A 57,671-nucleotide genomic window follows, 5' to 3' on the forward strand; every position below is an offset into this window, starting at 1 on the left:
AAACATTATGCTTTTTTAGATATCAATCCCTCTGCCGAAGGTCACACTCTTTGTATTCCTAAAAAAGAAGTAGACTACATATTTGCTCTTGAGCCCGAAGAACTTTCTGACTTGAATCTTTTTGCGCAAAAAGTGGCGAAAGGAATCGATGCAGCTCTTGAACCTATCAGAACCGGGATTATTGTAGAAGGAATGGAAGTGCCACACGCACATATTCATCTTATCCCAATTTATAAAGAAACACAGCGATTTAGCCTGGGCAAGCAAGTTGGCGTTAGCCAGGACAGAATGATGGAGCTGGCAAAAATCATTAGCGAAAAGGTAACCATATGAACATCCTTATTATTAATGGACCCAACCTGAACCTGCTTGGAAAACGTGATCCGGGAATCTATGGAGCGAAAAGCCTCAAAGACCTTGAGTACTTCCTCATTGATGAATTCCCAAAGCATAACTTAGAGTTTTTTCAAAGTAATGTAGAGGGAGAGTTGATTAATAAAGTTCAGCAAGCAATGGATAGTGATGTTGCCGGCCTGGTGATTAATCCTGGCGGATATTCACATACCTCCGTTGCTCTCCGTGATGCACTGGAACCACTTGAAATTCCCAAAGTTGAAGTCCATATTTCCAATATTCATGCCCGTGAAGAATTCCGGGAAAAATCAATCACCGGAGCCGTTATGAATGGCATTATCACTGGTTTCGGAAAATTCAGCTATGTTTTGGGCATTCAGGCTTTAGAAAAACTTATCGAATGATTACATCGCTACTTTTCTGTTAACATAAAAATCCACCTTGACTAAGCTCAAAGAACTCTTTTCCGACACACTGGTTTATGGCATAAGCAGTGTTGTTGCACGTTTTATTGGTTATCTGCTGGTGCCATTGCATACGGGTGTTTTTAGTGAGGATCAATATGGAATTGTCAGCCTGATCTTTGCAGCTATTGCCCTATTCAATGTGGTTTTTACAATGGGAATGGAATCTGCCTATATTCGTTATGCCAAAGACCGCGATAAGGCGAAGGATATTTTCAAAACGGCTCAGCTTTTTCTGCTCGCTACATCCGGTGTCTTAGTACTCATTATTTGGCTCGCCGAGCCTTTTGTAGCCCCAACCATAGGGCTTGAACCCGGTGACCCTATTCTCTGGATCATGCTTGGGATTCTTTTCTTCGACACTCTGGCTGTTGTTCCTTTTGCAGAACTGAGGCTAGTACGTAAATCTGTGCTTTTTGCTGTCCTCAAAACCGGAAATGTTATCGTTAACCTTGGGTTGAATTTCTATCTCATTCTTGGATTGGGTTATGGCATTGAGGCTGTTTTTATAAGCAATCTGGTAGCTTCTTTACTTACCGCTTTGGCTATCTGGATTTTTACTATACCCATGTTTATGGGAGACTGGAACACCGTGCTGCTGAAAAAAGCCCTGCTATTCGGCCTTCCCTTTATTCCGGCCGGGTTCGGCCACGCCATTAATGAACTGGTAGACCGGTTTTTCCTGAAAGCCATGGATCAATCTACCATAAATGCATTATACGGATCCGAATATACCTCTGATGATATTGTCGGTATTTATAGTGCCTGCTATAAGCTAGCTGTTTTCATGCTGTTGATTGTGCAAATGTTCCGGATGGCCTGGCAACCCTTTTTTATGAGACAATCGGAAGAGGAATCTGCTCCTGAAACATTCTCCCAAACGTTCACTTTATTCAATGCCGCTGCCGCATCCGTCTTTCTGGTAGTAGCATTATTTGCCGAGCAAATTGTTTCCATCAAAGTTCCCATTCTGGATTTTTATTTAGTAGATGAGAAATTCTGGGGAGGCTTAACCATTGTACCCATATTGCTGCTTGCCTACTGGTTTCAGGGATGGTATATCAACTTTTCGGCGGGAATTTTCATTAGCGAAACAACCAAACGCTTGCCTCAAATCACCCTGATTGGTGCTGGAATTACTATAGCTGCAAACCTGATTATGATTCCGTTTTTTGGAATGATGGGGTCGGCAATCGCAACGCTTTCAAGTTATGCAGTTATGGCGCTGCTTATCTATTATTATTCCACGAATGCTTTTGAAGTACCCTACAAACTCGTTCGCGGTTTCGCCGTCATGTTAATCGCTGCCGGGCTCTATTATCTTAAACCAACTGTGATAACCTTCGGTATGTCCGAACTCCTGTCTTCTTTTCTATTGCTTGCCCTTGGGTTAATTACCATAGGGCTTATAACCTATACCTCTGTTTTTTCAACAAAATAGCCCTTCTTACTTTCTATTTGATTCTATCCTGAAAAAGTGAGTTAATTCATTGGTGGGGTTGGGTTTAACAGAATAAATAGTTATTCATTCCCTTCGATATTATTTCTTAATTACTTAGCAAGCCGGGATATTATTATGAACACCAAGGAAAAAGTAGGCATTTATGTAGATGCTGTTAATGTGACCATGAATGGAGGATATGGGCTGCGCTATGACACCCTGCGCATGTTTGCCTGTCGGGGCGGGGGAATTGCTTCACGGCTGAATGTTTATCTTTGCTACGACTCAGAACGTCTCAAAGAAGACCATGAGTATCGTCATAAAACCCAGAGATTCTGTGAGGTGCTTCGGGATTTTGAATACAAAGTCACCGAAAAACCGGTTCAAACCTATACCAATCATGAAACCGGAGAAAAAATCTCAAAGTCCACCATCGATATGGACATGGCTGTAGACATGCTTGTACAGGCCGATCATCTGGATAAGATTGTTTTACTGAGCAGCAGCGGAAGCTACGTAAGCGTTGTCAATGCGATTCAAAATAAAGGGTGCAGAGTCGAATTAGTTGGCTTCGATAATGTATCATCCTCCCTTAAAAAATCCGTGGATTCATCTGTCTCCGGCTATTTGATTCCGGGATTATTGCCCATTGAATCTCCATACGAGTGGGGCAAAAATGGCTCGCGCGTTCGCGGGGTTTGTTATGATTTTACCCAGGATGAAGGCTATGGGTTCCTCCGCTTCTTAACCCGGAAAAATGATTGTCTGTGGATTACCGATTCCCGGGATGAAAGCTCACCCTATAAGACCGTCTTTGCACATGTTTCGCAGTTCGAAGATGACTTTGATACTCATTACCTGCCCAGCCGCGAACTGATTTTTGAGTTTGATGTAACTGAAAATGATAAAGGACTTATCGCAGAAAATATCGTGTTGGTTAGCGCTCCGTGATTTTGTTAATTGTTGAATAGTTATTCAATGGTCACACTATCATCATCAAAACCATCGTCTTTGCCTTCCTTCCAATCTTTATAAAAGCTTATCAGGTTTGAAACGGAATAAGTGAGCATAAAAAAGGCGATGAGATAGGCTACAGAATCCGGATTCATGATTATCAAAACGGCCGTGATAATAGTAATAACCCCGAGGATGGATAACTGCATCGCAAACAACATCAACAGGCCAAATAGCCCAAGGAAGCCGGCAAAGGTGATTGGTATGAGGTCCGGAAAAATGAAGATCAGAACTCCGGTTACAATAGGCAGGGCAATCATTGGAGACGGAAGGCGGAATGCCAAAAACATCAACCCAAGAGAAACAAGATAGGCTCCGGCTATCAGGTAGAGAAAGTTTGGAAAGATGAGGGTTAAGACCCCGGTTGCAAGCGTAAGTACGGCATTAAAGATTTGCCGTTGCCGTGATTTATGTTGAAAGCGTACCTGATAATGTTCGAACATGTTTTCCTTTTTATTAATGTCATCGCGAGTAATGTAATGAGCTTATCGAATAAATGACGTGGCGATCTTCCCGAAATATTTAGAATAGTGATTAGCCGGTTGCCGCGTAGTTCTGCATTCTAATCCAGGGTAAACCTGATTAGCTCCTCGCAATGACGTGCTTTTAATCCAGTTCCACAAACTCCACTTCTCGGGTTTCTGTATCCAAAAATGCGATGGAGTCTTTGCCGTCAAAACCGTTGGCTGTTCCCGGATTGATTACAATAGTCTCACCCACTTTTTCATATACCATTTCGTGTGTATGCCCGGTAATGACTACATCATAACGGCCCGACTCAATGAGGGAAGACGTAATCTCTGCATATGTTCCATGGTATACCGCTATGGTCAGTCCGTCTTCTTCCACTTTCAGGAAATCACCAGCAAGTTCTGCTCCAATATCTCTGAACTTTGATATCAGCAGATATTTATCGCCATCGTTATTGCCAAATATTCCTTTCAGATTCAGCCCTTCAAAGTGGTGAATCATAAACGGGCTGCAGTAATCCCCGGCATGCAGAACCAATTCCACATTTCGGTCTTTGAAAATCTTTACAGCTTTTTTGAGATTGGGAATGTGGTCGTGAGAGTCGGATATAATTCCAATCAGCATAACACTCGTTATTTGTTACTCGTTGATTCGATGAAACTCTTTCATCTATATCACAAATAACTAAAATTAATCCAAAGCTGAAAAGAAACTGCTAACAAAAAAGAAAGTGACGCAGAGCATTTTTTCCTTCGTTCTGCGTCACTCCAACCCCATTAACCCAGTTACTTGATAAGCGTTAATTTTTTGATCAGCACCGTTGAACCAGCTTGCAGACGGTAAATATACATTCCTGATGAAAGGCTTCCGGCGTTAAAGGTAACAGCATACTTTCCTGCAGGTTTGTTAGGTTCATCAACCAAAGCAGCCACCTCTCGTCCCAGCATGTCAAATACGCGCAGTTCAACAGCCCCGGTTACCGGCAAGTCGTACCTAATAACCGTAGACGGGTTGAATGGATTGGGGTAATTTTGCCTGAGAGCAAATTCGGCAGGAATACCACTCTCATTATCAACCGAAGTCAGTAATTTGGTAGTAAACGACCACACTTCACTCCACTCCCCGGTTCCATATTCATTGTTACCCCGTACCCGCCAGAAGTATTCCGTGTTTTCCGAAAGCACTTCAATGGTGGCTATGGTATCCTGATGCTCTTCGAGGTTTGTATGTAATTCCTCAAAGTTTTCATTCTCGGAAACTTCAACATCATAGTTTACAGCCAAACTAAATTGCTTTGATTTTTTATCAGGAAACCATTTCAGGTTGAGGCTCAGTTCAGTACCCATTGTTTCAGGCTCGGGGAGATGCAGCACAGGCACTTCCGGAAACGAGCTTGTTGGGCTGGTCGTGAAAGACCACACCTCGCTCCACTCTCCCGGGCCTTCTTGAAATACGGCCCGTACCCTCCAATAAAAGACCGTGCTTGGTGGAAATATATACACCGTGTGCGTGGTATCGACCAGCATATCAGTCCCGAAAACTCCTTCTGAAAAATCATCCACATAAGAGCCCCGGAATTCATAATTCAGAATCCCTGGCACTCCATGCCAGTTGAAAACTACCGAATCTTCCAAACCTGTAGCTCCGTTCCCGGGCAAACTCAACATTGGGATCAATGGTTGTTCTTCCTCTGTAGAAAAGGAGAAAACCTGACTCCAGGCACTTTCTGTGTTTTCTGATACGGCTTTCACTCTCCAATAAAGCTGCCTTGCCGGCGGTAGTTCAGGAATGAAAAGCATGGTGTCGGTAATTCCTTCTACAAAGAAATTATTCGGGTCGCTGAAATCTTCTGTCTCAGAGCCTTCAAATGTGTAACTGACTGCATTTTCTACTGAGCTCCAAACGGCTGTAACGGTATCTTTCAGCCCCTCTGATTCGTGCGCCGGGTAAAGCAGTTGTGGTGCCTCCAGCAGATCGAAAGCCGTTGTAAAACTAAATATATCTGACCATTCGCCCTCATGATACACACTGGTTCCCCGAACACGCCAATAGTACGTAGTCCCTTCAGTAAAAACTTCCGGAACCACTATGGAGGTGTCCTCATCGGAATAATTAAATACGATGGAAGAAAATGCTTCATCCTCCGCTATTCGAATCTGGTATTCTTCTGCATACTTATCGGAATGCCACAAGAAAGTTACCTCTAGCGGCAAGTCTTCTGCCTGATCAACAGGAGAAATCAACCCGATACTTTCCGGTTTGGCGCTGTTTTCCGTAGTGGTAAAGCTGAACACCTGGCTCCACTCACTTTCTTTCTCACCAACTATCGCTTTTACCCTCCAATAAAATGTTACAGAAGGAGGTAATGCGTCCCCAAAGAATGTAGTGTCTACAATACCTTCGACCATGAAATTGTCCTCGGAATTGAAATCCTCAACTCCGGAAACCTGCAGAGTGTAGCTATCGGCATCTTCAACAGAAGTCCATCGAATGGTAAGTGTATCCTCAATGCCAGTCGTGCCATCGGCAGGATTTAATAATCCCGGAGCATCGGGAAGTATTTCAAGAGTGTTAAAACTAAACGGCTGAGACCACCCAGCCTCTCCATATTGGTTGATCCCTCTCACCCGCCAATAATAAGCCATGCCTTCATCTAATATGCCTGAAGGAAAAAGGGTGTCCGGCACGGTATTGTCTGCAACCGGCGAAGCAAAAGACTCTGATTTATCAATCTGGATTTGGTAATCATCTGCAAATACATCGGAGTGCCACACAAAAGTCATTTCAAGGGGCTGATCGGGCGACATATCAAGAGGAAAAATTAACGCAATGGGATCAGGCATCATGCTACTTTCCGTCGTAAAAAAGCTAAATACTTCGCTCCACTCGCTCTCCTGTTCTCCTGAAATTGTTTTTACCCGCCAGAAGAGTTCTCTGTCTGGTGGAAGTTCAGGAATGAACAAGGTGGTGTCTGTAATTCCTTCCACATAAAAATTATTTGGATCGCTGAAATCTTCTGTCTCAGATCCTTCAAAGATATAGCTGTCTGCATTTGGAACGGCGCTCCAAACTGCGGTAACGGTATCCTCCAATCCAATCGCATTATCTGCTGGATAAAGAAGCTGAGGGGCAGAAAGAGGCGACTCTTCGGTAGTAAAACTGAACACATCTCCCCAGGCAACTTCCCCATAGTCGCTTAAAGCCCGAACCCTCCAATAATAAGTTGTACCTGAAGACAATGTTGCTGAAGTATAGGCTGTATCGGTTCCGGTATATGTGGCAAAAGGAGATGTGAACGTATCTGCTTCATCCAGCTGAAATTCATATTCATCCGCAAACACATCAGAGTTCCAGCTAAAGGTAATTTCAAGCGGCTGGTCTTCTGCCAAATCAGCTGGTGAAATCATTACGATATCGTCTGGCATAGAGCTGTTTTCTGAAGTAGTAAAGCTAAACGTCTCGCTCCAGTCACTTTCCTGATCTGTGGAAACAGCTTTAATCCGCCAGTATAATGTCAGGTCAGGAGGTAAATGCGAAATAAAATAAGAGGTATCTGTAATACCTTCCTCCAGCAGATAAGGCTCACCCGCATCAATGAAGTCTTCTGTTTCGGCTCTTTCCAGGGTGTAGCTATCTGCATTGGCAACCGTATTCCAAACCAAAGTCACGGAATCTTCAATGCCCGTAGCTTCATCAATCGGATAAGCCAAAACAGGGGCATCCAATGGAATAATTGGCGGATTATTTTTTAGATATGGATAAGAAACGCCTTCATCTATGGACCAGATCGTGGAAAAATTCCAGCTTCCGAAGTTCGACTGCTGTCTCATTTCTGCATCTGTCAGGCCGGTGCCAAATCCGTTGTCCGGATTTCCGCTATCTGTATTCCAATAGTTACCTATCTCATTACCCCCTCCATCCGTAGCTATCAATCCCCCGGTATCTGATGTGCCTGCCGAATACGTATTCGAGATGGTTCCGTTGTTGTACCCAACCAAGCCCCCGCTTGCACCATCAACCGTGCTATAGCTGTTGATAATGGTTCCGAAATTATTGCGGCCCACAAGTCCGCCGCTTGCAGCAATAGAAGTACCCTCTGTAAAACTTGTATTCACATTTCCGGATGAATTATTACCGACTAATACTCCTGAGTTGGTCCCGGATACGGATACATTTGCATAGCTTAAACTCACCGATCCATTTCCGGACCCATTCATCCCAACCAAGCCCCCGACATTTGAAACCCCAGCTACGGTTCCTGTAACCGAACAGTTGCTTACCGAGCCGTTTGAGTTTTCTCCCAGAAGTCCCCCTACGGCGCTGTTTCCGGTTACATCTACATCCACAAGGTGGACATCAGCAAGCAAAGCGTCTGTATCTATATAGCCGAACAACCCTGCCCGCACCCCGGCACCTATCCGCTGCATATAAAGCCCGGTAATCTTATATCCATCTCCATTATAGCTTCCTTCAAATTCATTGTTAAACTGGCCAATGGGTACCCAGCCTAATCCCGAATTATAAAAATCCCCGGCGGGATCATCCCCTCCTAAATCAATATCAGCTGTTTGGATAAAGTGAGAAGTAAGATGGTTCCGAACTTCATTTAGCTGAGCTGCTGTGGCTACAAGATACGGGTCACCGGGGGTTCCCGATCCTCCGGCAAATTGGGCGAAAGTTTCCAGTGGCAGCAAAACCGTCATAACCAGTACAAATCCAATTCCTTTCCACATAATAATTCCCCTTGATTGATATTTCAGTTTTAGATTACTTATTGGTGTGTGTTACTGTGGTTTGCGTAAAAAATGGGCGACCACATCAAATAAATTTTCCGGATGTGAAAAGGGATGTAACAGAATTACTCATCGACTGGAGAGAGGGCGATAAAGAAGCTCCCGAAGAAATATTTCCACTCGTTTACCAGCACTTAAAGAATATAGCGAAGGCTCACATCATAAAAGAGAATAATGAATTCACCCTTCAGCGCACCGAGCTGGTTCACGAGGTCTTTTTAAAGATGGCCGATCAAACCCGGGTTAACGCATCCGACCGAAATCACTTTTACAGCATTGCCTCCCGATGTATGCGGCAAATTCTTGTTGACCATGCCCGAAAGAAAAACAGTGAGAAACGGGGGGGCGGAGAAAAAGCAATCACCCTCGATGAAAATCTCGCCGCTGATGCTGCTACCGCTTCAGACATCATACATATTGATGAAGCCCTCAGCAAGCTCGCTGATCTGGACAAACGCATGTCGAAAGTAACCGAACTTCATTTTTTTGGCGGATTGAGCATCCCTGAAACCGCAGAGGTAATGAGTGTTTCCACCAGTACCATCGATCGCGAGTGGAAAAAAGCAAAGCTTTGGCTTTACCAGTTTATTACTGAACAAAAAGACTGAGGTGTTCCGGATTTTTTTACGCATACCGATAAAATGGATGAACAACGCTGGCATACGATTAATAAAATTCTGGATACAGCCCTGAGCCTCCGGGAAGAAACACGTTCCGATTACGTGCGGGAAACCTGCGGGGAGGATGCTATTCTGGCTGATGAGATTCTGGCCTTGTTAGAAACCCTACCTAAAAGTGATGCATTCTGGAAATCAAAGAAAGGGTTAAACGAAACACTGCTCCATAACTATAACCAGACTTTGTCTGATCAATTCACTCCTTTCCGGATAGGAAAATATCAGGTTTCGGAAGTTATCGGGCAGGGTGGCATGGGCATGGTGTATAAAGCACATCGTGCAGATGGTGAGTTCGAGCGATCTGTGGCTATCAAAGTGGTAAGTGAATATTTTACTTCTGAAGGAATGCTGAACCGCTTCCGGCAGGAGCGACAGATATTAGCCAAACTAAATCACCCCAATATTGCCGTATTATTTGATGGCGGTGTTAGTGAGGCCGGCCGGCCTTATCTGGTTATGGAGCTTATTTCCGGAAAACCTATTACTGAGTATTGTGAAGATAAAAATTCAGGGCTTTCCGAACGGATTGAGTTGATCAAAAAATTGTGCTCAACTGTCCAGTATGCCCATCAGAATTTGGTAGTACATCAAGACATTAAGCCCTCTAATGTATTAGTTGATGAACGGGGTGAACTGAAAGTTCTGGACTTCGGAATTGCCCGGCTTTTGGAAGATTACAATGCCACAGATTCTACCGCACAATTGATGAGCTTACAGTATGCCTCTCCTGAACAGGTTCGTAATGATGTCATTTCCACGACTTCGGATGTGTACAACATCGGGCTGATTGCATACGAGCTAATTGCCGGGAAAAAACCTTTTGATCTCTCTGGATTGAACCGGTCTGAAGTCAAAGAAAAAATCCTCAATGAACATCCCGCCCCACTTCCTGCTACCATCAGTCGTGATCTTGAATCCATTATTCTGAAGGCCCTTCAAAAAGATCCAAAGAAACGCTATGCTACCACAAATGAGCTCTTTGAGGATTTGCTCAATTTTCAGCAGCACTATCCGGTAAAAGCAGCATATAATGGGATTTCATATCGGATCACAAAGTTTTTAAAACGAAATCAAAGGATCGCTGCTATTGTGGGCTTTGTGATTTTAGCAGCGACTTCCTTTCTGTTTTATCACCTTCGAACCATTTCATCAGAAAGGGATAAAGCTCTTGAAGAAGCTGAAAAAGCGCGAATTACCAGTGCCTTTATGTCGGGCGTATTTGAGAATGCTGACTATACCCGCGATAATGAAACGGCCATCACTTCCAACCAGTTTCTTGATGATGGCGTTGAATACATTCACCGGGATCTTGGGGACTACCCCGATGTACAGGCGAACTTGCTCGAGACCGTGGCTCGTATTCATCACAATCTTGGAAATCTGGATAAGGCTGAAGCACTGTATTTAGAAGTTGCTTCTATCAGAGAAGAGCTTCCTTCAGATCATCCCGAAAAACATCTACTGGCTTCTTGTTATCACAACTTAGGTGATTTTTACCGGGATCGGGGAAACTACTCCAAATCAGAAGGCTATTTCATTCAGGCATTAGAACAAAAACAAAACAGTCCTGACATTGAGTTTGCCTCGCTCGGAAATACCATGGAAGCATTGGGGTGGACCTGGTTTATCCAAGGTAAAACTTCAAAGGCCGACTCTATTCTAAGTATTGCCCAGTCCGGTTATGAATCTGCCCAAATGACCGAAACTATCTTGTACTCTAACGTGCTACAAAATCTGGCTTGGATTCATTTTTCAAACAATGATGCACAAAAATCAGACAGCCTTTTCAGAGCTGCACTCAGCTTAAGAGAAGAACTTCATGAAAGCAACGCCCCCAATGCCTCCAGAAAAGTGATCGCTCAAACCCTGCACAGTCTCGGCTGGGTTACTTTTGTTCAGGGTAATCTTGATGAAGCGGCCAGTTTTACCGAACGTGCAGTCGAAATAAGAGATCAAACGCTGGGCCGAAACCATTTTGAAACTGCCTGGAGCCTGAATAACCTTGGGCTGATCGAGAGAGCCCGCAATAACAGGGATCGCGCCGGAAAGCTATTACAAGAAGCCTATGAAATCAGAAAAGAAATCTTGGGCGAGTCTCACCCGCATACCATTCAGAGCTTAAATAACCTTACCTTATTTGAGCAGGATCTTAAGTAAGTTCATTATTTGAACGAACTCCCCGCTTTAATAAGTTTAGATGGTATGAATGAAAAACACTTTCACATAAAAAACATGGTGTGCAGCCATTGTGCAGAAGTTCTGGAAGAAAAACTACTGGCCGCTGATTTTGAAATTCAGAAAATTGAGCTTGGTCTTCTCACCCTATCAAATCCCGTTACCCAAAACGAATATGAACGCCTAATACAGGTGGTAAGAAATAATGGTTTTGAAATTATCAACGATAAAGGAAGCCGTATTGTAGAGCAGATCAAACAGCTTATTGTAAAACTGGTTCGTACTGACCAGGAGTTAGAGGGCAACCTTTCGGATTACCTCTCTAAAAAAATCAACAAAGACTACCAGCAACTCAGCCGGCTTTTTTCTAATGTGGAGGGCAAATCCATTGAACGTTATTATATCTTACAAAAAATAGAGCGGGCTAAAGAACTCATCGTTTATGGAGAGCAAAGCCTCACAGAAATTGCTTACGAATTAGGATATAGTAGTCAGCAGCATTTTTCCCGGCAGTTCAAGAAAGAGACCGGTCTATCCCCATCACATTTCAAGGACGTGAAAGAGAATAAACGCATCTCCATTGACAAACTCTGACAAAATCCTGCACAAGAATTACAGAATACTGCAATACAAGAAGTCTGGCTAAGGCTATTTTAGGATGAACTAAGTTTTTATCCATGATTTCATTCCTAAAAAAATACAAAGAAGTAGCCGTTGCCTCCGTTTTTTTGATTTTAGCGCTGGTTGTTCAGCATGCCTTATCATTTCCAAGTCAGGAGTTTGTGTATATCCCTCTTTTTGTGCTTTCCTACCTTTTTGTGGGCGGACCGGTATGGATAAAAGCCTGGCAGTCAATGAGAAAAGGGACCGTTTTCAGTGAATTCTTCCTGATGGGCATTGCCACAGTCGGAGCGTTTGCTCTGGGAGAATATGCTGAGGGAGTAGCGGTAATGCTGTTCTATATGATTGGAGAATATGCGCAGCACGGGGCGGTTACCAAGGCCCGTCATTCTATTCAAAAGTTGCTTGATCAGCAACCGGATATAGCCACGGTAGAGCGAAACGGAGCAACCTTAATGGTTCATCCTTCACAAGTTAATATTGGTGATGTCATTCAGGTCAGGCCGGGTGAAAAAGTCCCTCTGGATGGAGAGCTGCTTTCAGAAAAAGCTTCCTTTAATACGGCTGCACTGACCGGCGAATCGAAGCCCATGAACCGGACTTCTGGGGAGGAGATTTGGGCCGGATCCATCAACCAGAACACTCCTGTAAGAATTAAGGTAACCAGTAGTTTTAAAGACACCAAATTATCACACATCCTGGAGATGGTGCAGGAAGCCTCACAACGTAAAGCGCCCACTCAGCGCTTCATGACAAGGTTTGCTAAAGTTTATACGCCCATCGTCGTATGGCTGGCTGTTGCGGTCACTTTTCTGCCTTACCTTTTTGTTGAGTCTTATGTATTTCAGGAATGGTTTTATAAAGCACTCGTTTTTCTTGTTGTCTCCTGCCCATGTGGATTGGTGATTTCCATCCCGCTGGGCTATTTTGGCGGCATTGGTGCGGCTTCAAGAAATGGAATCTTATTGAAGGGCTCTGACTACCTGGATCAGCTTCGAAAGATGAATACGTTGTTCATGGATAAAACCGGAACCCTCACAGAAGGCTCCTTTGAGGTGCAGGATGTCATCACTCATAACGGGGTCAGCAGTGATGAAATCATTGGCATCGCAGCTTCTCTTGAACAACACTCCACTCACCCGATTGGAAAGGCTATTCTTGCCTTTAAAAACGGACAAACCCTTCACGAAGTCGAAAACCAGCAGGAAGTTTCGGGGAAAGGACTAAAAGGCATGATCAACCAGCAACAAGTTTTAGTTGGAAACCATGATTTGCTGGCAGAACACGATGTGGAAATCTCGAACGCCAACTACTCCAAACCTTATACTTTTGTACATGTAGCCATAGATGGAGAACACGCAGGCACCATAACTATATCCGACCGGGTTAAAGAAGACAGCAAGCGAGCCATCGAAGATCTCAAGGCAAAAGGAATTCAGCGATTGGTCATGCTTTCCGGTGATAACCCTGAAGTGGTTTCTTTTGTAGCCAATGAGCTTGGGATTGATGAAGCCTATGGCGGACTTCTTCCTGATGAAAAATATGAGAGGGTGGAAGAAGCCCTTGGCAAAGGCAATATCGTGGGCTTTATGGGAGACGGAGTGAATGATGCGCCGGTAATTACTCTGGCTGATGTAGGTATTGCCATGGGCGGTATTGGTTCTGATGCTACCATCGATACAGCCGATGTGGTCATTCAAACCGATCAGCCCTCCAAAGTGGGAAAAGCCATAGATATATCCCGATTCACCCATAAAATTGTATGGCAAAACATTGGCTTTGCCCTGGGCATCAAAGTGTTGGTAATGGGGCTTGCAGCCGCCGGCCTGGCCTCGATGTGGGAGGCTATTTTTGCTGATGTAGGCGTTGCCCTTATCGCGATTGCCAATGCAATCCGGGTTCAAAACAAATTTTCTGAAGATGGTTCAATATTCGACTTATTCAGGAAAGGGAATAAAGTTTCGGAGCCTGAACTTGCTGCGGTTTCTTGCTGTGATGCTTGTTAATTTTTAGATACTTCAAATCCAGCGCCGGACTTCCTCTTTGTACTCCACAAACTCCTTCCCAAACTTTTGCTCCATCATTTCTTCTTCGGGTTGAACCTGGAATATATTCATGTACCAAATAAATAACGCAGGGATCAACATGGTGAGCCCGTTTCCAAATTTCATAACCCCGGCCAAAAGAATAAACACCATGCCGAGATACATCGGGTTTCGGGTAAAGCGGTAGATTCCTGATTTGACAAGTGCAGTGGTATTCTGTGGCTTATGTGGATTAACCGTGGTTGATTTTCGACTGAATTCAATCACCCCAAGAAGTACAATCGAACCACCAACCAGAACAAGGCCGCCAAACAACCAATCCGGAAAGTCAAAAGTTGTTGGTTCAAAATTGAGCCGCTTATCTAAACCCCACATCAACCCGATGCATATCAAGAAAAGAAGTGCCGGCGGGATTTTTAATTTGAGCCATTTCATAGTAATCCTGTTTTAGATAAAATCATGTAAGATCCACTTATAACCATAACGACCAGCACGTATTTTCGGAAGGTATCATCGGTCATAGAACTTAGTAGCTTTTTCCCAACCAGGTTTCCTGCTGTGGCTCCCAACCCTAACACGATTCCCAATATCCATAAGTCGCCGTATAGCGCTCCTAAAAAAGAATACGTTCCAATCTGTACAATCCCCATAAAAAAGGAATTGGCTGTTTTGGTAGCGATCATTTCTTCTTTCAGAATCCCTGCGTTGAGGTAAAACGGATTAAGTACCGGGCCAAGTCCGCCCACGATAGTTGAAATGGAAGCCACTCCCACCCCAAGCGGAAGCCAGTACCACTTCTTCATTCTGAAGGTGCGTTCTTTTTTCCCAAACCGATATTGAAAAACCGTGCTCACCAAAAAGACACCAATAATAACCTGAAACCAGCTTGCCTCTACCTTGGTGAACAGCCACCCAGCGATTAACACACCGACCACAGCAGCCGGGGCATACCACCTGACAACATCCCACCTGATATCATCCCAGAAAATAATGAGCCGTGAAGGACGACCAATCAAATCTCCAAGGTTGATTATAGGCGCCACTACTTTCGGGCCAAACATAAAATTAATGGCAGGAATCAAAAGGAGTGAGCCGCCACCGCCTGAAATCACAGAAATGATGTAAGCACCCATCCCTGCAAAGAAGACAGCTGCGTACATCCACCAGGGCTCTGTAAACAGGGATTCTATCATGAATGCTTCTAAATTTTATCGAGGGCTTTTCGCTCTGGGTTTTGCAGCTTCTGATAGTCACTCATACTCATGCCCGTAATCTCTTTAAATTGCCGGGACAAGTGCTGAAGATTTTTATACCCCAGCTGGTAGGCAATTTCGCTGAAGCTAAGATTTCCGTATTCCACCCGTTCTTTGGCTTTTTCAATTTTGAGCCGGATGAAGTACTTCTCAATGGTAACTTCTTCTTTCTTTGAAAAAGCACGGGAAATGGTAGCATAACTTTTAGCCAGGTGTGTAGCCAGAAAATCAGACAGTGAAGTCTCATCGGTTTCAAGCTTTCCGGACTCCACCCATTCAATCAGGGTGGTTTTTACTTTTTCAACAAGAATGGAGTCGTCATCTTTCAATAAACCGAAGTTAAACCGATCCAATTCTTTTTCGATTTCCCGAAGAGTTGGGTGTTCTCCATTGCGGGTTACTTCAGCTTTGCCGAGTTGTACGTGGTTTACTTCTAGCCCAAGTGCAGTGAGAGCCGTCTCAATAACCATCTCGCAGCGGCCACAGACCATATTTTTTATATGCAGTGTCATTTTTTCCATGGTGTCAATGTAAACAGAAGTGGAAGTAACTGCATTCAGCCAAAAAATGTGTTACAAAATTCGGAAAAAAACTTACTGGATTATGAATATTCAATATCCAACACTGAATGATGATTGAAGAAGTAAACCTCTTTGAATATTGGTTCTTGAATATTCTTGTTTGGTTATTCGACCCCCTTGTCTGACCAAACCGCAAACTCATTCCCGCTGGGTTCAATGAAATGAAAGCGACGTCCGCCTGGAAAAGAAAAAATATCCTTTATGATTTTTCCGCCTGCTGCTTTAACTTTTTGCTGTGTCGACTCTAACTCAGAGCTATAAAAAATTACAAGGGCCCCTCCGGCTTCAGTCGTTGATTTCTTTTCTGATTTAAAGAACCCGCCATTGATTCCTTCATTGGCAAAGTCACAATATTCCGGGCCATAGTCCGTGAACTTCCAGCCAAAAGCTTTGCTAAAAAATTTCTTGGTAGCCTCAAGATTAGATGACGGGAACTCTACATAATCGATTTTTTCGTGCTTGCTCATGTCTCACCCTTTTATTTAATCGTTCGAATGAATGTAATCACTATCCTTTAAAAAGCTATCTTTTAGGAAATATTCCAGTTACTCTGGAACTCATACTGACGTTTCTTTTAATTACTTTCCGGAATAATATTCACCAGAAGTTACCATGGAACCATTCAATGTTATTAAAGCGACCGGTGAAGAGGAAAGATTTAGTATATCTAAGTTAAAAAAATCTCTGAGCAATGCCGGTGCCCAGCCACAAACCATTAAACTCCTGATCAATAATTTAGATGAAAACGGGTTTTTCAGGAATGGCATCACAACAAAAGAATTGTACCGGGAAGCTTACCGTATGCTTAAACAAAACTCTCATCGAGTTGCCAGTCGCTACAAGCTAAAGGAAGCATTACTTGAGCTTGGGCCGTCAGGTTACCCTTTCGAAGTGCTGATTTCTGAAATATTCACCAAGCTTGGTTATAGCACAGAAGTTGGCTCCGTTGTTCGTGGCAAATGCGTCTCCCATGAAATAGATGTAATCGCACAAGATGAGAGTGAAGTGTTTATGATGGAATGTAAATTTCATAACAGAAAAGATCATCACTGCAATGTTACTATTCCCTTATATGTACAAGCCCGCTTTCAGGATGTGTCTGATACCTGGGCAGCAGATTCAAAGCTTAAAAAGAAGAAACCCTCAAGTTACATAGTTACAAATACTCGCTTCACGAAAGACGCCATGGATTATGCTGAGTGTATGCAGATGAAATTATTAAGCTGGGACTACCCTCAAAAGCAGGGACTACGCACTCTCATTGAAAAGACACATATTCACCCTGTTACCGTTCTTTCAAGCCTTACAAAAAAGGAAACCATGAAGTTACTCAATAAAAATATAGTTCACTGTGAGCAGCTTCTCGCTAACAAAAGCATACTTGAAGAACTTCAATTTAGTCACTCTAAAAAAACTACCATCTTAAAAGAGGCTGAAGACCTGTGCTCAGATTAACAAGCTTGGTTTGATGTAGCTGCTTCATTATAATCTGATATTCATTAACACAAGAAATTCATCATGAAGAAAAAAGTACTTTCATATTCAACAGACGAAATAGAAGTTAGCTGGGATAAAGAGCGATGCATCCATGCTGAAGAATGTGTACATGGTCTGCCTAATGTTTTTGATCCTAAGAAAAAACCGTGGATTCAGCCTGAGCATACTTCAACCGATGACCTTATAGAAGTTATTGAGCGCTGTCCGACTGGGGCTTTACACTATGAATTAATGAAATCGGACAAGGCTGAGCAGCCTCCTGAACAAAATGTTATTACCATAGAGAAAGATGGGCCCATTTATATACATGGTGAAGTCGTAATTCGAGATATGGATGAAAACATAGTGCTTCAAGATACGCGGGTTGCCATGTGCCGATGCGGAAAGTCAAAAAACAAACCCTTATGCGATAATTCTCACATCGAAGCTGGATTTAAAGCCGATACGACCTATAACGTGGAACGACTCAGGACAGAACCTGTGAACGGAAAGGGCGGAGAACTTTCCATCAAGCTATTTGATAACGCTCCGTTTCTGGTTCAGGGTAATTATGACTTAGTTGGAGAGGAAACCGGAACGGAAACCTGCAGCAAAAAAATGAGTTTTTGTCGTTGCGGAGGATCTCAAACCAAGCCGTTTTGCGATGGCACCCATAAGAAAATTGGCTTTGTTTCTGAGTAAATCTGTGTCGTTATTGGTTATTCGTTAATAGATGATTTGTTAATTTGACAGCAAATCTATTTACCTAATCACCAATAACCATTAACGAAATGTCGAATCCTAAAATCATCATCGCAATTGCTGCTTTTTTGCTTGCCATCGCTGTAGCTGCAGGAGCATTTGGCGCTCATGCCTTAAAAAGCAGCCTAACTCCTGAGCGACTTGAAACCTGGCAAACAGCTGTTCAATATCATGCATGGCATGCTCTTGGTTTAATGTTGATTGCCTTGATTGGCACTCAGTTTCAAATCGTAGTAACCTGGCCGGCCACATTAATTTTGGCCGGGATTCTCATTTTTTCAGGAAGTTTATACGTGTTATGCTTGTCTGGGATTAGCTGGTTCGGGGCTATAACACCCATTGGAGGCGTGGCCTTTATTACTGGGTGGATTTTATTTGGTGTACAACTGTTTAAGACACCCTGATTTTTCACACAATAGCGCTGTATGCACATCGAGGGATTTTATAATTACTGTCTTTCTCTGCCCGGAGTTTCTGAGGACTTTCCATTTGGTGAAGACACGCTCGTTTTTAAGGTGATGGGGAAAATGTTTGCCTTAACGGATATTGAAACGTTTGAGAGCATCAACCTAAAGTGCGATCCGGTTCGTGCTATTGAATTACGCGCCGCATATGAGGAAGTGAAACCTGGTTATCACATGAACAAAAAACATTGGAATACGGTGAGCACCACGGGGCTGCTGGAAGACGATTTCCTAAAAGAGCTTATTAAGCATTCCTATGATTTGGTTGTAGCCAAACTTCCAAAAAAAGAACGGGACAAACTAACTTCCTGATCCTGATTTTCCTGGTATTAAACGACTCATCATCTTTTTAAAGAATCCCCAGAAAAACTCAAACTGACCAAATAAAGCCCCATAGATGAGTAGAAAAATATTGTAGAGCGGCAGTATGGTTACAAGCCAAACAATTGCCTTAAGCCAGAAAGGGTCAGAGTCGATAATACCAACTAAATTAAAAACGAAACGTCTGGCATAAAGAGCCGTAAAGCCCGTGCAGGCAAATACAATTAGGATTATCAGTACCTGCCCGTTGCTGGTTATTCCCCAGCGGGATTTTAATTTTTGAAGTAATTCCATCAATAAAGTTTTATTTGTCAAAAAATATCCTTTTTCTAAGCCTATATGAAGTCAAATAGTTAGATTTATTTGTAGGAATTTTTTACAAAAATACTCATTTGGCTTCTTGCAATTCCTGCTTTCGGCAGGTAGTTTCAGTTGAAAGGAAGGATATTCGGAGATTTTTTTGAAGACTAACAATCAGGGTATGCATTCATATGTAATGGAAGCGGTTGGTGCCTTTTTTCTTGTATTGGTATTTGGTTTTACAGGAAATGCACTCGCCATTGGTTTAACCTTAATGGCTTTGGTTTATATAGGCTCCCGGGTTTCAGGCGCCCATTTTAATCCTGCCGTCTCTTTGGCATTTTTCTTAAAGAGAAGGCTTTCGGCTACCGAGTTTGCAGGATACCTGATTGCCCAACTTTTTGGTGCTTTTGTTGCAGCATCGGCTATTTTCTTTCTTTCCACTTCTGTTTTTTATGTTGAACCGCCTGCAACTACTAATTTATACCAGCAAGCATTTGCTGAGGTCCTTTTTACTTTCATCTTTGTACTGGTAATGCTCACTCTTACCATCACCAAAAGCTTTCGTAAAACCAATCTTTCTGGTTTAGCAATAGGTCTTACTTTTGGCGGAATGCTTATGGTTGCGACTCCGGTTTCCGGAGGCATCTTAAACCCTGCGACCTCCATAGGAACAGCAGGCTTCGATCTCATTCAGGGTGGAAATTCTATTATTCACTCTCTGCTATATACGCTTGCACCCCTTACTGGTGGAGCGCTGGCCGCTTTTTCATTTAGCTATTTTCATGGAGTGGAAGCCTAAAATAAAACCGGCTTCCTGAGTCTTCTTCGCTCTCTACCTTTATATCGCTTTGATGAGCGTTCAAAATCCCTTTTACAACAGACAATCCTAAACCCGTTCCACCCTTATCCCTTGAACGTGCCTTATCTGTGCGGTAAAAACGATCAAATAAGCGCTCCAAATGCTCTTTTCCTATTCCAGGACCGGTATCTTTCACAGACACTTCAATGAGTTCGTCTTTTTGCTCAAACCCAACCTCGACCTTTCCCTCTTGTGTATATTTAATCGCATTAGAAATCAGGTTATCCATCACCTGTTCAATTTTATCGGGATCTGCATTTACTGTATACGATTTCAGGTTTTTAGCCTTTAAAGCGAGTCCTTTTTCCTGCGCCAATGGTTGATATACCGTCATTACCTCATCAACAACTTCCTTTAAATCAAAATTTACACGGTTGATAAAGCTCTCATCAAAGTCATATCGCTGAAGTGTTTTGATATCCTCAAATAGCCGGGCCACTCTCTTAATCTGCTTTTGAGCCGTTACCATGTATTGCTTTTTCTTCTCGGGCTGAAGGTTTTCCAGCTGTAACATTTCAAGCGCTCCCGAGATAGTATGAAGCGGATTTCTGACTTCATGGGTTATGTCTGCAAAAAACTGACTTTGCTTTTCATTGAGCCGCTTTAATTTCTCATTATCGGCACGGAGCGTTCCAGCCATATGGTTTAAAGAGTCGGCCAGCGTCCCAAATTCATCATTCCTGTTCAGATCAATTTTGCGATCCAGGTTTCCTTTGGCAATATCGAGGGCGGCCTCATTCAGCCGCTGGATGGGCGCTGCCATATAGCGGGCAAATAAAATGCTAACGATAATTACAGCTCCAATGGAGAAAAACATTCCTGCATAAATTATATGCCTGATACTAGCTACTGCTGCATAATATTGGCTCTTATCCTGGCTAATCCTCAGGTATTGGGCTGCGTTATCGGATTGCCCCAAATCAACATAGGCAATAAGTTTTTCAGGGTTTTCATCAGTGCGAATAAGAGGATCACCATCTTCACGTTCCAGTTGTGACAGTAAATCTTCTTCCAGGTATGGAGCAACATCTTCGAACGCATAGTCAGGGAAGGTTAGAAAACGAATTCCGCTTTTATCATAAACCGCCATCTCATAGCGTGACAGCTGAGCCTGCCGCTGGATTTTATCGTCAAAAAGTGCATTGTCTTTGAAACTCCCTGCTGCCAACGCCAGCGAAAGTGCGTCTTTTTCAAACTGCTCTACACCCTCATCTAACAAAAAACTTCGAATCGTTAATATGGAATATGCACTAATGGTGATGATCCCGATAATAAGCAGGATGATATACGTCCACGCCAGTTTGGATCTGATTTTCATGCGTGAAGAAACTCTTTATTGAAACCATAGCCCACGCCCCGGTAGGTTTTAATCAACTTACCTTCGTCACCCATTTTTAACCGGAGGTTTTTAACATGTACATCTACAGTCCGATCAAACACATATTTTTCCTCGTCCGATATCTTCTCTAAAATCTGCTGCCGGCTATATACCAGCTTTGGGTTTTGGAATATCATTTCCGCAATGGTGTATTCGGTATGTGTTAAATCCATGAGCTCTTCGTTGATGTACATTTCCTTAGAATCCAGATCTAAATACACATGTCCATACTGTATCCAATTACTCTTTTCCGGAGATCGCCGGCGCAGCTGCGTCTCAACATGTGCTTTAACCAGGTTCAGACTTGCCGGCTTTTTGATGTAGTCATCAGCACCGAGTTCCAATCCCTCTATTTCATCTTTTTCTTCATCGCGGGCAGTCAGGAAAAGAACCGGTATTTCATATACCACCGGGTGCTTACGTATATGCCTGCAAATCTCTTTGCCATCGTGATACGGAACCATAATGTCGAGAATCGCCAGATGCAGGTCGTTGGCGTTATCGTCAATTAGCTCAATGGCCTTCTTGCCATCTTTGGCCCAGAGAACCTCATAGTTATTAAGTTCGAGAAAGTTCGCCAGCATTTCGCCCGATTCTTCCTCGTCTTCCACCAACAGGATTGTATGTTTGTTGCTCATGATTAATTAAGGTCTGAAAATGTTAACTTCCTCCAAAAATCAGAATTTACACATGAATTACCAAGGAAAAACCGTTTGGATTACCGGAGCTTCTTCAGGAATAGGAGAAGCCTTTGCCCGGGCATTCTATAAAGAAGGGGCTAACCTGATTTTATCTTCCCGGAGGCATGAGGTTCTTGAAGATGTAAAAAACAGTCTTGGAGAAGATACCTCTAATGTAAAAATTATACTTCTGGACTTGATGGATGGCGATTCTTTCCCCAAAAAGGCCAACGAAGCCATAGCTGCATTTGGTCAGATTGATGTTCTGATTAATAACGGAGGGGTGAGCCAGCGGTCAACCGTGATGGAATCTGAAATGAGCACGTTTCGGCGACTGATGGAAATCAATTATTTTGGATCTGTTGGATTGACTAAAGAAGTGTTGCCACATATGGTGGAGCGAAATTCGGGTCACATTGTTGTAACAAGCAGTGTGGCTGGTAAAATTGGCACCAAATTCCGTTCAGGTTATGCGGGAAGTAAACACGCTGTTCAGGGATTTTTTAATTCCCTTCGCCAGGAAATGTATGAACATAATGTAGCAGTCACGTTACTCTGCCCCGGATTTATTAAAACCAACATCTCCAAAAATGCCTTAACCGGAGACGGAACCAAATTTGATAAAATGGGAGATGCCCACTCCAAAGCCATGACGGCTGATGAAATGGTATCCAAGGTGATGCCAAAGATTAAGGCTCAGAAAGAAGAAATTTACGTGACGGGAATTAAAGAAAAGTTAGCCCTTTGGGTACAGCGGTTTTCTCCAACGCTGTTGAATAAGATTTTGAAAAATCAGAAGGTCACGTAGTCTCGTTCGTTATTGATGAATCGTTATGAGAAATCGATTCACGAATAATGATTAACGAACTCACCCCAAACGCTTCCGCTTTATGAGATAGGCTAGCAAAGACTGGTCAAACTGGCCTTGTGTATCCATTTCAGCGAAATCGATTTCAAACTCACTACAGGCCATCCTGAATTTCTTGGTGTATTCTTCCACTTTCTTCTGGTAATCTTCGCGAACCTGAGCGGGCAGTACTTCCACTTCACCGTCTAATTCCATGTCTTCAAATACAAACCTTCGATCTGGAAAATCCAGATCCCGTTCGCTTTTCTTTTCCAGCACATTGAATAGTAACACCTCGTGCTTTCGGTGGCGAAGGTGCTTCAGGGCCGAAATAATTTCTTCGTGTTCATCAATGTTCTCAAATAGATCAGTGATTATCACCACCAGGCTCCGGTGACTTAATCGTTCTGCCACTTCATGAATGGCCTGGGCTGAGGCGGTCTTACGCTTTTCCTGATCCTTCTTTTCTTCCCGAATCAGCTCCCTTTCCAGCTCGGTATAAATTTGGCGAAGATGTGCATAAGTTGACTTTGCAGGGATGAAAGCATCTATTTTGGAATTAAACGGAATAAGTCCGCAAGCATCCCGCTGCCGGTGCATCATATACATAAGCGATGCGGCAAAGTGAATACCATAACGTAACTTTGTCCACTCCCCGAAATGCTTAAACAGCATAGACGAACTCGTGTCGAGCATCACATAAGCCCGAAGGTTGGTTTCCTCTTCATACTGCTTCACATAGAACCGCTCTTTCTTTGCATACACTTTCCAATCGATATGTTTAAAATCATCCCCCGGGTTATAAGGACGATGTTCAGCAAATTCCACGCTGAATCCATGAAAGGGACTTTTATGAAGGCCTGAAATGAATCCTTCTACAATCTTCTTTGCACGAAGTTCAAGCGAGGATAATTTTGACAATATGCTTGGTTCTAAAATCATAGTTTATGGTACTATTATTAATCTTTTATTGAAAGCCAGATTCCTCGTTAACGATTTATTTTCTTCACAAATAATTCGTATTGAACCGGTAGCTTTTGTGCATCACTCACTCATTACATGCTTTCATTCATGAACGCTACATATAAACAACTCACATCGATAATTATTGGCCTCATCGGTTTTCTGGTTCCCTTTTTGATAGAAATTCCAGGGCTTTCGGATGCCGGACACGTTGCCCTGAGCATTTTCTGCATCGCGGCTATCTTCTGGATGCTTGAGCCGGTTCCCATTTACGCAACTTCCATGTTAGTGATCTTGCTGCAGGTTTTCTTCCTGAGTAAGCAAGGCATCTTATTTCCGGAAGCTTCGGCAGATTATATCCCAACCTCCTACACCGAATTTATCGGAACCCTTGCCAATCCCATTATCATTCTATTTTTGGGAGGATTTGTCCTGGCAGATGCGGCCGTAAAGTTTGATCTCGATAAAAACTTAACCCGGGTATTACTCAAGCCGTTTGGCTCTAACCCGAAATTCATCATTCTCGGATTAATGGTGGTTACCGCTTTGCTTTCCGCCTTTATGAGTAACACCGCCACAACCGCCATGATGATGACCGTTATTCTCCCCATAATTGCCCGCACACAACCCGGCGATCCTCTCAGAATTGGTCTGGCGTTGAGCATTCCTTTTGCTGCTAATATCGGCGGAATAGCAACACCCATTGGAACACCACCTAATGCCGTGGTTATTGGGGCCCTCTCTACACAGGGTATTAACATTGCTTTTACGGATTGGATGTTGCTTGCCGCTCCGCTTGTAGCCGTTGTGTTAATTGCCAGTTGGTTTATTCTGCTTTGGATGTTCAAGCCAGCTTCAACTAAAATTGAGCTTGATATTAGCGGTTCATTTCAAAAAAATAAAGAAGCCCTCTTTGTATATCTGATTTTTGGGATTACTGTTTTACTTTGGGTTACTGAATCCCTTCACGGTGTGGGCAGCAGCATAGTAGCCCTGCTCCCTGTTGCGGCTTTATCATTAACTGGCATTTTAGATCAGGATCGTATTCGCAAACTCCCCTGGGAAGTGTTATGGCTGGTTGCCGGTGGTATTTCTTTAGGAATTTCAATGGAGAGCACCGGTCTTGCCGAATGGATTATAACCAGTATAAACTGGAGCATATTCAGCTCCATATTCCTTGTAATAGCATTCAGCCTTGTAGCCATAATTATGTCGAACTTCCTGTCTAATACTGTTTCAGCAACCCTGCTGATTCCTTTGGCGGTGAGTCTTGCTACTTCGGGAGCAGCCGGAGAGGGCTTCAGCTTAGTCCTTATTAGTTTGGTGATTGGTGTGAGTGCCAGTCTTGCCATGATGTTACCCATTTCGACACCACCCAACGCTATTGCCATGAGCACCGGAACCATGAAAACCAAACATATGACTCGCGCTGGATTCGCTGTTGGCATTTTAGGTTTGATTATGGTGACTCTTTATGCGCTGTTTTATTGGCCATTAATTTTAAATTGAGGAATCTATTATGGACGAAAAAATCTACATATTGATCGTTGAGGATGAGCTGGAAGTGATGGATGCGCTCATCAAAGACCTGGAAAAATTTGAGGAGTATTTTCCGGTTGAGTCGGCAAACAATGCTAATGAGGCGCGGGAGGTAATAGACTATATTTTAGATCATGGTCATAAAGTCGGATTGATTTTATGTGACCATGTGCTACCCGGACAAAATGGGGTAGACCTTTTGATCGATCTTCAACAAATACCTGAAGCCGCAAAAAGTAAAAAGGTTTTGGTGACAGGTCAGGCCGGACATGAAGACACTATTCTGGCCATTAACAAAGCGGATCTCGATCATTATATTGCAAAACCCTGGACTAAAGAGCAGCTTGCAGAAGTGGTAGTATCCGAGTTAACAGATTACGTAATCGCGAATGAGAAGAACCTGCTGCCTTTCATGCAAATTCTGGATTCAGGCAAACTTTCTGATGCCATGCGCAAAAATCAATTGACCGACCACTAACCCTACATGGAATCCAATCAAGGCATATCGTGGCTTAATGATACCGAAACTATTCTCCGTTTCATTCAAAGACTGGTTAGTGAGCTGGATGAACTGAAGGATCATCTTTTGGTATTGAAAGAAAATGAGGTTCTCTTTTCTCAGGGTGAACCGCTTGAAGACGTATACCTTTTACTTGAAGGGCAGGTGGTATTGACCAGAACACAAGCTGACGACAGCGAAATAACGCTAACTACCCTTAACCCCGGAAGCTTTGTAGGGCTTATTGCTTTTACGACCGGAGAGCCCACTCTCACAACTGCCAAAATTACCCAGCAGGGGTTAGCTCTTAAAATGAAGCCCCAACAATTTGAGCAGTATCTGAGTGACCATCCACGGCTCAAGCATCCACTTCAGCAACTAATGCTGAATAACATGATTCAGCGATATAAAAGTAATATCCGTTTGCAGACAAAAACGCATTTACTAAACAAAGAGCTTGGTAAAGAGCGGGATGATCTTAAAAAAGCCTATAAGCGATTGGAGGAAACGCATCAGCAGCTTATTCATCAGGAAAAAATGGCAACCCTTGGTGAGTTGGTTGCGGGATTTGCACATGAGGTCAATAATCCCGCTTCGGCCCTGATGCGATCAGCTGAAAACCTTATCGAAATTTATTCCACCTTCGAAGAATCAGATTCGACCTATAAGTTGTTCAAACTTGGCTTGCAAAGTGAGCCTCTGGACAGTGCTGAGTTGCGTAAACAAATGCTGAAGATTGAGAAGCAATTTCCCTGGGTTCATGAGCGGGCATCCGTTAGAAAACTGGCACAAATGCCGGATAATGCCTTAGAGGTTATCAAAGATCAACGTAAGAAATTAGATATCGAGAGCCTGACCAATCATTTTGAAGCGGGGCGCATGATCCACAACATTCGCATTGCCAGCAATCGTATTGCCAACCTCGTCAAAAGCCTGAAAAGCTACAGCCGGCAGGATCAAAACAAAGAGGAGTTTATTGATATCAGAGAGGGAATTAAAGACACCGTGTTGGTGCTAAGCAATCGCCTGAAATATGTAAATCTAAACCTCCACTTGAATGACATCCCAAAAACCTGTGTACAGGTGGGCGACCTGAATCAGGTTTGGACTAATATATTGGTCAATGCCTGTGATGCTCTCAATGATTCCGGTGAAATTACTATTTCAACAAAGCATTCCGATGACCAAATACTGATTGAAATCACAGACAATGGCCCGGGGATTCCTGAAGATATTATTCACCGAATTTTTGAAGCCAACTTTACCACAAAAAATCAGGGTGCTAAGTTTGGGCTGGGGTTGGGTCTGCCGATCTCTAATGAGATTATTCGGCGCTCTGGAGGAACCATTGAAGCCAAAAACCTTGATGAAGGCGGGGCCAGCTTTAGAATAAGTCTTCCCGTTAAGTCCGACTGCTAATCATTCTCTTCGTTGGCCATGTAGTACAGCTGTATAATCCGGATTTGGTCGTAACCGATTTTCTTATTCATTCGATCATAAACTACCTTCAGCATATGAGACCCTTTCTCATCAAAAATCTTGATAATTTCATCCTGCTGGCGTAATGACAGGGAAGTTGCTTCGGTAATTCCATCCAGCCTAAGGTCATTACCTTCTTTCAGATAATCCTTAAGATGGTTAAGGATGGTAACTTCTTTCACGCCATGCTCTTCAGCCAGATGACCTATTCGCTGCCCATCATTAAATGCCTTCCCAATTTGCTGGTGCAACTCTACGCTTTCCAGTTCTTCTGCTTTTTCCTGAAGCGTTTCTTCCTTCGCCTCGATGCCATGTTCGGCCGTATACTTTTTGATAATGCCAATAAATGCCGAGCCATACTTTTTGAGCTTCACATCACCTACACCATATAAGGGAAGCAGGTGTTCTTTGTCTTTCGGATAATAGTACGCCATTTCCATCAGCGTCGTGTCCGGAAAGATAGTGTAGGGAGGAATCCCTTTTTCGTCCGCCATTTTCTTCCGCTCTTTGCGGAGAATCTCGAAGAGATTTTCATCATAGGAAGCTTCAACTTCCGTAGCTACACGCGAGGCTTCTTCATCACTCAGCATGGTGCTGGTTCGGTCGAGTGTACCGTACACATTTTCATCACCTTTTAGAACAGCATCGGCTTTATCCTCCAGCTGCAATACCGCGTATTCTCCTTTGGAAAGATAGTCCTGGCGAACCAGCATTCGGGATAACTGTTCCCACTGATCTTTGGACCATTCTTTTCCTGAACCGTATGAATCCAGCTTATCATGTTCCAGCTCCAGCACTTTTTTGGCTTTTGAGCCTCTCAACACATTAATAACCTGAGTCTTCCCATATCCTTCTTCTAATTCTTTTACACAGGTAAGCAACTTTTTGGCCTGAAGGGTGAAATCTTCCACGTCCTCATCTTTAGACAGGCAGTTATCACACATTCCGCACTCGTCTTTCGGGTATTCTTCCCCAAAATATTTCATGAGTGGAATTCTGCGGCATTTTTTGGACTCAATAAACTTAAGCAGGTCATCAAGGTGTTTTTCTGCTATCTCTTTTTCCTGTCCTTCTTTTTTGTTGATGAAGTACTTGATCTTCTGCGTGTCGGCATAGCTGAAGAGCATAACACAATCGGAGCGAAGCCCATCCCGGCCCGCACGACCAATTTGCTGATAATACTGCTCGATGTTTTGCGGCATATCGTAGTGCATCACAAAACGAACATTTGGTTTATTGATTCCCATCCCAAACGCAATGGTTGCCACAATTATCTGAATGTCATCCCGTATAAACTTCCGCTGGTTGATAGCCCGGTCACGGTCGGATAAGCCCGCATGATAAGGTTTCACTGAATAGCCTTCATCTTCCAGCTCCTGATACAGTTCATCTACCTGCCGGCGGGAAGTACAGTATATAATGCCGGACTGATTTTTCCGTGTATAAAGGAAGTCTAAAACCTGGTTGGTTGGATCGTCTTTATCGGCAATTTTCAGGAACAGGTTAGGGCGATCAAAGCTTGCTATAAATTCTTCTGATTCCCCAAACTCCAGCGTTCGCATAATATCTTCCCGGACCCGGGGAGTAGCTGTAGCTGTAAGCGCCATGCAGGTAGCATCAGGGAATAATTCTTTTCGCACTTCTGCCAGCTGGCGGTAATCTGGCCGGAAATCATGCCCCCACTCTGAGATACAGTGCGCCTCATCTACCGCAAACAAATCTACTTTAATATCTTTGAGAAGATCTTTTGTTTTGTCCATTAACAAGGTTTCAGGTGCTATATACAATAGCTTGGCCTTCCCCTGCAGTACCTGACGGCGATTGTATCCATAAGCTTCCGGTGAGAGCGAGCTATTCAGATGAACCGCATTGATATCGTACTCCCGAAGTTGTTCTACCTGATCTTTCATCAGTGAAATAAGAGGAGATACCACAATGGTCAGTCCATCAAATAACAGCGCCGGAATTTGGTAGCAGAGCGATTTACCACCACCGGTGGGCATTATTACGAGTGCATCTTTTCTCTTGAGGGCCTGACTGATGATGTCTTCCTGTAGCGGTCGGAAGGTATCGTAGCCAAATGTTTCTTTTAAGGTCGTCTTCGCTTCTTTGATCACAGAATAGTTGAGTTTTTGGATTTCACAGGTCTGTTAACAGACCTTGAATTCAACGCAGCTTTAAAATTTTTAATTATCAATATTAAGATAAGGCTTTTTGAACCCCTCCTCTAAATGAAAAGCTTAATAAACTACCAAGAGCCCTGAAAGGGCTAATCCAAAAACATAGTGCGAAGCGCTATGTTAATTCCAATGTAATATGGAAGCCCCAAAGGGGCGCTGTCGTCAACCCCATAAATACCGCTCATCATAATCAACATTATACCTCTTCAACAATGTTAGATACTCTTTCTTAAAATCCCCCTTTCTGTGATGCACTTCCTGATTTTGAATATACCGTGTAACCCTGTCGACATGAGATTGAGATACTGAGAAGACCCCATATCCATCTTGCCAATAAAAATTCGCGTATCGGGCTCCTTTTGCCTTAATCCATTTTGATGAACCCTGCTTAATCTCTTGAACCAATTTCATTACAGCTACTTTTCTCGATAAGAGGCATAAAATATGAACGTGGTTTCTATGCCCACCCACTATGATGGGAGCAGACCCTAATTGTTTACAGATTCCGCCAATGTAATTATACAATTCAACTTCAATGCTCTTATCTATCATATTCTGCCTGTGTTTCGTACTGAATACAATATGAGCATATATTTTTGATAGAGATTGTGGCATAATCTTCCCCATTTTACGCCCCTTTGGGGCTCTTTCTGATTTTCGTGTTTTACATAGTGCGTTGCACTATTTTTTTTGATTATGTCCCGTTGGGACATTCATCTACTACTAATCAGTAAGAGCCACTTCAATTAGATTCCTTACAATTGAACTTGAAATCTAATCAGTCAAGAGTCACGAATCAGAGTGATCAAGTAAGGTTACATTACCCAGGCAGCCTACTTGGATAGGTATAAGCTTTTGAACTCGTATGGTTTTTTGAAGTGGTCATCGTTGAAGTCTTTGGCGAAGTAGATGCTTTCTCCAGTTGACTTCATCTCAGGCCCCAGCTCTTTTTTCACTTCAGGGAATTTATCGAAAGGGAATACCGGCTCTTTGATGGCCCAGTTTTCCAGTTTTGAAGTCAGGTCGAATTCCTTGAGCTTAGCTCCCAGCATCACTTTTACACCGATTGCCGCTTCTGGTCGCTGTGTAGCTTTAGCCAGGAACGGAATGGTTCGGGTTGTTCTTGGATTCGCCTCCAGCACATACACTTTGTCATCTTTGACGGCATATTGCACATTCAGGAAGCCGAGAATTTCCATGTTCTCCGCTATCTTAAGCTGATGGTCTTCTATCGTCTTGATGATCTCATCGCTTAGCGAATAAGGTGGTAGCACGGCTGTGGAATCTCCTGAGTGAACACCGGCCGGCTCAATATGCTGCATAATCCCGGCTATGTGAAGCTGATCGCCATCATAAACAGAGTCCACATCTACCTCTATGGCATGTTCCAGGTATTTATCAATCAGGAAGGCGTTTTCGGGGTGAGTTTTCAAAATATTTGCAACATATTTACGCAGCTCTTCCTCTTTCACGGCGATTCGCATTCCCTGTCCGCCGAGCACATAACTTGGTCGAATCAGAACCGGGTAACCGATTCTTCCGGCAATTTTTACTGCCTCTTCAACTTCTCTTGCCGTGCCATATTCCGGAAAGGGGATGTCGAGTTTCTTCAGAAACTTGGAGAATTCTCCACGGTCTTCGGCAAAATCAATCATTCCAAAATCGGTTCCGAAGATCTTTATGCCTTCTTCCACAAAACGCTTTCCAAGCTTAAGGGCTGTTTGTCCACCTACCTGAAGAATCACTCCTTCCGGTTTTTCATGGTCAATGATATCCAACACGCGCTCCCAATAAACCGGTTCAAAGTAGAGCTTATCCGCAAAATCGAAGTCCGTAGAAACCGTCTCGGGATTACAATTCACCATGATGGCTTCATACCCCATTTCTTTGGTTGCCAGCACCGCATGTGTACAGGAGTAGTCGAATTCAATCCCTTGTCCAATTCGGTTTGGGCCGCTTCCCAGAATCAATACTTTTTTCTTATCCGTGACTTCGCTTTCGTTCTCCCCCTCATATGCAGAATAGTAATAAGGCGTTTGTGCCGGGAACTCTGCTGCACAGGTATCTACCATCTTAAAGGATGGAGTTATACCGAGCTCTTTTCGTCGATCCCGGACTTTCTTATCGTCTACCTTTTCGCCGCTTTTGCTAAGCAGGTACGCGATCTGCGAATCAGAGAAGCCTGCTTGTTTCAGCTCAAAGAAATCTTCTTTAGTGATCTCCTTCAGGTTTTGGCCTTCGGTACGGTTTTCAAGGGAAACCATATATCGGATTTGTTGCAAGAACCAGGGATCTACTTTTGTGATATCTGCAATTTCTTCTACTGATGCACCTAGCTTAAAAGCGTTTCGAATCTGCATAGAACGATCCCAATACGGCTTCAGCAAACGCTCTCGTACTGTCTTTCGATCAAATTCTTCGTAGCCATCAGCCCCGAGACCATCCCGGCCTACTTCCAGTGATTGCCAGGCTTTGTTCAGCGCTTCCGGAAAGTTTCGCCCAATTGACATCACTTCACCCACAGCTTTCATCTGGGTTGATAGCTCTTCATCCACACCAGGGAATTTATCAAAGTTGAATCGGGGTATTTTACATACCACATAATCTATACTTGGTTCAAAGCATGCCGAGGTAGTTCCCGTAATCTGATTTTTTAGTTCATCCAATGTATAGCCGACTGCCAGCTTGGTGGCTACTTTTGCAATCGGGTATCCAGTCGCTTTTGACGCCAATGCTGATGAGCGACTCACCCGAGGGTTGATCTCAATCGCCACCAGCCGGTCTGACCCCGGCTCCATCGCGAACTGCACATTACAGCCACCGGCAAACGTCCCGATCGAACGCATCATCTTGATCGCAGAATCACGCATATGCTGCAGTTGCTTATCCGTCAGGGTTTGGGTTGGAGCCACCGTCACAGAATCTCCGGTATGTACGCCCATCGGATCCATATTCTCGATAGAACAAATGATAATCACGTTGTCATTGGCATCACGAAGAAGCTCCAATTCGTATTCCTTCCAGCCAAAAATGGATTCTTCAATAAGCACCTGATGAACCGGACTTAACTCTAATCCGCGAAGTACTTTTCGTTCAAATTCATCTTCATTCCAAACAATACCACCTCCGGCGCCCCCCATGGTAAATGAAGGTCGAATCACAATGGGCAAACCGCCCAGCTCTTCAACAATTTCTTTCGCATCCAGTAGGGATTGAGCGGTACGGCTTCGACACTGCTCAATTCCAATTTCTTCCATTTTATCCCGGAAAAGCTGCCGATCTTCCGTCAGCTCTACCGCATCAATATCTACACCAATAATCTGGATATCATTTTCTTTCCAGAAGTTCTCTTTTTCCAAATCCCGGCAGAGGTTCAACCCCGTCTGACCACCCATAGTTGGCAGTACTGCGTCCGGTTTTTCTTTGGCCACAATTTCCCTGATCGAATCCGTAGTCATGGGAAGCATATACACTGCATCCGCCATAATAGGATCGGTCATAATGGTAGCCGGATTTGAATTGATAAGTACAATCTCGTAGCCTTCTTCCTGCAGCGAGCGGCAAGCTTGAGATCCAGAGTAATCAAATTCACAGGCCTGACCAATTACAATAGGTCCGGAGCCAATAATCAGAATTTTGTTGATGTCGTCGCGTCTGGGCATGAGTTTCGTTCGTAATTATTTGTTAGTGGTAAATAGATTGTTGGTGATGGATGGTTTTTGACGAAGGACGATTGACCGCCGGCCGTCATTTGCTTACTTATGTTCTTTCATCATGTCGATGAATTGATCGAACAAGTAGGCTGAGTCATGCGGACCGGGAGATGCTTCGGGGTGATACTGAACCGAAAAGCCCGGGAAGTTCTTAAACTTCAGGCCTTCAATCGTGCCGTCATTCAGATTGATATGCGTTACCTCGGCTATTTTATCGTCCAGGGAATCTTCATCTACTGCGAAACCATGGTTTTGAGTTGAAATCTCAACTAGTCCGGTGCCAAGGTTTTTTACGGGTTGATTTGCTCCCCGGTGACCGACAAACATCTTTTTGGTCTTCAGGCCTTCATTCAGCGCCATCAGCTGATGACCGAGGCAAATCCCAAAGACCGGTTTTCCGCTTTTTTTGGCAAAGTCTACCGTTTCAAGAGCGTACTCAGCTGTTGCTGTAGGATCTCCCGGGCCATTGGAGAAAAAGTATCCATCTGCCTCCCAGGCTTTTACTTCCTCAACCGGAGTTTTGGCCGGAAACACTCTCAATGTGCAACCTCGTTTATTCAGGTTGTTGATAATGTTTTGCTTGATGCCATAGTCAAAAGCGGCTACACGGAATTCATCTTCTCCATTTACCGTTTGCGCTTCAGAGCGGGTTACTTTGGAAGCCAGCTCCAGGCCTTCCATATCGTCCCAGTCTTTGGCCATCTGCACCAGTTTCTTCTCATCAAGTTCGGTACTGGAGATCACAGCATTCATTACTCCTTTTTCCCGTATGTGGCGAACCAATTTTCGGGTGTCTACTCCTGATATTCCGGTAATTTCATTGTCTTCGAGATATTCCTGGAGGCTTCGGTCAGCCATGGGGTTGCTGTATTCCCATGAAAAGGCTCGGGTGATAACTCCGGCCACCATCACCTTGCGGGCTTCATCATCCCGGGGCATGGTTCCGTAATTTCCAATATGCGGATAGGTCATCATCATGAGCTGACCGTAGTAACTCGGGTCGGTGAAAATTTCCTGGTAGCCTGTCATGCTGGTATTAAAGCATAACTCGCCACCGGTAATTCCTTCGTGTCCAACGGCCTGGCCGTGAACAACGGTACCATCGCTGAGTGCAAGTATGGCTTTTTTCTGTGGGCGTAGTGACATGGATTAGATGTATTTCGGGTTTAGTGAGTTTGGTTGATAAGAGGTTGCAAACACGGTGTTTGCAACAGGAAAGGCATTCGATAAAGTTTTCAGACCAAAAAAAATCCGACTGCGAATACCGCGCCGGATTTTGAAAATGATATTGGGAAATGGAAATGCCATCAATCGCGCGACCTCCATTTTTGGGTGCGCGGTGGCAGTGCTTCAAAACTATGGATTGCTAAAAAGGTAATTGGAGTGAATGCTTGTTTGAAGTTTTCCTAAGATACGGAGCGCGGAGATTGGATTCAATTTTGATTCTGAGTTTTAATCATTATTTCATAGACCAAAGTATTTTTGGCAACTATTTGTACCGTCGCTTTTAAAAAGAGGTGGGCAAGAATTATGATGTTAAGCGATAATTAACTATGATAAACTAAACTCTCTTATACCTGTAGTTTTGTGGTTTCTGTTTTGAGGGAAATAACAACAAAAAAGGGCCACAATGAAAACATTACTATCGGTATTTCTCGTCTTTTCTGTAATATTATTTTTATCCCATTCTGAAAAAGCACATGCACAAGATTTTAGTCAACTTGATGCCGTCACTTATAATTCGACCAGTAAAACCTGGTACTTCTTTTCCGGACAGCAGTACCTGAGAAAAAAACGAGGTGAGGATGTGGAAGGTCCATTCCCTATGAGCCAATGGGATGGCTGGGATCAATTAAGATGGCCAAAAGTTTCTTCTGTGGTTTATAATGCTTCGTCAAAAACATATTACTTTTTTGGCGGGCCTTACTATGCCCGCAAACCGTATGGCAAACCCATTGAAGCGGCAAAACCTGTGCAAGGCAATTGGGAAAATTATCCAACAGGCAGAGTGACAAGCGTTGAGCGTGGTGGAAGAACATGGGAAGGACCTATAGGCCCTGATGCGGTTGTTTATAATGAAGAGTCTAAAATCTACTATTTTTTTAAAGGGAATTTTTATGCCCGCAAGGCTTATGGAAAGGGATTTGATCAGCCAAGACCTACTTTATATACAGGCCGTTCAAAAATCATTGAACCTGAGTGGTATGAAGAGGCCGGCGCTGGAATTGTAAATGGAGTTATTAATTTATTTGATGCGCATGCTACAGGAGACACAGAGAATGACGAATATATATCCGATGGAGGAACCCAAAGAATTCCGCCAAACAATTTTGGTACTTTTTGGCCAGAGCAATGGAAGATTGCTAATTACCCCCAACTGCTTAATGCCTGGAAAGAACCAAAGGGTATTTGGGAAATAGCCGGAGCCGTATTTAACCCTGACCTAAACAAGTACTATTTTTTTGTAAACATTCCGGATTATGCGGATCCATCTAATAGCATCGGTATTGCTTATTGGACTAAACCCTTTGGTAAGGCTGAAGCTTCTAGTGTGACCAGAATTAAAGAGGGTGGATTTGCTAAAGGCTGGCCCGACTTTTAGCGATAGTAGTTTCCTTTGGAGTGACAGAAAAACCAGCAGTATTAATTTCACAAATTTAGAAAATGCATGAAATACTGCTCTCTTATGCGAAATATTGTTTGGGGATAAGTAGGAAATGAAATCTATAAACATCTCCAAACAATCAATGCACCGGCCTGTTTAAAAAACAGGTTCTCAAAACCTGGAATCGGGTATACCCAACGAATGCCCATTATAATTTTATGAAGGATTTTGCAGACTATCTGGGTGAGATGGACAGCCCTACTCATTACCTGTCAGAGGATGATCAGAAAATTCAGGCTACCACTCCGAAACCATAACCGCCCCCTTCCCGTAGTTCGCACATGACATAAAGAATCATCTAATCCCTATAAAACCTTGCAAGCGCCATGAAAAAACTTAGCCTGCTATTATTCTTATCACTGATCAGTGTTACTTCATTTGCCCAAACCGATTTAGAACTCATTCAGGAAACGCTTACTGATTACATAGAGGGAACCGCCAACGGAGAGCCCGATCGGTTGCAGAAAGCTTTTCATCCCGACTTTAATTTATATACCGTGATTGGTGACGACAGCCTCAGAGTTTGGGACGGACAGGATTACATTTCCAGGTTTCAACAAGGACGAAAAAGCAATCGCATCGGCAGAATAATTTCAATTGATCATGAAAACAACGCAGCAACAGCCAAAGTAGAAATCGTGATGCCAAATCGCGGTGTCTACATCGACTACTTTTTGCTGTTAAAGCTGAAAGAAGGGTGGAAAATCATCCATAAGACTTATACAGGAAGGGATTTTTACGGATCTAAAGAGTGAGCCTCTTAATTATCTATCCCGCAGATAGATACCCGCATTAATTGCTTTTTGGCGGCCTTCGGGACTGATGTCTTTTTCATTAGCCATGAACATCAGAACTGATTTGGTGTGCTCTTCTTCCTTATTATAATCTTCAGTGGCCTCATTGTAGGTTAAATTCGTTTTCTTATCCGAGTCTTTATCAATAATTAAAAAGTAACTGTAACCATAAAACACTGTCAGCTCCGCACATCTTTTTAATAGCATGCGTTGCACATCCGTTGGCGAGGTATTTGCATTTCCTTTGAAGGAAACCAAAAAGCTTTGCTCTGAAAGTTGTTTCTCACTAAAACCATATCCCCTCCAGTTTGCTGGTTGGTAGGAAGTGGCACAACCGGCTATGAATAGAACGATTAAACACAGAGAAAAAGAAATTGACCGGTATTGCATAATGCTCCTCTATTTTCTTAAGGAGATATGAACTTTCCAGATCCTATGTAATTACATGTTTATGCGATCAGGAATTGAACTTTCTTGGCGTTTCCTGGATTAGTGATCCCGTAACGGTAGCAAGTCCACTCACTACCCCGCCCAAAACTCCCGTGATTAAGACAACCAGCAAAGGTGATCCTACCTGTAGCATTTCTGCAATACGCGTGGATAGAATTCCGTCGTTGGCAAAATGAATATATATCGCCTGCCCACCCCAAAGCAGAAATAATGCTAAAAACCCGAATGCAAATGAAGTGCCGGCATTCTTGTTGAACCACCATCCAAAAAATAAGCCCGGAAGTACAACGCTCCACCAGGGCAAAAACAGGTTCAGTAAAAAAGCAGTTACTAAAATTAAAACGGTAAGGAGCATGTCGTTCAGATTATTTCATTTCTGTGCCTCGGGAGTGTAGCAATTATTTCTGAAAACTTTCACTTTTTTCAGACCTTTGAATTCATCCCTGTTTCTGTTACAGCTTCACGATCTATCATCAAAAGTACTCTTCACCCCGACATTAATAAATTGCATGATTTGGGAAAAAGTCATCAATGAGAAAAGTTTAAAAACGGTTCTCCCGCCACTCTTGTGTAACTTTAAAGTTACTTTTATATTCATGTCACTGTAAAGCTTTATTCTTTTGCCAAAACACCCAAAAAAGACCAAGGAGTACGAATATGGACATTCCTGATTTAGATGTTTTCCAGGTAGTAGCAGACCCAACCCGTCGTAAGATCCTCGAAATTCTTACCGAAGGCCCGCATACCATTAACGCTCTTGCAGAAAATTTTGACATAAGCAGACCGGCTGTATCCAAGCACATCTGGATTTTGGAAGACACCGGCTTTATTAACATCACAAAAGAAGGAAGAGAGCGTCACTGCTCTTTGCATACCGATGGATTTCTGGAAGTACAGCGCTGGCTTAGTTTCTTTACGGATTTCTGGAGAACTAAAATAAACAACTCTTAAACATCTTCGGGTAAGTAAATTAAAAGGTGCAGGTACAAGGTAAAGGTGTACAGACTTTAACTTGGTATTAAACGTCATTTTTGTAGATTCGAGCTTTACCTAAATCAACAAAAGATTATGCGCCGGTTATTAATACTTCTACTGCTAATTGTATCTACATCTGCACTTCAAGCCCAAACCTACTATCCCGGCTCATGGGGTGATTGGGAGAAACGATCCCCGGAAGAAGTCGGATTAAATGCAGATAAGATCCAGGAAGCTATCGAATACGCACAGGCTGAAGAGTCTGATAATCCGCGCAGTATGGAAGAAAATCACTACGGCACCTTTGGGCGCGAACCGTTTGGTGATGGCATTGGACCTTTCAAAGATCGCGGGCCTCAGACCGGTATCATTATTAAAAACGGCTACATCATCGCCGAATGGGGCGACCCGTTTCGGGTGGATATGACTCACAGCGTAACCAAGAGCTTTCTGACTACAACAGTAGGTGTTGCTTACGACCGCGGGCTGATCCGGAATGTTGACGACAAAGTTGACCCATATATGGCCCCCATCTATTTCATGGAATGGGACAACAATCAAAACAAAGCCGACCAGTTTAAAGAATCTAAAGTATTTCAGCCCTTCAAAGGGGAGCACAACTCTAAAATCACCTGGAATCATCTTCTTCGTCAAACTTCTGATTGGAAAGGAACGCTCTGGGGCAAACCTGACTGGGCTGACCGGCCTTCAGGAGAACGATCGGAATGGATGACTCGTGACCGTTTTGAACCGGGAACTGAATGGGAATACAATGATGTACGTGTAAACCTTTTAGCTTTGGCCGCAATGAATGTACTTAGAGAGCCTCTTCCCAAAGTACTTCGGGAAGAAGTGATGGACAAAATTGGAGCCTCCCCAACCTGGCGTTGGATGGGTTACAAAAATTCCTGGGTTATTATTGATGGACAACAAATGCAGGCCGTAAGTGGCGGTGGCCACTGGGGCGGAGGCATGTTTATTAGCGCTCGCGATCAGGCAAGATTTGGATTGCTGACCTTAAGAAACGGAAAGTGGAAAGGGGAGCAGGTCATCTCTGAAGAATGGAATAAAATGGCTCAGTCTCCCACCGAAGCTAACACCAATTATGGTTTCATGAATTGGTTTCTGAACGTTAACAAAGATAGGATACCGAGTGCGCCTACTACCGCCTTTTTCCACCTTGGCGCCGGAACCAACATGGTATATGTAGATCAGGAAAATGACCTGGTTATTGTAGCCCGATGGATTAAGGGCAGTGCAATGGATGGAGTGGTTAGTCGGGTATTGGATGCAGTAGAATAAAAAAGTGATCTCGTGATAAGGAGATTTTTTAAACCTAATCGCTACACTATATCACGGCTTAAATATTATGAATAAAACAGCGATCGTTATTGGTGCTACCGGGCTGGTAGGCTCTCATATTTTGAACCAACTTCTGGAAAATGATGATTATGCTTCTGTGAAAGTCTTTCACCGGCGAAGTACAGGTATTGATCACCCCAAGCTGAAAGAGCATATTGTAAAGTTTGAAGAAATTGAAGATTGGAAAAAACAGCTTACCGGCGATGAGCTTTATTCTGCTTTGGGGACTACTATTAAACAGGCTGGAAGTCAGGAAAGGCAATACACCATAGACTTTACCTATCAATATGAAACCGCCAAAGCCGCTGCCAAAAATGGCGTAGCGAAGTTTTCCCTGGTATCATCAGCCGGGGCTAATGCTGAATCACGTGCATTCTACACTAAACTAAAGGGAGAATTGGATGAAGCCGTAAAGGAACTCCCCTTTGAAGTGATCACCATCTTACGCCCTTCTTTTTTGGATGGAGCCCGACAGGAAGACCGGCTTGGAGAATCAATCGGAATTTTACTTGCCAAGATGTTCACTAAAATTCCCGGACTTAAAAAATACCGGCCCATCTTTGCCGGCAAGGTTGCGGAAGGAATGATCAACTCTTTGAAGAAATGCCCTCCCGGCTATCATATCTTCGAGTTGGACGAGATTTTTTATTTGTAGCATACATTAAGAAAAACTAACGCTTTCCCAGCAATCCTGCCAAAAATCATCATCGTATGTATAGCCAAACAAACTTTAGCTATACCGATGACCGACTACTCCGATATTATTTACTTGATGGCAGCGATGCTGCTTTTTTCTCTGATGTCCACCAACATATCCAAAAGCTTCCTGGCTGCTTCAAATAGTATGGTCACTGCCGGAACTGAAAACCGATCCATCGCCCTTGCTCAGGACGAAATTGAACAGGTAAAACTGCTGAGCCGGGATAAAGAGAATCATTTAAAAGATGGACACAGCGATTACATATTCGCTGGCTATCCCAAAAACAAAACCAATGTATATGGTTCTGAGAACCAGTATGAAGAAACCTTTCGGATTGAAGCTGACTCTGAGCTAATCCAAGAAACCGACCCTCTTCTAAACCGATACCTGGTTACGGTTAGGGTGACCAATGCCGTCAAGGATTATAACTCTGAAGCTACACTTGTGTTCATTAAATCCTTTGAGAGATGAACCTGAATATCTTTACTAGTTTCGTGATAGGCGGGCTCTTTCTGCTCACACTGCTGGCTTTCAATAGCTTTGTTTTTAACTCGGCTGTTGAAACAACGACCGGGGTTATGACTGAGAATTCTTTTGACACTATTGTTGAAATCCTTCAGAATGATATAAACAGGCTAGGATATAACACCGGCACAGCCGACAATATTATGACTATGACGGAAGTGACTTTCGAATTTAAGGGCGATATATACGATGAAGACGGAATTGGTACCGTAGCCGACTACAACACCGTAGAATGGCATCTCACCTCCAACAAAGCAACTTCAACTGAAAACCCTGATGATTATACCCTCATCCGCACTTTTGATCCTGATCCTTTTTTTAGCGGAGACAGTGAAGAACTCACCTTCAACGTCACTCACCTGGAATTTAAATATCTGGATGCCAACGGTAGCGAAACAAACGATCCCGAGCTTGTAAAACAAATTTCTATTGAACTGGTACATGAGTCAAAAAACTCTTACTACGTCAGCACCAAGGGGGCTGAAAAATATTACCGCTCGGTGTGGAACCGAACCATTGTACCTAACAACCTAACTTTTTAAGAACCTGCTTTTATGGGACGATCCATGTTAATTTTAGTGGCCGGGTTTATGATTATCGCCGGAGTTATCACAAACTCAAATAATCGCCGAGCTATGATGCTGCCGCAGAAATCTGCGCAGAACATCAGCGAAGCACAGGCTAAAAATTCGGCCGTAAGTATGATCAAAATGGGCATCGAGAAAATCACCATTGATAATGAATGGGATGGAGAGATTTCGGACGTGAGTTCTCTGCCGGGTTCAGCTTACCTCGAACTGTACGACTCGGAAAGCTCCTCTTATCCCGAAGGAATCTCTATAGGGCAAGGTGGCTGGGACGGGTATAAAGTACTTCTTTACAGCGAGGCTACCTACGGAAACTACACCGCCATTGTTGAGGTAATGATGCGTCGGGATTCCTATTCCAAGTATTCCTATTTCTCGGATGAAGAGCGAAGCAGTTTGTTAGGCAACTCAGAAATCTACTTCTACTCATCGGATGTCATTTCCGGCCCTATTCACACCAACGGTACATTTAGAATATCCGGAACACCCACCTTTTTTGGACACGTTTCGAGCCCAAATATGTGGCAGAGCCGAAGTTTATTTGGCGACAACCCCGATTTCCGAAGCACCACGGATTTTAACTCCCCGGAACGCCCACTCCCAACTCAAGCCCAGATTAATGACCTAAAGAGTGCAGCCACCGCAACCGGCTTAACTTTTACCAATCAAATTGACGTGACTTTTCAAGATGACGGCTCCGTTTCTATTTCAGAGTACGATGAAGCTGCGGAAGTTTGGTTACCGGCTCAGGAATATGAAGCATCCGAACACAATGGGATTATTTCCACCACCAAAAAGGCTTTGGTTAAAGGAATGGTTGCCGGTCCATTAACCCTGCACTCTGAAGATGACATCGAGATTATGGGTGACCTCGAATATTACGACGATCCACGGAATAATGAGGTGTCTGCTGACCTGCTTGGTTTGGTGAGTGAAAAAGACGTAATTCTTGACAGAGAAGCTCATCGGTATAAAGGTTCCGCGGATGTAAGCCTTCACGCCTCCATTATGGCCATGGGGGCATCTTTTCGTGTTGAGAACTACAGCTCGGGCGGCTACAGAGGTAAAATAAATTTACTGGGCGGCATCATTCAAAAGAACCGGGGGCCGGTTGGCACCTTTGGCGGATTATTCGGAGACACCGGATTCTCAAAAAATTATGAGTATGACACCCGTCTCCGATATTCAATCCCTCCATACTTCCCACGCGAAAGTGTGTTCTCCATATTATCCTGGAAAGACCGTGTAATCGTTAAAAACTAACCTTTCTTATCAAATAAACCTCGCTTTCATGTATAAAAAAAGCATCAAATTTATTCTTGTACTGCTTCTATCCATCTCTGGTTTTGTCGCGGCAACAGCTCAAACCACCGTTACTTTTAACCTTGATATGAGAAGAGCCCTGCAGGACAGTCTCTTCATCCCTTCAACCGACAAAGTAGTTCTGGTGGGAGATGTTCGGCCTTTGAATGAAATCAATAAAATTTACCTCCGGGATGAAGAACCCATCGACAGCATTTTTACAGCCGAGGTAACATTCAGGCGTTACCTGGATGGAGATCTGGTTACTTACAATTTTGTGCTGGATACCCAATCTAAAAAGTTTGAAGAACCCCGATCGCGTTCACTCAGGTTATCCGGTAATGAGATAATTTTACCACCCCTGCAATTTGGAGCAACTGCCTGGTAAAACCCTTTTTCTTGTCATTCATTAAAACCCTCTTGCGGAGGGTTTTTTTATTTTTGAAAGTGTTGGGTATTGGTTACAATCGGATACATTATTAACTAGTCTATTATCCGTATGAAAAAAGCATGCTCACTGATTGTCCTATTCCTTTTTACCCTTACCGCTTTTGCACAATCAAATCAGCTGAAAAAAATAATCGATAAGCGTGCAGATGAAATTGAACAGCAGGTCATCGAGTGGCGCCGGCATTTTCATGAAAACCCGGAATTATCTAATCGTGAGTTCGAAACATCAGCGTATATCGCTGAATTCCTGAGAGAACTCGGGCTTGAAGTTGAAACGGGGGTGGCACATACCGGCGTGGTTGCTCTTTTGGAAGGCAGTCAGCCGGGACCGGTCATAGCTTTACGGGCCGACATGGACGCCCTGCCCGTCACCGAACGCACTGATGTTCCCTTTAAATCGGTTGCAACCGGAATGTATCAGGGAAAGGAAGTGGGAGTAATGCATGCCTGTGGACACGATACCCACATGGCTATTTTGATGGGTGTGGCGAAAATACTCACCGAAATGAAAGACGACCTTAAAGGTACCGTTAAGTTTATCTTCCAACCCGCTGAGGAAGGGGCTCCACAGGGTGAAGAAGGCGGCGGGGAGTTGATGGTGAAAGAGGGGGTGCTCAAAAACCCAGATGTAGATGTAATCTTTGGGTTACATATCAATGATGCCACTCCGGTTGGCACTATTCGCTATCGCCCGGAAGGAATTATGGCCAGTGTTAACAGCTTCAGCCTCGACATAAAAGGAAAACAAGCCCATGGCTCGGCTCCCTGGAATGGTGTTGACCCGATTGTTACCGCAGCTCAAATCATCAATAATGCACAAACCATCGTCAGCCGAAATATGGAGCTCACCAAACAAGCTGCCGTAGTAACTTTTGGCGTGATTGAAGGGGGCGTTCGTCACAACATCATCCCGGAAAGTATTCATCTTGAAGGGACCATCCGCGCTTTAGATAAAGATATGCGTCAGCTTATTTTTAAACGGCTGGAAACTATCGTTCAGAATACAGCTGAAAGCAACGGCGCTGAAGCTACCCTGACCATTCACAAAGGCTATCCTATCACCTACAACGATCCGGAATTAACAGCAATGATGGCGCCCACCCTGGAAGAAGTTGCCGGAAAAGAAAATGCTGTGATCATGGATGCGATCACAGGAGCTGAAGATTTCTCCTTCTTCCAGAAAGAAGTGCCCGGCTTATATTTCTTTGTAGGTGGAAAAGCTCCCAATCGTGAAGCAGCCGGACATCACACCCCGGATTTCTACATCGATGAAAGCGGAATGAAACTGGGTGTACGGGCCATGAGTAATCTGGTGATAGACTATATGAATTCCGCCGGCCGGTAAGCTGTTTAAATAGCCGAATAATACTAATCTCAATTTCATGATTAATTATGCAAAAGCGATTTAGTTTTCTGATTCTGTTTTCATTCATTACTCTGACTGTTTTTGGCCAGGAAGTAGCTGTTCAGGATGATATTACTGAAGCCAAGGAGTTAGTAGAATCTTATTACTACGAAAATAATATCCCTGGCATGAGTGTGAGTGTATATCGGAACGGGGAAATTATTTGGTCTCGGGGATATGGTTATTCGGATCTTTCAACCCAAACCCCAATTGATCCTGATGAAACGTTATTTCGGGTAGGCAGTGTATCCAAAACCTACACTGCGGCCGCTGTTGGCTTGCTGTACCAGCAGGGTAAAATGGATCTGGACGAATCAATTCACACCTATGTGCCAGAGTTTCCGGAAAAGAAATACGACTTTACCGTAGAGCAGGTGGCAGGTCATCTCACTGGAGTCAGGCACTATCGGGACAATGAGTTTATAAGTACCGTTCGATACAACACCGTGACAGCCGGGCTCGAAATTTTTAAGGAAGATACGCTATTATTTGAGCCGGGCACTTCCTACTCTTATTCCAGCTATGGATGGAATCTGGTCAGCGCTGCTGTTGAAGGAGCTTCTGATGAAGAGTTTATTCCTTTTATGGAGACCGAAGTTTTTCAGCCTTTAGGCATGACAAACACTATGCCTGATTACGCCTACCGTGAAATTCCGGCACGAACCAAGTTTTACATTTACGAAAACGGCGAAAACAAGGAGGCCCCCTATGTGGACAACAGTTATAAGTGGGCCGGCGGCGGATTTCTCTCTACCACCGAAGACATGATCAAGTTTGGAGAAGCACATCTTTCTGACGACTTCCTGAATCAGGAAACGAAGAATCGGTTAATGAAACCCCTCGAAACTGATGATGGGGAATCCACCAACTACGGCATTGGCTGGTCAACCATGGAAATTGATAGCACCGTTTGGAAAGGTCATAGCGGAGGATCGGTTGGCGGAAGCACCATGTTTTTGATGAACCTCGAAAATAAAGTTATCATCGCCTTTGCGATCAATCGTTCAAGTGCGCCAATGAACGACCTGAGAGATGAGCTGGCAAGGATTTTTATTGAATAACCTCTGCGGTTAAACCTTTTATAACAGAGTTCGTGTAAGTCCCGATACTCTATTAAATCGGGACTTTTTTATGACACCAGATAATAATCGGACTTCTCTTCAATCATTTCTTTTTCGCTTTGTGAGCGTATATCTGCTTTTATACATCCTGCCAGTTGTATGGTTAGCTGCTTTGCTGGGTGTAATTGAACCAGATGAACTTCAGCTTTCTCAACAAAAGCTTTTGATCATCAGGCTTGGACTCAGTTTAGCCGGCGCAACTATTTGGCATTTTTTTAGTCGGCAAGGCTCACCGCATTCTTCTCAGGTTTATTTGCTTAAATTAGGCATCAGATCATTGCTCTTCATAAACATGATGGTTTATGGACTTGCCAAAGTAGCTATGATTCAGTTTTCCGGGCCAACCCTTGAGCGCCTGATTATGCCGGTAGGTGAACTTAGCCCAATGGGGCTTCTTTGGACCTTCATGGGATATTCAGGCGTTTATCAAATTTTTGCCGGGCTGATGGAAGTCGCCGGAGGATTTTTTCTATTATTCCGGAAGACAACAACACTTGGTGCGTTGCTCATTGCTGGGGTTATGTCGAATGTAGCACTTATGAATTTTACGTTTGATGTCCCCGTTAAAAACCTCGCGACACATTTATTTGTCTTTTCCCTGATTCTTGCTGCTTTTGACTACAAGCGGATTCTGAATGTTTTTGTGTTCAACAAAGAGACCGAAGCCCGGGTTTTCGAGCCTCCAATTCAATCTTTATGGTTTTTAAACCTAACTAAATGGGTAAAAAGAACCATGGTTACCGCCGTTATTCTTGGTTTTGTGATAAGCACTGTGCTTCCATTCACTCCATTTCTAAATCCACCCAAACCGGAACTTTTTGGGATTTATAAAGTCACTACTCAGGAGCCTTCATTCAGAGAAAATGCCTGGCAATACCTTGTGATAGACTATAATAATCTCGCCTACATCCGATACGACCATAACTCTAAACCTTATTCAATTTCCATAAATCAGGAAGACCTGGAAATTACTCTAAAGCCTCGGGGAACTGGAAGTGAGCGTATTTTCAACTATGAATTGGATGGCGGCAATCTGAATCTTATTGAAATCTATGAAGCAGACACTCTGCATTACGGATTAACCAGAGTTGATGAGCAGATTTTCCGACTTACACAATAATCCGGCTCTCCATGTAAGCATTTATATGAGAAAATGTGTGAACTGATCTTTATTATAGTTGGCGTTGGCACTAAGTAAAGATCCTATTCATCATGAAGAAAGTTTATACCCTTTTTCTGTTCCTGTTCTTTTTATCAATTGTAGCCCGGGCTCAGACTCCAAAAGAAATCCAGATTGTGGACCCGCCTTTTTGGTGGATTGAAATGCCGGTGAATGAACTTCAGCTTCAGCTGTACGGAGAAGAGCTTGGCCACTATCGCGCTTCGGTTGAATATCCCGGGGTAAAAATTACCCGTCAGGATGCCGTTGATTCCCCCAACTACTTATTCCTGTATTTTGAAATTTCTGAGCAGGCCCAAGCCGGAACTATGTCTATTACCCTAAGCAGAGAAGGGAAAAGTATCACCCTGAATTACGAGTTAAAAACCCGCGAATCTGACGAAGGCAGGCATCAGGGTTTTGATGCCTCAGATGTAATCTACCTCATGATGCCCGACCGGTTTGCCAATGGAGATCCAACCAATGATACTATTGAAGGCATGCTGGAAGCCGCTGATCGCTCCGACCCCGAACGCAGGCAGGGAGGAGACATACAGGGAGTGATAGATCACCTGGACTATATTAAAGATTTGGGCATGACGGCCATCTGGTTCACCCCTATTATCGAAAATGATATGGCCGCTGAATATGGTGCTTATCACGGATATGCTGCCACCGACCTGTATCGTGTTGACCGTCGTTATGGAAGCAATGAGGAATACAAAAAGCTGGTGGAAGAAGCCCATAAAAAAGACATGAAAGTGATCATGGATATGATTCACAATCATATTGGCGACCGGCACTGGTGGATGAACGACTTACCCACTTCCGACTGGGTGCATGATATCGAAAAGTATGGAACCACGAATTTCCGCGGAGCCGTGGCCTCCGATCCTTATGCCTCGAAATATGACTCTGATAAATTGATGAACGGGTGGTTTGTAAAAGAGATGCCCGACCTGAATCAAAAGAATAAATTGCTGGCTGATTACCTCATTCAAAATACCCTCTGGTGGATTGAGTATTCCGGAATCGATGGCATCCGCATGGATACCTATGTATATCCCGACCAGCAGTATATGGCTCGATGGGCAAAGGAAGTACTGGAAGCTTATCCGGATTTTAATATTGTGGGAGAGTCGTGGGTGAATACCGTTCCTGCCGAAGCCTACTGGCAATATGACGAACCCGGCGTGGATGACGGCTATGATTCAAATCTCCCCAGCGTAACCGATTTTCAAATTGCCAACGCCATTCGGCAGGCTTTTAACGAAGACTTTGGCTGGCTGAACGGACTCAGTAAATTGTATTACGTACTCTCTCAGGATTTTATATATGCCGACCCCATGCTGAACGTTAACTTCCTGGATAATCACGATATGGGGCGCATTTATGAAACGGTGGGGAAGGATGAAGACTACTTCAAAATGGCTTATGCTTTTTTGATGACCACGCGAGGAATTCCACAGGTGTATTACGGAACCGAGCTGATGATGGCTCACGAAAACCGGGGAGGCGATGACGAAGGCTGGCGACAAACCATGCCCGGTGGCTGGCCCGATGACGACCGTAGCGTATTTACCAAAGAAGGGCGTACCGACAAGGAGAATGAGATTATGGATTATATAACCAAGCTAACCCAATGGCGGAAAGCTGCCGTAGCGATTCACGAAGGCAAACTTGTCCATTTTGTTCCTGAAAATAATACCTATGTCTATTTCCGGGTTCACGAAGAGCAAACCGTAATGATAGTTATGAACGCGAACGACGAGCCTTATACATTTAACCGCACTCGTTTTGCCGAAATCCTAAATGGTTTTGACCGTGGGGTCAATGTAGTTTCGGGAGAAGAAATAGACGTGACGGGTGATTTTGAAGTGCAGGGCAAAACGACTGCGATTTGGGAGTTAAGGTAAGTAACTCTTTTCCTTGTAATGACGTAGTAGATTGAGACACCACAAATCAAATCCAAAATCATGACCAAGTTCAAAACAGCCGGGCCGGTTTTAGCCTCTCTCGATATTCCTGTTTCGGTTCAGTTTTATGAGGAGACGTTGGGTTTTCGAAGGACCTTTTGTGATGAAGGATACGGTATTGTGGTCCGTGACCAGATTCCTATTCACTTCTGGCACTGTGACGATGAGATCTTCCCAAAAAACACCAGCTGTTATATTTATTTGGAATCTGGAGTAGAGGAGCTATTCGAAGAATATGAGCCACAAGGAGTGATTCACCCCAACAGCAAACTGGAAGATCATCCCTGGGGCATGCGTGAATTTGCCATCCTTGACAATTTCGGCAACCTGATTCGATTTGGACAACAGATTTAACCTTCCTGCCAACTCAGAGCGTCAGGCACAAAACTAAATAAGTCCCACCCCATCATCCAATTGCTTCAGGCCTCCTGCATTCCCTATTTGCCAATTTTTAATTACATTGAGGAAGATAACGAGGGGTTTACACATGCCGAGGGTTTTATACTGCTATTTGCTTCTGATTATATGCTTTCTCCCCGGGTGCTTTGTAGCCAATGGTTTTGAATGCTCATTTCAGTTTTTTGGACCTGAAAAGGCCGGAACTTTTTCCACTTACCCCGTTCCCGATCAAACCATTTCGGTTGGCGATACCGTTTTTTTTGATGTAAATCAATATTGGGAATACAGCTATAATTGTGAAGATTATGGCTCTAAACCTAATTTAGGAACCTTCATAACTAATTCTGAAAACCTCGAATTTTACCGCCAGGGAAACTCTGTATTCATGATTGGGAAAAAGCCCGGTCTTTTTACTGGCACCGTTGTTGGGGGAGCCTATTTAACAAGAAATGGTATTGGGGACTACTATCCTGTTTTTCTTACTTTTAATACAAATGTGGTAACCGGACCTGTTGAGCAAGAAAGACAAAGAGCCCGATTTCCTTCTACGGGGCGTATCGATAGTGTTCAGATTCTTTCCGTGGAGCCACATTATCCACGGATTCAATTATTGGCTCATTACTCCCCTGAAGTAACTATTAATAGTTACAACGACTTTAGTGCCTGGTGGACTTTGAGTCCAACCCTTGATTTTAAAGAGCTAAGTAAAAAAAGGTTTATTTATGATTTCAAAGATCACGGGGGATCAGATAATGAATATTATTTTATACCAGATAGTCTCCAGAAAATCTATCACGGTTATGTAGAAGTACAGGCTAAGGACAGAACTTATGGACGTACATTTACTTTAGATTTAAGCTCCCATTTAGATTAGTCGCCACACTACAAACTTCACTTAAAAGGCCGTATCTTTAAAGCTTAATCAAGCAGTCAAAAAGTACTATGAGCACGGCCACAGCCGAATCAAAAATCATCAAAGAGGCGAAAAAGCGACGCACCTTCGCCATTATATCGCACCCCGATGCGGGTAAAACCACTCTTACCGAAAAGCTCTTGCTGTATGGTGGAGCTTTGCACGAGGCCGGTTCTATCCGCGCCCGAAAGGCTACACGTCATGCTGCTTCCGACTGGATGTCGATTGAGCAGGAACGCGGAATCTCGGTAACATCATCCGTACTCCGGTTTGAGAAAGACGGCATCAAATACAACCTGCTGGATACCCCGGGTCACAAAGATTTTTCTGAGGACACGCTCCGAACCCTTGTTGCAGCCGACTCCGGCCTGATGGTGATTGACGTAGCCAAAGGAGTAGAGGAGCAAACCGAGAAATTATTTGAAGTATGTAAGCTCCGGGAAGTCCCGGTCATCACGTTTGTGAACAAGTGTGACCGCCCCGGTATGGAGCCTCTTGAAGTGCTTAGCAACATTGAAAATAAACTAGGGATTGAAGCCGTACCAGCCAGCTGGCCCATGGGTTATGGACAAAAATTTCAGGGTATTTATGATGTGATTGAGAAGAAAGTACACATGTATCAAAAGACAGAGCATGGAGCCAAGAAGGCCGTTACTGAAGTGCTTGATCTTCAAGACGCCATCGAGGCTTCTTCTATGTCGAATGTAGAAAAAGAGGCTTTTGAAGAAGAAGTAATGCTGATCGATGACATGTACGAAAACATGGATCGCGAAGCATATGCAACCGGTAAGGTAACGCCGGTATTTTTCGGCTCGGCCCTGCACAACTTTGGGCTGGATGTATTCCTTAATTACTTTCACCAGCTTGCCCCTCACCCTCAGCAGTACAAAACTCCTGAAGGTTTGGCACGCGATCTTAACGACGGCTTCTCCGGATTTATCTTCAAGATGCAGGCCAACATGAATCCTGATCACCGTGATTGTGCTGCGTTTATTAGAGTGGCTTCCGGAAGGTTTGAACGTGGTCAACAGGTAATCATAGCCGGAAGTGGCAAGAAGGTGAAAATGTCGACCCCTCATACTTTGATGGGTGACGACCGGCAGTTGCTGGAAGATGCTTATCCCGGAGATATCGTCTCTATTTTTAACCCCGGCTCATTCCGCATTGGAACCACTATTTTTGAAAAGAATGAGGTTAAGTTTGATGTAATTCCTCTCTTTACTCCCGAACATTTCCAGAAAGTAGCCACTAAAGACCCCTTTAAGCGAAAACAGTTGAGAGAAGGCTTAAAACAGCTTTCTGAAGAGGGTGTGGTCCACGTATTTGAAGTGCCAAATGGGGTTGGAAATGAATTGTTACTTGGAACCGTAGGTGTGCTTCAGTTTGAAGTAGTGGAACACCGTATGCTTACGGAATATGGGGTGGAGCTCATCAAAACCCCCGTCTCATACTTTTGTGCCCGCTGGTTGCCCAACGACCGGGATGATGTGATTGAAAAACTGGAGGCCAGCTATTCCACCCATGTCACCAAAGACATGGAAGAAAATCCCATTGTACTGTTCGATTCTCAGTATGCTCTTTCACAAGGTGAGGAAAAAGTAGGCGCTGAAAATCTCTTCAAGTTCAAACAAGGGTAAGAACATCGAACGCCGAACACCCAACTTTTTAACGTTCGAAGTTGTATACTGGTGCGATTAGAGTTAGTTGACTATTTCATATGTATTTAGGTTATTCATTTATTGGCTAAATAACCTTAAAATTATGAGAGAACTGATTATCTTTGTTGTGTATGGAATTTTATTATCCACAGCCTGCACGCAAAATCCTGGCAAATTTCATTCCTTTTCTCTCACTGATGAAGTGACTTTGCTTGCAGAAAACACCTATTCTCCAAAAAATAGTCGCCAGGTCATGTATGTTAGAAGTCAGAGCTTTCCCTATCGATTGTTTGACCCAAGCTCAAAAGAGCCTTATACGGGAACTCATTCAAAAAAGTATGAAACCGGCGAAGTTGGAAAGTGGACTATTAAAAATGGTTATATGGTTCGTATCGAAAAGTTTTATGCTGACGGACAACCTGCATTTCTTGCTCGCTTTGATAAGAATGAAGAAATTGAAAGCCGGGCATGGTTTAAAGATGGTTCACTAAAAATGACATTTCAGGAAGGCTCCGGAGATATCTACAATCAGGAAGGTAATGTGATTGCAAGCTATAAGAATTCCGTGGAAACCAACTATTTTGATAACGGTAATATCAAAACCATAATACCCTTCAACAACGACAACAATGTATATCATGGAACGGTTTTAGTTTATAACAAAGATGGCTCGAAGAAGGGAGAAATTGAGTATAAAGAGGGTAAACTATTCTCTCAAAAAGAACTTTAGTTATTTGATAATAAAGAGATTAAAACAAGGGCAAGAACCGCTAATGCCAAACACCCAACTTTTAATGTTCGAAGTTGGATGTTCCTTGTTCGGAGTTCTTCTTATCTGCCACCGTTGCCTTGCAAATCGGCAACACAGTTAGCGTCTAAAGCTGGTATTTCCTCTCCAAGAAACTGGTCGAATAGTCCCGCATTTTCCATGGCATAGTACATCAGACAGCTGTCATTATCACAATGCCGGCCATTTTCTGTATCCTGATGATTCGTCTGCATTTCTGTTCCGGAACCGGGAATGTTTACCAATCCAAATAAGTGCCCAAACTCATGCCGGTATGAAATGGATTCCGTTAACCTTCTCGAGGGTTCTCCAAAACCAGGACCGCTTACCTGTTCATAGGTGGCGCCAAAAAATGCACTTGATGTATTGTAATAAGCTATTCCAAGCACATTGCCATCTTCATACTGTCCATCTACAATAATGATGTAAGCTCTTAGTGTACTGTCTTCAACAGATGTATAGTGGTCCCGATTCTCTTCTTCCAGTGCACGTATTTGGCTGGCAGTATAAGAAGCTTCACCAACCGCCGGTATTTCTGTGGGCTCATTAATGGAAACTGATTGCTTATTCAGTCGTTGTTTAAAAAAGGCCTCCAGGCTGTCGAGGGCTTCTTCATTAGGTGCAAAGCCCTGCATATAATCGACCTCCACTTCCAATGATGTAAAGGTCTCACCAGAAAGAAAATCATTGGCTGAAAGGCCCGGGCTTTCAACATGTGAGTAAAGAACCTCATTGTCGTCGTTGCCGGTTGAGTTGTCCAGGCAGCCTGTGCTGAACACACATATTGCCATCAATAACATGCTTAGTACTGTCTTTTTTGTCAATAATTTCATTATGAATAATTCATTGTTTTCTTCTATTCACTTATTTAAATGAGCAGGTTATCGATATTGTTCCCTATTAATGATTGCACTACTGTTCATTTAAAGAAATTAAACGCTTTCTAATATGAGCGCATATGTGTAATTTATGTTATGAGTTCAGGTTTTCCCATTCGCAAAATTATCCATGTTGACATGGATGCCTTTTATGCTGCTGTAGAACAGCGGGATAATCCTGATTTGCAGGGGAAACCGGTGATTGTGGGAGGCTCTCCAAGTGGCCGGGGTGTTGTAGCTACTTGCAGTTATGAAGCAAGAAAATTTGGTGTTCATTCGGCAATGCCTGCATCTCAGGCTGTACGCCTTTGTCCCCATGGTATTTTTGTGAAAGCTCGTTTTGATGCCTATAAAAAAGCATCCCAACAAATTCGGGAGATCTTTTTTGAATACACAGATTTGGTAGAACCTCTTTCTTTGGATGAAGCCTTTCTCGATGTCACCGAAAACCACAAAGACATTCCCTCGGCTACATTGATCGCCAAACAGATTAAAGAAAGGATCTTTGAAGTCACCAGGCTGACAGCTTCTGCAGGCGTAGCTCATAACAAATTCCTGGCTAAAGTCGCTTCCGACATCAACAAGCCGGATGGATTAACCCTCATCACCCCTGAAAAGGCAGAGGCTTTTTTGGAAGAGCTTGATATCAAGCAGTTTTTTGGAGTTGGGAAGGCCACTCAGAAAAAGATGCATGCCGTTGGGATTAAGACCGGGGCCGACTTAAAGAAATGGACTGAAATTGACCTCGTTAAAGCCTTCGGCAAATCCGGCCGGTTTTACTATCGCATTGTCCGCGGTATTGATCACCGGGAAGTAAAACCCCACCGCGTTCGAAAATCCTATGGTAAAGAGCGAACTTTTTCGGAGGATATCGACAGCCTGGAGTGGATTAACAACTTCCTGGACGAGCTTGCCCAAACCATTTCAGAAGGCATGAAGAAGATCAATGCGGCCGGTAAAACCATCACCCTGAAAGTCCGCTACAAAAACTTTGACACCATCACACGGAGTTATTCACTTCCTCATTTTACCAACCGGTATTCTGATATCACTGAAGTAGTTCGAAAGCTACTCGAGGAAACCGATGTGGGCAGCCGGTCTGTACGACTGCTGGGAATTACGCTATCAAATTTAAATCTGAATGAGAAAACCGTATATGAACAATTGGAGCTGTCATTTTGAGAGTTGAAAGTTGATAGGGTGATTGTGCCATATTTAATTATCCTAAATTTAAGGTCGCTTTATAAGGTTATTGATCTTAGTAAGTGACAACATCAATTTTTAATCTATCAACTTTCAACTACCACTTTATCAACACATAACTATCATTTTACCGATATAATCGTGAATTTCCCCACATCACAATCAACCCAAAGAAATTGACAAAAAATGAGTGACGGTTACGGATTACTAAAAGGAAAAAAAGGAATCATATTCGGTGCGCTGGACGATCGAAGCATTGCCTGGAGAATTGCATTGGCTTGTAAGCGAGAAGGAGCTGACTTTGTACTTTCAAATGCTCCCGTTGCCCTGCGTCTGGGAGCCCTGGATGCCCTCGGCGAAGAAACAGGCGCGCCAATCATCCCATGTGATGTGACCAAGGATGATGAAATAGAAGACCTGATGGCCAAAACCAAAGAACACCTGGGAGGCGTTGATTTTATTCTGCACGCTATTGGTATGTCGCCTAATGTTCGCAAGAAAAAAGAATACACGGACCTTAATTATCACTGGCTGCAGCAAACGCTGGACATTTCTGCCATCTCTCTTCATCGCGTTCTTCACCATGCTGAAAAAGCAGAAATTCTGAATGACGGAGGAAGTATTGTTGCTCTTTCCTACATCGGGGCACAGCGAATTTTCTCTAAATATTCAGATATGAATGATGCCAAAGCGCTGCTGGAAAGCATTGCCCGAAATTACGGAAGCCGACTTGCAAAACGAGGCATTCGTGTAAATACAGTTTCACAGGCTCCAACCAAGACCTCTGCCGGCACTGGTATTAAAGGCTTTGATGGCATGTACACCTTTGCCGACATGATCGCCCCTATGGGGAATCCTTCAGCGGATGAATGTGCTGACTACTGTTTGACTCTATTCTCTGATCTGACCCGTAAAGTAACCATGCAGAACCTCTTCCACGACGGAGGATTTGTAAACTCTGGTATTTCGGAAGAAATGATTGATGATCTCGCAAAAATTTATGGCGACAAAGACGAATAATAATCTATGCCTGATATAATCCTCGGTATTGATCCCGGCTCCCGAAACACTGGTTATGCCCTGTTGACGGAAGAAAACGGAAAGCTGATCGCCCTGCGGTGTGATGTAATCCGAATGGCCGATATTGATGATCATGCCGAGCGATTACAGGTTATTTTTGATAAGATTTCAGGCATCATCCAATCCAATCAGCCTACCTCTTGTGCCGTAGAAACCCCTATTTATGGGGTTGACCCCATGGCGATGCTTAAGCTGGGCCGGGCACAGGCAGCCGCTATGCTAGCCATTAAGAATTCCGGAAGAGAGGTCACCGAGTATTTTCCCAAAGTAGTGAAGAAGTCTATTACAGGAAACGGAAACGCCAGCAAGGAGCAGGTGGCTTTTATGCTGAACAAGATGGTGAAGCTGCCTGATGAGAAATTATCCAATGATGCTACCGATGCCTTAGCTGTTGCCTGGTGTCATTTAATGAAAGGGCAGGGAATCTCCGGTTCAGCTAAAAAGAAAACACATCAAAATAATAAAAAAGGGGATTGGGCCAGTTTTGTAGAGGATAATCCAGATAGAGTGAAAGGTTTATGATTGCATTTTTAAAAGGATACATCGAAGAAAAGAAGGAAGGGATTGTGACCCTCGACGTTCAGGGCGTGGGCTACCGGGTTGAAATCTCCTCTATCACACAGGAACAACTGGAAAGCGCCGGATCAGAAGTAAAACTGCTGACCTATCATCATATTACCGACAGCGATGAACGCCTGTTTGGCTTCTTTTCAACCGATGAAAAAGCCTTGTTTGAAAAACTGATTACCGTGAAAGGCGTGGGTCCAAAATTAGGGCTTACTATTCTCTCCGGCTTACCGGCAGATCAGCTAATTGGAGCGATCACCGGATCGGATGCTGCCACTCTTTCCAAAGTTCCGGGGATCGGCAAGAAAACAGCGGAGCGCATTATTGTTGAGCTGAAAGACAAGCTGGCTGAATATGCCGTTTCTGCCGGAGTTACTCCAACGGGCTCAAAAGAAGCTGGTGTTACGGGAGAGGCTATTTCTGCTCTCGAGTCGCTTGGCTTTAAGAAGAAGGAGTCAGAACAGGCTGTTCTCAAAGCTATTAAAGATACCGGCAGCGACGATGCCTCTGTAGTCATTAAGAAAGCTCTCGCCAGTTTGAATAAATAGCTTGTTTGTAATTTGCTTCATTATGAGGAGCTTGAAACTCAAAATATGGATTACGAAATAATCTCCCAGACCCAGCAATAAGGTTAATTATCGGAGATCGCCACGCCGTTAACCTTTAGCCCCTCTATAAGGTAAAAGTCTCTTCGCAATGACTCTTTGACAAATAGCGATCTCTATTCTCCGGCAACTTGCGGCTCTCCAACAGTGACTGCATCTCCCATAAATGCATTAATCACATCTTCCAAAATCATATACAAGCAAGGAACCAAAACAAGAATAATTGAGGTCGCAAACACGATTCCAAAACCTAGTGAAATGGCCATTGGTATCAATTGAGTAGCTTGAATAGAAGTTTCTAAAATAATGGGAGTCAGGCCGCCAAAAGTGGTCAAAGTTGTTAACATAATTGGCCGGAAGCGCCGCAAGCCGGCTTCATGTATAGCATCAAAGGCAGAATGATCTGTCCTTTTTTTGTTGGCAAAATCGATCATAATCAGCGAATCATTCAACACAACTCCGGATAAAGCTATCACACCCATCAAACTTACAAGAGACAAATCATACCCAAGTAAAATGTGGCCAATCACAGCCCCAACGATACCAAAGGGTATCGCTCCCATCACAATTAGTGGCTGAGCATAGCTATTAAAGGCTACGGCCAGCAGTGCATAAATAATCATTAAAGCCAAGGCAAACCCACCCCATAATGCCTTTGTAGATTCTCGCATCTCGGCCTGACTTCCTTCAAAGCTCCAGGTAATCCCGGGAAAATCCTGCCTGAGTTGCGGCAGCACTTCTGTTTGAATGGATTCCAA

Annotated in this window: 57 protein-coding genes (2 of these 57 running past the window's edge); 38 read left to right on the plus strand and 19 right to left on the minus strand. The window is 43.6% G+C overall.

Features of this window, described 5'->3' with window-relative positions; translation table 11 throughout:
- From RIB15_RS05520 to RIB15_RS05535, 4 genes are all read left to right on the plus strand, one after another.
- A protein-coding gene (locus tag RIB15_RS05520; protein WP_350201151.1) for an HIT family protein crosses the window boundary here: on the plus strand, positions 1 to 333 show its 3' portion. 66 nt of this gene lie to the left of the window's left edge; the window shows 333 of its 399 coding nt (coding positions 67-399); its start codon lies beyond the left edge, outside the window; its stop codon occupies positions 331 to 333.
- Positions 330 to 758 carry a type II 3-dehydroquinate dehydratase gene (gene aroQ, locus RIB15_RS05525; protein ID WP_350201152.1) on the plus strand — a complete coding sequence of 143 codons (429 nt, stop codon included), beginning with the start codon at positions 330 to 332 and terminating at the stop codon, positions 756 to 758. The genes RIB15_RS05520 and aroQ overlap by 4 nt, the downstream gene beginning before the upstream one ends.
- 37 nt (positions 759 to 795) lie before the next feature.
- Complete coding sequence (locus RIB15_RS05530; RefSeq protein WP_350201153.1) at positions 796 to 2,259, plus strand: lipopolysaccharide biosynthesis protein; 1,464 nt, start codon at positions 796 to 798, stop codon at positions 2,257 to 2,259.
- Between the two features lie 135 nt (positions 2,260 to 2,394).
- Positions 2,395 to 3,210 (plus strand): NYN domain-containing protein, encoded by an 816-nt coding sequence (locus tag RIB15_RS05535; RefSeq protein ID WP_350201154.1) that lies wholly within the window; start codon positions 2,395 to 2,397, stop codon positions 3,208 to 3,210.
- Between the two features lie 20 nt (positions 3,211 to 3,230).
- Here RIB15_RS05535 and RIB15_RS05540 read toward each other — a convergent pair whose 3' ends face one another.
- The 3 genes from RIB15_RS05540 to RIB15_RS05550 all read right to left on the minus strand — a co-directional run bounded on the left by RIB15_RS05540 (position 3,231) and on the right by RIB15_RS05550 (position 8,477).
- Positions 3,231 to 3,716, minus strand: coding sequence for a hypothetical protein (locus RIB15_RS05540; RefSeq protein WP_350201155.1), 486 nt, complete (start codon positions 3,714 to 3,716; stop codon positions 3,231 to 3,233).
- A 163-nt stretch (positions 3,717 to 3,879) separates the two neighbouring features.
- The gene (locus tag RIB15_RS05545) at positions 3,880 to 4,368 is read right to left on the minus strand and encodes a metallophosphoesterase (protein WP_350201156.1); all 489 of its coding nucleotides are present in this window, start codon (positions 4,366 to 4,368) and stop codon (positions 3,880 to 3,882) included.
- 161 nt (positions 4,369 to 4,529) lie between these two features.
- Positions 4,530 to 8,477, minus strand: coding sequence for a T9SS type A sorting domain-containing protein (locus RIB15_RS05550; protein ID WP_350201157.1), 3,948 nt, complete (start codon positions 8,475 to 8,477; stop codon positions 4,530 to 4,532).
- Between the two features lie 104 nt (positions 8,478 to 8,581).
- Here RIB15_RS05550 and RIB15_RS05555 point away from each other — a divergent pair, with 104 nt between their 5' ends.
- The 4 genes from RIB15_RS05555 to RIB15_RS05570 all read left to right on the plus strand — a co-directional run bounded on the left by RIB15_RS05555 (position 8,582) and on the right by RIB15_RS05570 (position 14,016).
- Entirely contained in the window at positions 8,582 to 9,145 is a 564-nt protein-coding gene (locus RIB15_RS05555) for a sigma-70 family RNA polymerase sigma factor (protein ID WP_350201158.1), read from the plus strand.
- 33 nt (positions 9,146 to 9,178) lie between these two features.
- Positions 9,179 to 11,371 (plus strand): protein kinase domain-containing protein, encoded by a 2,193-nt coding sequence (locus tag RIB15_RS05560; RefSeq protein WP_350201159.1) that lies wholly within the window; start codon positions 9,179 to 9,181, stop codon positions 11,369 to 11,371.
- 45 nt (positions 11,372 to 11,416) lie between these two features.
- Positions 11,417 to 11,983: a helix-turn-helix domain-containing protein gene (locus RIB15_RS05565; RefSeq protein ID WP_350201160.1), complete on the plus strand. Its 567-nt coding sequence runs from the start codon at positions 11,417 to 11,419 to the stop codon at positions 11,981 to 11,983.
- 83 nt (positions 11,984 to 12,066) lie between these two features.
- Positions 12,067 to 14,016, plus strand: a complete 1,950-nt coding sequence (locus RIB15_RS05570; RefSeq protein WP_350201161.1) for a heavy metal translocating P-type ATPase — start codon at positions 12,067 to 12,069, stop codon at positions 14,014 to 14,016.
- A gap of 12 nt (positions 14,017 to 14,028) precedes the next feature.
- On the opposite strand, the gene RIB15_RS05575 is transcribed toward RIB15_RS05570, so the two are convergent.
- The 4 genes from RIB15_RS05575 to RIB15_RS05590 form a co-directional block, all read right to left on the minus strand.
- On the minus strand, positions 14,029 to 14,490 hold the full coding sequence (locus RIB15_RS05575; protein ID WP_350201162.1) for a methyltransferase family protein: 462 nt from the start codon (positions 14,488 to 14,490) through the stop codon (positions 14,029 to 14,031).
- Complete coding sequence (locus RIB15_RS05580; protein WP_350201163.1) at positions 14,487 to 15,248, minus strand: sulfite exporter TauE/SafE family protein; 762 nt, start codon at positions 15,246 to 15,248, stop codon at positions 14,487 to 14,489. Before RIB15_RS05580 ends, RIB15_RS05575 begins: the two co-directional genes overlap by 4 nt.
- A gap of 8 nt (positions 15,249 to 15,256) precedes the next feature.
- A complete protein-coding gene (locus RIB15_RS05585; RefSeq protein ID WP_350201164.1) occupies positions 15,257 to 15,829 on the minus strand; it encodes an AraC family transcriptional regulator in 573 nt (190 codons plus the stop codon).
- Positions 15,830 to 15,993: 164 nt separating this feature from the next.
- Positions 15,994 to 16,356, minus strand: coding sequence for a VOC family protein (locus tag RIB15_RS05590; protein ID WP_350201165.1), 363 nt, complete (start codon positions 16,354 to 16,356; stop codon positions 15,994 to 15,996).
- Between the two features lie 145 nt (positions 16,357 to 16,501).
- On the opposite strand from RIB15_RS05590, the gene RIB15_RS05595 reads away from it, so the two are divergent.
- The 4 genes from RIB15_RS05595 to RIB15_RS05610 all read left to right on the plus strand — a co-directional run bounded on the left by RIB15_RS05595 (position 16,502) and on the right by RIB15_RS05610 (position 18,903).
- Entirely contained in the window at positions 16,502 to 17,344 is an 843-nt protein-coding gene (locus RIB15_RS05595; protein WP_350201166.1) for a restriction endonuclease, read from the plus strand.
- 63 nt (positions 17,345 to 17,407) lie between these two features.
- Positions 17,408 to 18,067, plus strand: coding sequence for a CDGSH iron-sulfur domain-containing protein (locus RIB15_RS05600; RefSeq protein WP_350201167.1), 660 nt, complete (start codon positions 17,408 to 17,410; stop codon positions 18,065 to 18,067).
- Positions 18,068 to 18,156: 89 nt separating this feature from the next.
- Complete coding sequence (locus tag RIB15_RS05605; protein WP_350201168.1) at positions 18,157 to 18,531, plus strand: DUF423 domain-containing protein; 375 nt, start codon at positions 18,157 to 18,159, stop codon at positions 18,529 to 18,531.
- A gap of 21 nt (positions 18,532 to 18,552) precedes the next feature.
- Positions 18,553 to 18,903: an MmcQ/YjbR family DNA-binding protein gene (locus RIB15_RS05610; protein ID WP_350201169.1), complete on the plus strand. Its 351-nt coding sequence runs from the start codon at positions 18,553 to 18,555 to the stop codon at positions 18,901 to 18,903.
- Here the strand turns inward: RIB15_RS05610 and RIB15_RS05615 are convergent.
- Positions 18,892 to 19,206, minus strand: a complete 315-nt coding sequence (locus RIB15_RS05615) for a DUF6787 family protein (RefSeq protein WP_350201170.1) — start codon at positions 19,204 to 19,206, stop codon at positions 18,892 to 18,894. The genes RIB15_RS05610 and RIB15_RS05615 overlap by 12 nt on opposite strands.
- 187 nt (positions 19,207 to 19,393) lie before the next feature.
- Between RIB15_RS05615 and RIB15_RS05620 the strand changes: the two genes are divergently transcribed.
- A complete protein-coding gene (locus RIB15_RS05620) occupies positions 19,394 to 20,014 on the plus strand; it encodes an MIP/aquaporin family protein (protein WP_350201171.1) in 621 nt (206 codons plus the stop codon).
- On the opposite strand, the gene RIB15_RS05625 is transcribed toward RIB15_RS05620, so the two are convergent.
- Entirely contained in the window at positions 19,986 to 21,392 is a 1,407-nt protein-coding gene (locus RIB15_RS05625) for a sensor histidine kinase (protein ID WP_350201172.1), read from the minus strand. The genes RIB15_RS05620 and RIB15_RS05625 overlap by 29 nt on opposite strands.
- Complete coding sequence (locus RIB15_RS05630) at positions 21,389 to 22,090, minus strand: response regulator transcription factor (protein WP_350201173.1); 702 nt, start codon at positions 22,088 to 22,090, stop codon at positions 21,389 to 21,391. The genes RIB15_RS05625 and RIB15_RS05630 overlap by 4 nt, the downstream gene beginning before the upstream one ends.
- Before the next feature lie 52 nt (positions 22,091 to 22,142).
- Here RIB15_RS05630 and RIB15_RS05635 point away from each other — a divergent pair, with 52 nt between their 5' ends.
- Positions 22,143 to 22,940 carry an SDR family oxidoreductase gene (locus RIB15_RS05635; protein WP_350201174.1) on the plus strand — a complete coding sequence of 266 codons (798 nt, stop codon included), beginning with the start codon at positions 22,143 to 22,145 and terminating at the stop codon, positions 22,938 to 22,940.
- Between the two features lie 60 nt (positions 22,941 to 23,000).
- Here RIB15_RS05635 and RIB15_RS05640 read toward each other — a convergent pair whose 3' ends face one another.
- Entirely contained in the window at positions 23,001 to 23,900 is a 900-nt protein-coding gene (locus tag RIB15_RS05640) for a DUF58 domain-containing protein (RefSeq protein ID WP_350201175.1), read from the minus strand.
- 138 nt (positions 23,901 to 24,038) lie between these two features.
- On the opposite strand from RIB15_RS05640, the gene RIB15_RS05645 reads away from it, so the two are divergent.
- Genes RIB15_RS05645 through RIB15_RS05655 form a run of 3 tightly spaced genes read left to right on the plus strand, consistent with a single transcriptional unit; the run spans position 24,039 to position 27,399 of the window.
- Complete coding sequence (locus RIB15_RS05645) at positions 24,039 to 25,451, plus strand: SLC13 family permease (protein ID WP_350201176.1); 1,413 nt, start codon at positions 24,039 to 24,041, stop codon at positions 25,449 to 25,451.
- A gap of 10 nt (positions 25,452 to 25,461) precedes the next feature.
- On the plus strand, positions 25,462 to 25,959 hold the full coding sequence (locus RIB15_RS05650; RefSeq protein ID WP_350201177.1) for a response regulator: 498 nt from the start codon (positions 25,462 to 25,464) through the stop codon (positions 25,957 to 25,959).
- A gap of 6 nt (positions 25,960 to 25,965) precedes the next feature.
- The gene (locus tag RIB15_RS05655; protein WP_350201178.1) at positions 25,966 to 27,399 is read left to right on the plus strand and encodes an ATP-binding protein; all 1,434 of its coding nucleotides are present in this window, start codon (positions 25,966 to 25,968) and stop codon (positions 27,397 to 27,399) included.
- Here the strand turns inward: RIB15_RS05655 and recQ are convergent.
- The 4 genes from recQ to carA form a co-directional block, all read right to left on the minus strand.
- Positions 27,396 to 29,576 (minus strand): DNA helicase RecQ, encoded by a 2,181-nt coding sequence (gene recQ, locus RIB15_RS05660; RefSeq protein ID WP_350201179.1) that lies wholly within the window; start codon positions 29,574 to 29,576, stop codon positions 27,396 to 27,398. The genes RIB15_RS05655 and recQ overlap by 4 nt on opposite strands.
- A 225-nt stretch (positions 29,577 to 29,801) precedes the next feature.
- Positions 29,802 to 30,254, minus strand: a complete 453-nt coding sequence (gene tnpA / locus RIB15_RS05665; RefSeq protein ID WP_350201180.1) for an IS200/IS605 family transposase — start codon at positions 30,252 to 30,254, stop codon at positions 29,802 to 29,804.
- 218 nt (positions 30,255 to 30,472) lie between these two features.
- Positions 30,473 to 33,301: a carbamoyl-phosphate synthase large subunit gene (gene carB / locus RIB15_RS05670; RefSeq protein WP_350201181.1), complete on the minus strand. Its 2,829-nt coding sequence runs from the start codon at positions 33,299 to 33,301 to the stop codon at positions 30,473 to 30,475.
- Between the two features lie 93 nt (positions 33,302 to 33,394).
- Positions 33,395 to 34,498 carry a glutamine-hydrolyzing carbamoyl-phosphate synthase small subunit gene (carA, locus tag RIB15_RS05675; protein WP_350201182.1) on the minus strand — a complete coding sequence of 368 codons (1,104 nt, stop codon included), beginning with the start codon at positions 34,496 to 34,498 and terminating at the stop codon, positions 33,395 to 33,397.
- 484 nt (positions 34,499 to 34,982) lie between these two features.
- Here carA and RIB15_RS05680 point away from each other — a divergent pair, with 484 nt between their 5' ends.
- Positions 34,983 to 35,954 carry a hypothetical protein gene (locus RIB15_RS05680; protein WP_350201183.1) on the plus strand — a complete coding sequence of 324 codons (972 nt, stop codon included), beginning with the start codon at positions 34,983 to 34,985 and terminating at the stop codon, positions 35,952 to 35,954.
- 389 nt (positions 35,955 to 36,343) lie between these two features.
- The gene (locus RIB15_RS05685) at positions 36,344 to 36,772 is read left to right on the plus strand and encodes a nuclear transport factor 2 family protein (protein ID WP_350201184.1); all 429 of its coding nucleotides are present in this window, start codon (positions 36,344 to 36,346) and stop codon (positions 36,770 to 36,772) included.
- Positions 36,773 to 36,781: 9 nt separating this feature from the next.
- Here the strand turns inward: RIB15_RS05685 and RIB15_RS05690 are convergent, their stop codons facing one another.
- Both RIB15_RS05690 and RIB15_RS05695 read right to left on the minus strand, forming a co-directional pair.
- Complete coding sequence (locus RIB15_RS05690) at positions 36,782 to 37,201, minus strand: CC0125/CC1285 family lipoprotein (RefSeq protein ID WP_350201185.1); 420 nt, start codon at positions 37,199 to 37,201, stop codon at positions 36,782 to 36,784.
- Between the two features lie 67 nt (positions 37,202 to 37,268).
- Positions 37,269 to 37,616: a hypothetical protein gene (locus RIB15_RS05695; protein WP_350201186.1), complete on the minus strand. Its 348-nt coding sequence runs from the start codon at positions 37,614 to 37,616 to the stop codon at positions 37,269 to 37,271.
- Between the two features lie 302 nt (positions 37,617 to 37,918).
- Here RIB15_RS05695 and RIB15_RS05700 point away from each other — a divergent pair, with 302 nt between their 5' ends.
- The 15 genes from RIB15_RS05700 (at position 37,919) to RIB15_RS05770 (ending at position 52,523) form a co-directional block, all read left to right on the plus strand.
- A complete protein-coding gene (locus tag RIB15_RS05700; RefSeq protein WP_350201187.1) occupies positions 37,919 to 38,212 on the plus strand; it encodes an ArsR/SmtB family transcription factor in 294 nt (97 codons plus the stop codon).
- A 117-nt stretch (positions 38,213 to 38,329) separates the two neighbouring features.
- On the plus strand, positions 38,330 to 39,538 hold the full coding sequence (locus RIB15_RS05705; RefSeq protein ID WP_350201188.1) for a serine hydrolase domain-containing protein: 1,209 nt from the start codon (positions 38,330 to 38,332) through the stop codon (positions 39,536 to 39,538).
- Between the two features lie 67 nt (positions 39,539 to 39,605).
- The gene (locus RIB15_RS05710; protein WP_350201189.1) at positions 39,606 to 40,253 is read left to right on the plus strand and encodes an NAD(P)H-binding protein; all 648 of its coding nucleotides are present in this window, start codon (positions 39,606 to 39,608) and stop codon (positions 40,251 to 40,253) included.
- A gap of 87 nt (positions 40,254 to 40,340) precedes the next feature.
- On the plus strand, positions 40,341 to 40,769 hold the full coding sequence (locus tag RIB15_RS05715; RefSeq protein ID WP_350201190.1) for a hypothetical protein: 429 nt from the start codon (positions 40,341 to 40,343) through the stop codon (positions 40,767 to 40,769).
- Positions 40,766 to 41,365 carry a hypothetical protein gene (locus RIB15_RS05720; protein ID WP_350201191.1) on the plus strand — a complete coding sequence of 200 codons (600 nt, stop codon included), beginning with the start codon at positions 40,766 to 40,768 and terminating at the stop codon, positions 41,363 to 41,365. Before RIB15_RS05715 ends, RIB15_RS05720 begins: the two co-directional genes overlap by 4 nt.
- A gap of 12 nt (positions 41,366 to 41,377) precedes the next feature.
- Positions 41,378 to 42,673, plus strand: coding sequence for a DUF4900 domain-containing protein (locus RIB15_RS05725; protein ID WP_350201192.1), 1,296 nt, complete (start codon positions 41,378 to 41,380; stop codon positions 42,671 to 42,673).
- A gap of 28 nt (positions 42,674 to 42,701) precedes the next feature.
- Positions 42,702 to 43,100 carry a hypothetical protein gene (locus RIB15_RS05730; protein WP_350201193.1) on the plus strand — a complete coding sequence of 133 codons (399 nt, stop codon included), beginning with the start codon at positions 42,702 to 42,704 and terminating at the stop codon, positions 43,098 to 43,100.
- A gap of 111 nt (positions 43,101 to 43,211) precedes the next feature.
- Positions 43,212 to 44,507, plus strand: coding sequence for an amidohydrolase (locus tag RIB15_RS05735; protein WP_350201194.1), 1,296 nt, complete (start codon positions 43,212 to 43,214; stop codon positions 44,505 to 44,507).
- 47 nt (positions 44,508 to 44,554) lie between these two features.
- A complete protein-coding gene (locus tag RIB15_RS05740) occupies positions 44,555 to 45,628 on the plus strand; it encodes a serine hydrolase domain-containing protein (RefSeq protein WP_350201195.1) in 1,074 nt (357 codons plus the stop codon).
- 70 nt (positions 45,629 to 45,698) lie between these two features.
- Entirely contained in the window at positions 45,699 to 46,808 is a 1,110-nt protein-coding gene (locus RIB15_RS05745; RefSeq protein ID WP_350201196.1) for a hypothetical protein, read from the plus strand.
- A gap of 92 nt (positions 46,809 to 46,900) precedes the next feature.
- The gene (locus tag RIB15_RS05750; protein WP_350201197.1) at positions 46,901 to 48,763 is read left to right on the plus strand and encodes a glycoside hydrolase family 13 protein; all 1,863 of its coding nucleotides are present in this window, start codon (positions 46,901 to 46,903) and stop codon (positions 48,761 to 48,763) included.
- Between the two features lie 60 nt (positions 48,764 to 48,823).
- Positions 48,824 to 49,177 carry a bleomycin resistance protein gene (locus tag RIB15_RS05755; RefSeq protein ID WP_350201198.1) on the plus strand — a complete coding sequence of 118 codons (354 nt, stop codon included), beginning with the start codon at positions 48,824 to 48,826 and terminating at the stop codon, positions 49,175 to 49,177.
- Positions 49,178 to 49,310: 133 nt separating this feature from the next.
- Complete coding sequence (locus RIB15_RS05760) at positions 49,311 to 50,096, plus strand: hypothetical protein (RefSeq protein WP_350201199.1); 786 nt, start codon at positions 49,311 to 49,313, stop codon at positions 50,094 to 50,096.
- Between the two features lie 68 nt (positions 50,097 to 50,164).
- On the plus strand, positions 50,165 to 51,772 hold the full coding sequence (locus RIB15_RS05765; protein ID WP_350201200.1) for a peptide chain release factor 3: 1,608 nt from the start codon (positions 50,165 to 50,167) through the stop codon (positions 51,770 to 51,772).
- 124 nt (positions 51,773 to 51,896) lie between these two features.
- A complete protein-coding gene (locus RIB15_RS05770; RefSeq protein ID WP_350201201.1) occupies positions 51,897 to 52,523 on the plus strand; it encodes a toxin-antitoxin system YwqK family antitoxin in 627 nt (208 codons plus the stop codon).
- A 101-nt stretch (positions 52,524 to 52,624) separates the two neighbouring features.
- On the opposite strand, the gene RIB15_RS05775 is transcribed toward RIB15_RS05770, so the two are convergent.
- Positions 52,625 to 53,413, minus strand: coding sequence for a hypothetical protein (locus tag RIB15_RS05775; RefSeq protein ID WP_350201202.1), 789 nt, complete (start codon positions 53,411 to 53,413; stop codon positions 52,625 to 52,627).
- 141 nt (positions 53,414 to 53,554) lie between these two features.
- Between RIB15_RS05775 and dinB the strand changes: the two genes are divergently transcribed.
- The 4 genes from dinB to ruvA all read left to right on the plus strand — a co-directional run bounded on the left by dinB (position 53,555) and on the right by ruvA (position 56,856).
- Positions 53,555 to 54,640 (plus strand): DNA polymerase IV, encoded by a 1,086-nt coding sequence (gene dinB / locus RIB15_RS05780; RefSeq protein ID WP_350201203.1) that lies wholly within the window; start codon positions 53,555 to 53,557, stop codon positions 54,638 to 54,640.
- A 207-nt stretch (positions 54,641 to 54,847) separates the two neighbouring features.
- Positions 54,848 to 55,681, plus strand: coding sequence for an enoyl-ACP reductase FabI (locus RIB15_RS05785; protein WP_350201204.1), 834 nt, complete (start codon positions 54,848 to 54,850; stop codon positions 55,679 to 55,681).
- 6 nt (positions 55,682 to 55,687) lie between these two features.
- Positions 55,688 to 56,263 carry a crossover junction endodeoxyribonuclease RuvC gene (gene ruvC, locus RIB15_RS05790; RefSeq protein WP_350201205.1) on the plus strand — a complete coding sequence of 192 codons (576 nt, stop codon included), beginning with the start codon at positions 55,688 to 55,690 and terminating at the stop codon, positions 56,261 to 56,263.
- A complete protein-coding gene (gene ruvA / locus RIB15_RS05795) occupies positions 56,260 to 56,856 on the plus strand; it encodes a Holliday junction branch migration protein RuvA (protein WP_350201206.1) in 597 nt (198 codons plus the stop codon). Before ruvC ends, ruvA begins: the two co-directional genes overlap by 4 nt.
- 173 nt (positions 56,857 to 57,029) lie before the next feature.
- Here the strand turns inward: ruvA and RIB15_RS05800 are convergent, their stop codons facing one another.
- On the minus strand, positions 57,030 to 57,671 hold the end of the coding sequence (locus RIB15_RS05800; protein WP_350201207.1) for an efflux RND transporter permease subunit. It continues 2,496 nt past the right edge of the window; 642 of the gene's 3,138 nt are visible here — the last part of the coding sequence; its start codon lies beyond the right edge, outside the window — the gene reads right to left on this strand; its stop codon occupies positions 57,030 to 57,032.

Source organism: Gracilimonas sp. (genome assembly GCF_040218225.1).
Classification (GTDB): Bacteria; Bacteroidota; Rhodothermia; order Balneolales; family Balneolaceae; genus Gracilimonas.

Excerpts from the sequence above, each read along its gene's own strand:
- RIB15_RS05540 (WP_350201155.1), bottom strand. The coding sequence starts at position 3,716 with ATGTTCGAACATTATCAGGTACGCTTTCAACATAAATCACGGCAACGG.
- RIB15_RS05545 (WP_350201156.1), bottom strand. The coding sequence starts at position 4,368 with ATGCTGATTGGAATTATATCCGACTCTCACGACCACATTCCCAATCTC.
- RIB15_RS05705 (WP_350201188.1), top strand. The coding sequence starts at position 38,330 with ATGCGCCGGTTATTAATACTTCTACTGCTAATTGTATCTACATCTGCA.
- RIB15_RS05570 (WP_350201161.1), top strand. The coding sequence starts at position 12,067 with ATGATTTCATTCCTAAAAAAATACAAAGAAGTAGCCGTTGCCTCCGTT.
- RIB15_RS05680 (WP_350201183.1), top strand. The coding sequence starts at position 34,983 with ATGAAAACATTACTATCGGTATTTCTCGTCTTTTCTGTAATATTATTT.
- RIB15_RS05550 (WP_350201157.1), bottom strand. The coding sequence starts at position 8,477 with ATGTGGAAAGGAATTGGATTTGTACTGGTTATGACGGTTTTGCTGCCA.
- carB (WP_350201181.1), bottom strand. The coding sequence starts at position 33,301 with ATGCCCAGACGCGACGACATCAACAAAATTCTGATTATTGGCTCCGGA.
- RIB15_RS05585 (WP_350201164.1), bottom strand. The coding sequence starts at position 15,829 with ATGGAAAAAATGACACTGCATATAAAAAATATGGTCTGTGGCCGCTGC.
- dinB (WP_350201203.1), top strand. The coding sequence starts at position 53,555 with ATGAGTTCAGGTTTTCCCATTCGCAAAATTATCCATGTTGACATGGAT.
- RIB15_RS05595 (WP_350201166.1), top strand. The coding sequence starts at position 16,502 with ATGGAACCATTCAATGTTATTAAAGCGACCGGTGAAGAGGAAAGATTT.
- tnpA (WP_350201180.1), bottom strand. The coding sequence starts at position 30,254 with ATGCCACAATCTCTATCAAAAATATATGCTCATATTGTATTCAGTACG.
- RIB15_RS05770 (WP_350201201.1), top strand. The coding sequence starts at position 51,897 with ATGAGAGAACTGATTATCTTTGTTGTGTATGGAATTTTATTATCCACA.
- RIB15_RS05655 (WP_350201178.1), top strand. The coding sequence starts at position 25,966 with ATGGAATCCAATCAAGGCATATCGTGGCTTAATGATACCGAAACTATT.
- RIB15_RS05700 (WP_350201187.1), top strand. The coding sequence starts at position 37,919 with ATGGACATTCCTGATTTAGATGTTTTCCAGGTAGTAGCAGACCCAACC.
- RIB15_RS05630 (WP_350201173.1), bottom strand. The coding sequence starts at position 22,090 with ATGAGCAACAAACATACAATCCTGTTGGTGGAAGACGAGGAAGAATCG.
- ruvA (WP_350201206.1), top strand. The coding sequence starts at position 56,260 with ATGATTGCATTTTTAAAAGGATACATCGAAGAAAAGAAGGAAGGGATT.
- RIB15_RS05575 (WP_350201162.1), bottom strand. The coding sequence starts at position 14,490 with ATGAAATGGCTCAAATTAAAAATCCCGCCGGCACTTCTTTTCTTGATA.
- RIB15_RS05645 (WP_350201176.1), top strand. The coding sequence starts at position 24,039 with ATGCTTTCATTCATGAACGCTACATATAAACAACTCACATCGATAATT.
- RIB15_RS05710 (WP_350201189.1), top strand. The coding sequence starts at position 39,606 with ATGAATAAAACAGCGATCGTTATTGGTGCTACCGGGCTGGTAGGCTCT.
- RIB15_RS05765 (WP_350201200.1), top strand. The coding sequence starts at position 50,165 with ATGAGCACGGCCACAGCCGAATCAAAAATCATCAAAGAGGCGAAAAAG.
- RIB15_RS05690 (WP_350201185.1), bottom strand. The coding sequence starts at position 37,201 with ATGCAATACCGGTCAATTTCTTTTTCTCTGTGTTTAATCGTTCTATTC.
- RIB15_RS05785 (WP_350201204.1), top strand. The coding sequence starts at position 54,848 with ATGAGTGACGGTTACGGATTACTAAAAGGAAAAAAAGGAATCATATTC.
- RIB15_RS05610 (WP_350201169.1), top strand. The coding sequence starts at position 18,553 with ATGCACATCGAGGGATTTTATAATTACTGTCTTTCTCTGCCCGGAGTT.
- RIB15_RS05635 (WP_350201174.1), top strand. The coding sequence starts at position 22,143 with ATGAATTACCAAGGAAAAACCGTTTGGATTACCGGAGCTTCTTCAGGA.
- RIB15_RS05625 (WP_350201172.1), bottom strand. The coding sequence starts at position 21,392 with ATGAAAATCAGATCCAAACTGGCGTGGACGTATATCATCCTGCTTATT.
- RIB15_RS05535 (WP_350201154.1), top strand. The coding sequence starts at position 2,395 with ATGAACACCAAGGAAAAAGTAGGCATTTATGTAGATGCTGTTAATGTG.
- RIB15_RS05620 (WP_350201171.1), top strand. The coding sequence starts at position 19,394 with ATGCATTCATATGTAATGGAAGCGGTTGGTGCCTTTTTTCTTGTATTG.
- RIB15_RS05730 (WP_350201193.1), top strand. The coding sequence starts at position 42,702 with ATGTATAAAAAAAGCATCAAATTTATTCTTGTACTGCTTCTATCCATC.
- RIB15_RS05750 (WP_350201197.1), top strand. The coding sequence starts at position 46,901 with ATGAAGAAAGTTTATACCCTTTTTCTGTTCCTGTTCTTTTTATCAATT.
- aroQ (WP_350201152.1), top strand. The coding sequence starts at position 330 with ATGAACATCCTTATTATTAATGGACCCAACCTGAACCTGCTTGGAAAA.
- RIB15_RS05720 (WP_350201191.1), top strand. The coding sequence starts at position 40,766 with ATGAACCTGAATATCTTTACTAGTTTCGTGATAGGCGGGCTCTTTCTG.
- RIB15_RS05695 (WP_350201186.1), bottom strand. The coding sequence starts at position 37,616 with ATGCTCCTTACCGTTTTAATTTTAGTAACTGCTTTTTTACTGAACCTG.
- RIB15_RS05600 (WP_350201167.1), top strand. The coding sequence starts at position 17,408 with ATGAAGAAAAAAGTACTTTCATATTCAACAGACGAAATAGAAGTTAGC.
- RIB15_RS05605 (WP_350201168.1), top strand. The coding sequence starts at position 18,157 with ATGTCGAATCCTAAAATCATCATCGCAATTGCTGCTTTTTTGCTTGCC.
- ruvC (WP_350201205.1), top strand. The coding sequence starts at position 55,688 with ATGCCTGATATAATCCTCGGTATTGATCCCGGCTCCCGAAACACTGGT.
- RIB15_RS05725 (WP_350201192.1), top strand. The coding sequence starts at position 41,378 with ATGGGACGATCCATGTTAATTTTAGTGGCCGGGTTTATGATTATCGCC.
- RIB15_RS05565 (WP_350201160.1), top strand. The coding sequence starts at position 11,417 with ATGAATGAAAAACACTTTCACATAAAAAACATGGTGTGCAGCCATTGT.
- RIB15_RS05745 (WP_350201196.1), top strand. The coding sequence starts at position 45,699 with ATGACACCAGATAATAATCGGACTTCTCTTCAATCATTTCTTTTTCGC.
- RIB15_RS05760 (WP_350201199.1), top strand. The coding sequence starts at position 49,311 with ATGCCGAGGGTTTTATACTGCTATTTGCTTCTGATTATATGCTTTCTC.
- RIB15_RS05740 (WP_350201195.1), top strand. The coding sequence starts at position 44,555 with ATGCAAAAGCGATTTAGTTTTCTGATTCTGTTTTCATTCATTACTCTG.
- RIB15_RS05615 (WP_350201170.1), bottom strand. The coding sequence starts at position 19,206 with ATGGAATTACTTCAAAAATTAAAATCCCGCTGGGGAATAACCAGCAAC.
- RIB15_RS05560 (WP_350201159.1), top strand. The coding sequence starts at position 9,179 with ATGGATGAACAACGCTGGCATACGATTAATAAAATTCTGGATACAGCC.
- RIB15_RS05685 (WP_350201184.1), top strand. The coding sequence starts at position 36,344 with ATGAAAAAACTTAGCCTGCTATTATTCTTATCACTGATCAGTGTTACT.
- RIB15_RS05580 (WP_350201163.1), bottom strand. The coding sequence starts at position 15,248 with ATGATAGAATCCCTGTTTACAGAGCCCTGGTGGATGTACGCAGCTGTC.
- RIB15_RS05735 (WP_350201194.1), top strand. The coding sequence starts at position 43,212 with ATGAAAAAAGCATGCTCACTGATTGTCCTATTCCTTTTTACCCTTACC.
- RIB15_RS05590 (WP_350201165.1), bottom strand. The coding sequence starts at position 16,356 with ATGAGCAAGCACGAAAAAATCGATTATGTAGAGTTCCCGTCATCTAAT.
- RIB15_RS05715 (WP_350201190.1), top strand. The coding sequence starts at position 40,341 with ATGACCGACTACTCCGATATTATTTACTTGATGGCAGCGATGCTGCTT.
- RIB15_RS05755 (WP_350201198.1), top strand. The coding sequence starts at position 48,824 with ATGACCAAGTTCAAAACAGCCGGGCCGGTTTTAGCCTCTCTCGATATT.
- RIB15_RS05775 (WP_350201202.1), bottom strand. The coding sequence starts at position 53,413 with ATGAAATTATTGACAAAAAAGACAGTACTAAGCATGTTATTGATGGCA.
- RIB15_RS05650 (WP_350201177.1), top strand. The coding sequence starts at position 25,462 with ATGGACGAAAAAATCTACATATTGATCGTTGAGGATGAGCTGGAAGTG.
- carA (WP_350201182.1), bottom strand. The coding sequence starts at position 34,498 with ATGTCACTACGCCCACAGAAAAAAGCCATACTTGCACTCAGCGATGGT.